Source organism: Pseudomonas sp. MYb541 (genome assembly GCF_037479595.1).
GTDB classification, from domain to species: domain Bacteria; phylum Pseudomonadota; class Gammaproteobacteria; order Pseudomonadales; family Pseudomonadaceae; genus Aquipseudomonas; species Aquipseudomonas canadensis.
In genome coordinates, this window is sequence record NZ_JBBGYS010000011.1 from 57,672 (window position 1) to 113,941 (window position 56,270).

56 protein-coding genes (2 of these 56 cut by a window edge) are annotated in these 56,270 nt (G+C 58.6%); 26 read left to right on the forward strand and 30 right to left on the reverse strand.

What is annotated here, in order from left to right; translation table 11 throughout:
- From WH299_RS09120 to mtnA, 6 genes are all read right to left on the reverse strand, one after another.
- Positions 1-1,095 carry the start of a bifunctional prephenate dehydrogenase/3-phosphoshikimate 1-carboxyvinyltransferase gene (locus WH299_RS09120; protein ID WP_256656649.1) on the reverse strand. 1,116 nt of this gene lie to the left of the window's left edge, so 1,095 of the gene's 2,211 nt are visible here — the first part of the coding sequence; the start codon lies at positions 1,093-1,095; its stop codon lies beyond the left edge, outside the window.
- 28 nt (positions 1,096-1,123) lie between these two features.
- Positions 1,124-2,236 carry a histidinol-phosphate transaminase gene (gene hisC / locus WH299_RS09125; RefSeq protein WP_339550099.1) on the reverse strand — a complete coding sequence of 371 codons (1,113 nt, stop codon included), beginning with the start codon at positions 2,234-2,236 and terminating at the stop codon, positions 1,124-1,126.
- A 9-nt stretch (positions 2,237-2,245) separates the two neighbouring features.
- Positions 2,246-3,340, reverse strand: coding sequence for a prephenate dehydratase (gene pheA / locus WH299_RS09130; RefSeq protein WP_003172650.1), 1,095 nt, complete (start codon positions 3,338-3,340; stop codon positions 2,246-2,248).
- A complete protein-coding gene (gene serC / locus WH299_RS09135; RefSeq protein ID WP_339550100.1) occupies positions 3,340-4,425 on the reverse strand; it encodes a 3-phosphoserine/phosphohydroxythreonine transaminase in 1,086 nt (361 codons plus the stop codon). Before serC ends, pheA begins: the two co-directional genes overlap by 1 nt.
- A gap of 216 nt (positions 4,426-4,641) precedes the next feature.
- Positions 4,642-7,296 carry a DNA gyrase subunit A gene (gene gyrA / locus WH299_RS09140; RefSeq protein WP_005786294.1) on the reverse strand — a complete coding sequence of 885 codons (2,655 nt, stop codon included), beginning with the start codon at positions 7,294-7,296 and terminating at the stop codon, positions 4,642-4,644.
- A gap of 303 nt (positions 7,297-7,599) precedes the next feature.
- The gene (mtnA, locus tag WH299_RS09145; protein ID WP_122725069.1) at positions 7,600-8,676 is read right to left on the reverse strand and encodes an S-methyl-5-thioribose-1-phosphate isomerase; all 1,077 of its coding nucleotides are present in this window, start codon (positions 8,674-8,676) and stop codon (positions 7,600-7,602) included.
- Positions 8,677-8,784: 108 nt separating this feature from the next.
- Between mtnA and WH299_RS09150 the strand changes: the two genes are divergently transcribed.
- From WH299_RS09150 to WH299_RS09165, 4 genes are all read left to right on the forward strand, one after another.
- The gene (locus WH299_RS09150) at positions 8,785-10,116 is read left to right on the forward strand and encodes a TRZ/ATZ family hydrolase (RefSeq protein ID WP_122725067.1); all 1,332 of its coding nucleotides are present in this window, start codon (positions 8,785-8,787) and stop codon (positions 10,114-10,116) included.
- Positions 10,117-10,180: 64 nt separating this feature from the next.
- Positions 10,181-10,879, forward strand: a complete 699-nt coding sequence (ubiG, locus tag WH299_RS09155; RefSeq protein ID WP_003189760.1) for a bifunctional 2-polyprenyl-6-hydroxyphenol methylase/3-demethylubiquinol 3-O-methyltransferase UbiG — start codon at positions 10,181-10,183, stop codon at positions 10,877-10,879.
- 4 nt (positions 10,880-10,883) lie between these two features.
- Positions 10,884-11,555, forward strand: a complete 672-nt coding sequence (gene mupP, locus WH299_RS09160; RefSeq protein WP_033902529.1) for an N-acetylmuramic acid 6-phosphate phosphatase MupP — start codon at positions 10,884-10,886, stop codon at positions 11,553-11,555.
- A 66-nt stretch (positions 11,556-11,621) separates the two neighbouring features.
- The gene (locus WH299_RS09165; protein WP_339550101.1) at positions 11,622-12,362 is read left to right on the forward strand and encodes a YciK family oxidoreductase; all 741 of its coding nucleotides are present in this window, start codon (positions 11,622-11,624) and stop codon (positions 12,360-12,362) included.
- Positions 12,363-12,492: 130 nt separating this feature from the next.
- On the opposite strand, the gene WH299_RS09170 is transcribed toward WH299_RS09165, so the two are convergent.
- The 6 genes from WH299_RS09170 to WH299_RS09195 are packed head-to-tail and all read right to left on the reverse strand — an operon-like array spanning position 12,493 to position 18,656.
- Positions 12,493-14,007, reverse strand: a complete 1,515-nt coding sequence (locus WH299_RS09170; protein WP_028619464.1) for an ABC transporter substrate-binding protein — start codon at positions 14,005-14,007, stop codon at positions 12,493-12,495.
- 35 nt (positions 14,008-14,042) lie between these two features.
- A complete protein-coding gene (locus tag WH299_RS09175; RefSeq protein ID WP_123476268.1) occupies positions 14,043-15,014 on the reverse strand; it encodes an ABC transporter ATP-binding protein in 972 nt (323 codons plus the stop codon).
- The gene (locus WH299_RS09180; protein ID WP_339550102.1) at positions 15,011-15,967 is read right to left on the reverse strand and encodes an ABC transporter ATP-binding protein; all 957 of its coding nucleotides are present in this window, start codon (positions 15,965-15,967) and stop codon (positions 15,011-15,013) included. Before WH299_RS09180 ends, WH299_RS09175 begins: the two co-directional genes overlap by 4 nt.
- Complete coding sequence (locus tag WH299_RS09185) at positions 15,964-16,821, reverse strand: ABC transporter permease (protein WP_323624006.1); 858 nt, start codon at positions 16,819-16,821, stop codon at positions 15,964-15,966. The genes WH299_RS09180 and WH299_RS09185 overlap by 4 nt, the downstream gene beginning before the upstream one ends.
- The gene (locus tag WH299_RS09190) at positions 16,818-17,765 is read right to left on the reverse strand and encodes an ABC transporter permease (RefSeq protein WP_095015217.1); all 948 of its coding nucleotides are present in this window, start codon (positions 17,763-17,765) and stop codon (positions 16,818-16,820) included. Before WH299_RS09190 ends, WH299_RS09185 begins: the two co-directional genes overlap by 4 nt.
- A 3-nt stretch (positions 17,766-17,768) precedes the next feature.
- On the reverse strand, positions 17,769-18,656 hold the full coding sequence (locus WH299_RS09195; RefSeq protein WP_016975311.1) for a proline iminopeptidase-family hydrolase: 888 nt from the start codon (positions 18,654-18,656) through the stop codon (positions 17,769-17,771).
- A 184-nt stretch (positions 18,657-18,840) separates the two neighbouring features.
- Between WH299_RS09195 and WH299_RS09200 the strand changes: the two genes are divergently transcribed.
- Positions 18,841-19,605 (forward strand): LuxR family transcriptional regulator, encoded by a 765-nt coding sequence (locus tag WH299_RS09200; protein ID WP_122725055.1) that lies wholly within the window; start codon positions 18,841-18,843, stop codon positions 19,603-19,605.
- A 91-nt stretch (positions 19,606-19,696) separates the two neighbouring features.
- Positions 19,697-20,629 carry a proline iminopeptidase-family hydrolase gene (locus tag WH299_RS09205; RefSeq protein ID WP_122725053.1) on the forward strand — a complete coding sequence of 311 codons (933 nt, stop codon included), beginning with the start codon at positions 19,697-19,699 and terminating at the stop codon, positions 20,627-20,629.
- 44 nt (positions 20,630-20,673) lie between these two features.
- Here WH299_RS09205 and WH299_RS09210 read toward each other — a convergent pair whose 3' ends face one another.
- Positions 20,674-22,176, reverse strand: coding sequence for a nucleobase:cation symporter-2 family protein (locus tag WH299_RS09210; protein WP_122725491.1), 1,503 nt, complete (start codon positions 22,174-22,176; stop codon positions 20,674-20,676).
- Positions 22,177-22,334: 158 nt separating this feature from the next.
- Between WH299_RS09210 and WH299_RS09215 the strand changes: the two genes are divergently transcribed.
- Complete coding sequence (locus WH299_RS09215) at positions 22,335-23,168, forward strand: nucleoside-binding protein (RefSeq protein WP_122686628.1); 834 nt, start codon at positions 22,335-22,337, stop codon at positions 23,166-23,168.
- Between the two features lie 127 nt (positions 23,169-23,295).
- On the opposite strand, the gene punC is transcribed toward WH299_RS09215, so the two are convergent.
- Positions 23,296-24,480 carry a purine nucleoside transporter PunC gene (gene punC / locus WH299_RS09220; protein WP_122725049.1) on the reverse strand — a complete coding sequence of 395 codons (1,185 nt, stop codon included), beginning with the start codon at positions 24,478-24,480 and terminating at the stop codon, positions 23,296-23,298.
- Between the two features lie 122 nt (positions 24,481-24,602).
- Here punC and punR point away from each other — a divergent pair, with 122 nt between their 5' ends.
- Complete coding sequence (punR, locus tag WH299_RS09225; RefSeq protein WP_122725047.1) at positions 24,603-25,526, forward strand: DNA-binding transcriptional activator PunR; 924 nt, start codon at positions 24,603-24,605, stop codon at positions 25,524-25,526.
- On the opposite strand, the gene WH299_RS09230 is transcribed toward punR, so the two are convergent.
- A complete protein-coding gene (locus tag WH299_RS09230) occupies positions 25,507-26,676 on the reverse strand; it encodes an aspartate aminotransferase family protein (RefSeq protein ID WP_339550103.1) in 1,170 nt (389 codons plus the stop codon). The genes punR and WH299_RS09230 overlap by 20 nt on opposite strands.
- A 102-nt stretch (positions 26,677-26,778) precedes the next feature.
- On the opposite strand from WH299_RS09230, the gene WH299_RS09235 reads away from it, so the two are divergent.
- Positions 26,779-27,684, forward strand: coding sequence for a LysR family transcriptional regulator (locus WH299_RS09235; protein WP_122725043.1), 906 nt, complete (start codon positions 26,779-26,781; stop codon positions 27,682-27,684).
- Here the strand turns inward: WH299_RS09235 and WH299_RS09240 are convergent.
- Positions 27,681-28,304, reverse strand: coding sequence for an HAD family hydrolase (locus WH299_RS09240; RefSeq protein WP_339550104.1), 624 nt, complete (start codon positions 28,302-28,304; stop codon positions 27,681-27,683). The two genes, WH299_RS09235 and WH299_RS09240, sit on opposite strands and share 4 nt — an antisense overlap.
- A 293-nt stretch (positions 28,305-28,597) precedes the next feature.
- Here WH299_RS09240 and WH299_RS09245 point away from each other — a divergent pair, with 293 nt between their 5' ends.
- Positions 28,598-29,833 carry an anthrax toxin-like adenylyl cyclase domain-containing protein gene (locus tag WH299_RS09245; RefSeq protein WP_339550105.1) on the forward strand — a complete coding sequence of 412 codons (1,236 nt, stop codon included), beginning with the start codon at positions 28,598-28,600 and terminating at the stop codon, positions 29,831-29,833.
- Positions 29,834-29,893: 60 nt separating this feature from the next.
- On the opposite strand, the gene fabV is transcribed toward WH299_RS09245, so the two are convergent.
- Positions 29,894-31,087, reverse strand: a complete 1,194-nt coding sequence (fabV, locus tag WH299_RS09250; RefSeq protein ID WP_033902545.1) for an enoyl-ACP reductase FabV — start codon at positions 31,085-31,087, stop codon at positions 29,894-29,896.
- Positions 31,088-31,397: 310 nt separating this feature from the next.
- On the opposite strand from fabV, the gene WH299_RS09255 reads away from it, so the two are divergent.
- Together WH299_RS09255 and ppnN are read left to right on the forward strand one after the other, a co-directional pair.
- Entirely contained in the window at positions 31,398-32,222 is an 825-nt protein-coding gene (locus WH299_RS09255) for an aspartyl/asparaginyl beta-hydroxylase domain-containing protein (protein ID WP_339550107.1), read from the forward strand.
- 150 nt (positions 32,223-32,372) lie between these two features.
- Positions 32,373-33,746 carry a nucleotide 5'-monophosphate nucleosidase PpnN gene (gene ppnN / locus WH299_RS09260; protein WP_025856956.1) on the forward strand — a complete coding sequence of 458 codons (1,374 nt, stop codon included), beginning with the start codon at positions 32,373-32,375 and terminating at the stop codon, positions 33,744-33,746.
- Position 33,747: 1 nt separating this feature from the next.
- On the opposite strand, the gene WH299_RS09265 is transcribed toward ppnN, so the two are convergent.
- Positions 33,748-34,140 (reverse strand): RidA family protein, encoded by a 393-nt coding sequence (locus WH299_RS09265; protein ID WP_122725033.1) that lies wholly within the window; start codon positions 34,138-34,140, stop codon positions 33,748-33,750.
- 155 nt (positions 34,141-34,295) lie between these two features.
- Here WH299_RS09265 and WH299_RS09270 point away from each other — a divergent pair, with 155 nt between their 5' ends.
- From WH299_RS09270 to WH299_RS09280, 3 genes are all read left to right on the forward strand, one after another.
- Entirely contained in the window at positions 34,296-34,553 is a 258-nt protein-coding gene (locus tag WH299_RS09270) for an AbrB/MazE/SpoVT family DNA-binding domain-containing protein (protein WP_122725031.1), read from the forward strand.
- A complete protein-coding gene (locus tag WH299_RS09275) occupies positions 34,550-34,945 on the forward strand; it encodes a PIN domain-containing protein (RefSeq protein WP_122725029.1) in 396 nt (131 codons plus the stop codon). The genes WH299_RS09270 and WH299_RS09275 overlap by 4 nt, the downstream gene beginning before the upstream one ends.
- Before the next feature lie 77 nt (positions 34,946-35,022).
- Positions 35,023-35,391, forward strand: coding sequence for a hypothetical protein (locus tag WH299_RS09280; protein ID WP_240037317.1), 369 nt, complete (start codon positions 35,023-35,025; stop codon positions 35,389-35,391).
- Between the two features lie 25 nt (positions 35,392-35,416).
- Here the strand turns inward: WH299_RS09280 and WH299_RS09285 are convergent, their stop codons facing one another.
- Both WH299_RS09285 and WH299_RS09290 read right to left on the reverse strand, forming a co-directional pair.
- Positions 35,417-35,746, reverse strand: a complete 330-nt coding sequence (locus WH299_RS09285; RefSeq protein ID WP_122686614.1) for a YXWGXW repeat-containing protein — start codon at positions 35,744-35,746, stop codon at positions 35,417-35,419.
- A gap of 177 nt (positions 35,747-35,923) precedes the next feature.
- The gene (locus tag WH299_RS09290) at positions 35,924-36,820 is read right to left on the reverse strand and encodes a LysR family transcriptional regulator (protein ID WP_339550109.1); all 897 of its coding nucleotides are present in this window, start codon (positions 36,818-36,820) and stop codon (positions 35,924-35,926) included.
- A 99-nt stretch (positions 36,821-36,919) separates the two neighbouring features.
- Here WH299_RS09290 and WH299_RS09295 point away from each other — a divergent pair, with 99 nt between their 5' ends.
- On the forward strand, positions 36,920-37,591 hold the full coding sequence (locus WH299_RS09295; RefSeq protein ID WP_028619443.1) for an NADPH-dependent F420 reductase: 672 nt from the start codon (positions 36,920-36,922) through the stop codon (positions 37,589-37,591).
- 65 nt (positions 37,592-37,656) lie between these two features.
- Here WH299_RS09295 and mqo read toward each other — a convergent pair whose 3' ends face one another.
- Positions 37,657-39,303, reverse strand: a complete 1,647-nt coding sequence (gene mqo / locus WH299_RS09300; RefSeq protein WP_123476286.1) for a malate dehydrogenase (quinone) — start codon at positions 39,301-39,303, stop codon at positions 37,657-37,659.
- A gap of 482 nt (positions 39,304-39,785) precedes the next feature.
- On the opposite strand from mqo, the gene WH299_RS09305 reads away from it, so the two are divergent.
- Positions 39,786-40,973: an MFS transporter gene (locus WH299_RS09305; RefSeq protein ID WP_339550111.1), complete on the forward strand. Its 1,188-nt coding sequence runs from the start codon at positions 39,786-39,788 to the stop codon at positions 40,971-40,973.
- A gap of 95 nt (positions 40,974-41,068) precedes the next feature.
- Here WH299_RS09305 and WH299_RS09310 read toward each other — a convergent pair whose 3' ends face one another.
- Together WH299_RS09310 and WH299_RS09315 are read right to left on the reverse strand one after the other, a co-directional pair.
- Positions 41,069-41,290, reverse strand: a complete 222-nt coding sequence (locus WH299_RS09310) for a hypothetical protein (protein ID WP_122725025.1) — start codon at positions 41,288-41,290, stop codon at positions 41,069-41,071.
- A gap of 146 nt (positions 41,291-41,436) precedes the next feature.
- Positions 41,437-41,787 carry a DUF6124 family protein gene (locus tag WH299_RS09315; protein ID WP_339550112.1) on the reverse strand — a complete coding sequence of 117 codons (351 nt, stop codon included), beginning with the start codon at positions 41,785-41,787 and terminating at the stop codon, positions 41,437-41,439.
- A gap of 464 nt (positions 41,788-42,251) precedes the next feature.
- Between WH299_RS09315 and WH299_RS09320 the strand changes: the two genes are divergently transcribed.
- Positions 42,252-44,321 carry a P-loop ATPase, Sll1717 family gene (locus WH299_RS09320; protein WP_339550113.1) on the forward strand — a complete coding sequence of 690 codons (2,070 nt, stop codon included), beginning with the start codon at positions 42,252-42,254 and terminating at the stop codon, positions 44,319-44,321.
- A gap of 205 nt (positions 44,322-44,526) precedes the next feature.
- The gene (locus tag WH299_RS09325; RefSeq protein WP_339550115.1) at positions 44,527-44,757 is read left to right on the forward strand and encodes a CopG family transcriptional regulator; all 231 of its coding nucleotides are present in this window, start codon (positions 44,527-44,529) and stop codon (positions 44,755-44,757) included.
- Between the two features lie 263 nt (positions 44,758-45,020).
- On the opposite strand, the gene WH299_RS09330 is transcribed toward WH299_RS09325, so the two are convergent.
- Entirely contained in the window at positions 45,021-45,443 is a 423-nt protein-coding gene (locus WH299_RS09330; RefSeq protein WP_339550116.1) for a hypothetical protein, read from the reverse strand.
- On the reverse strand, positions 45,443-46,741 hold the full coding sequence (locus WH299_RS09335) for an AAA family ATPase (RefSeq protein ID WP_339550118.1): 1,299 nt from the start codon (positions 46,739-46,741) through the stop codon (positions 45,443-45,445). The genes WH299_RS09330 and WH299_RS09335 overlap by 1 nt, the downstream gene beginning before the upstream one ends.
- A gap of 227 nt (positions 46,742-46,968) precedes the next feature.
- Here WH299_RS09335 and dusA point away from each other — a divergent pair, with 227 nt between their 5' ends.
- The gene (dusA, locus tag WH299_RS09340) at positions 46,969-47,964 is read left to right on the forward strand and encodes a tRNA dihydrouridine(20/20a) synthase DusA (RefSeq protein ID WP_339550119.1); all 996 of its coding nucleotides are present in this window, start codon (positions 46,969-46,971) and stop codon (positions 47,962-47,964) included.
- Between the two features lie 251 nt (positions 47,965-48,215).
- Entirely contained in the window at positions 48,216-49,142 is a 927-nt protein-coding gene (tal, locus tag WH299_RS09345; protein WP_016975287.1) for a transaldolase, read from the forward strand.
- 111 nt (positions 49,143-49,253) lie between these two features.
- On the opposite strand, the gene rssC is transcribed toward tal, so the two are convergent.
- Positions 49,254-49,736, reverse strand: coding sequence for an anti-sigma factor antagonist RssC (rssC, locus tag WH299_RS09350; protein WP_003172602.1), 483 nt, complete (start codon positions 49,734-49,736; stop codon positions 49,254-49,256).
- On the reverse strand, positions 49,736-50,917 hold the full coding sequence (rssB, locus tag WH299_RS09355; RefSeq protein WP_016975286.1) for a two-component system response regulator RssB: 1,182 nt from the start codon (positions 50,915-50,917) through the stop codon (positions 49,736-49,738). The genes rssC and rssB overlap by 1 nt, the downstream gene beginning before the upstream one ends.
- Before the next feature lie 276 nt (positions 50,918-51,193).
- Here rssB and WH299_RS09360 point away from each other — a divergent pair, with 276 nt between their 5' ends.
- On the forward strand, positions 51,194-51,490 hold the full coding sequence (locus WH299_RS09360; RefSeq protein ID WP_028619436.1) for a PilZ domain-containing protein: 297 nt from the start codon (positions 51,194-51,196) through the stop codon (positions 51,488-51,490).
- Between the two features lie 60 nt (positions 51,491-51,550).
- On the opposite strand, the gene WH299_RS09365 is transcribed toward WH299_RS09360, so the two are convergent.
- Positions 51,551-52,240 (reverse strand): MlaA family lipoprotein, encoded by a 690-nt coding sequence (locus WH299_RS09365; protein WP_068936084.1) that lies wholly within the window; start codon positions 52,238-52,240, stop codon positions 51,551-51,553.
- 195 nt (positions 52,241-52,435) lie between these two features.
- Here WH299_RS09365 and WH299_RS09370 point away from each other — a divergent pair, with 195 nt between their 5' ends.
- Positions 52,436-53,044 carry an HAD family phosphatase gene (locus WH299_RS09370; RefSeq protein WP_339550121.1) on the forward strand — a complete coding sequence of 203 codons (609 nt, stop codon included), beginning with the start codon at positions 52,436-52,438 and terminating at the stop codon, positions 53,042-53,044.
- Positions 53,045-53,154: 110 nt separating this feature from the next.
- Positions 53,155-53,421: a DUF4404 family protein gene (locus WH299_RS09375; RefSeq protein ID WP_034102566.1), complete on the forward strand. Its 267-nt coding sequence runs from the start codon at positions 53,155-53,157 to the stop codon at positions 53,419-53,421.
- Positions 53,422-53,557: 136 nt separating this feature from the next.
- On the opposite strand, the gene queF is transcribed toward WH299_RS09375, so the two are convergent.
- Together queF and copI are read right to left on the reverse strand one after the other, a co-directional pair.
- Positions 53,558-54,388, reverse strand: coding sequence for an NADPH-dependent 7-cyano-7-deazaguanine reductase QueF (gene queF, locus WH299_RS09380; RefSeq protein WP_339550122.1), 831 nt, complete (start codon positions 54,386-54,388; stop codon positions 53,558-53,560).
- 69 nt (positions 54,389-54,457) lie between these two features.
- A complete protein-coding gene (gene copI, locus WH299_RS09385; RefSeq protein ID WP_339550123.1) occupies positions 54,458-54,970 on the reverse strand; it encodes a copper-resistant cuproprotein CopI in 513 nt (170 codons plus the stop codon).
- A 155-nt stretch (positions 54,971-55,125) separates the two neighbouring features.
- On the opposite strand from copI, the gene WH299_RS09390 reads away from it, so the two are divergent.
- On the forward strand, positions 55,126-55,806 hold the full coding sequence (locus WH299_RS09390; protein WP_339550124.1) for a heavy metal response regulator transcription factor: 681 nt from the start codon (positions 55,126-55,128) through the stop codon (positions 55,804-55,806).
- Positions 55,803-56,270, forward strand: partial view of a heavy metal sensor histidine kinase gene (locus tag WH299_RS09395; protein WP_123476302.1) — the beginning only. Its footprint extends 879 nt past the window's final position; only the first 468 of its 1,347 coding nucleotides appear in the window; the start codon lies at positions 55,803-55,805; the stop codon falls past the right edge of the window. Before WH299_RS09390 ends, WH299_RS09395 begins: the two co-directional genes overlap by 4 nt.

The following is a 56,270-nucleotide window of genomic DNA, read 5'->3' on the forward strand; positions in this document are numbered from 1 at the left end:
CTCAATCACCACGCCCATGTCGCGAAATGCCTGCAAGGTCGCCAGGGCATCTTCACCTTCAAGGAAACCTTCGACCTCAGTCACACCCTCAGCCAACGAACCCAGCATGATCGAACGATGGGAGATTGACTTGTCGCCCGGCACCCGAATACGCCCGCTCAAGCGGCCACCCGGTTCGGCGAGGAAGGTCAACTCATCAGCGTTCACTGCGGTTTCCATGTAGGCCCGGCGCGCCAGGATCTTGCTGAAATGCTCACGCGCCACCCGCGCACGGGTGAACACGCCCAATAATTGATGGCCATCTCCGGCATCAACCGCGTCGCGCAAGGCGTCGAGGTCGCTGCGGAAGGTGTCCAGGGTGCGCAACACCGCTTCGCGATTGGCGAGGAAGATGTCGTGCCACATCACCGGGTCGCTGCCGGCAATCCGCGTGAAATCACGGAAGCCACCGGCGGCGTATCGGAAAATCTCGAGGTTTTCGTTGCGTTTGGCCAAGGAGTCCACCAGGCCGAATGCGAGCAAATGCGGCAGATGACTGGTCGCGGCCAGCACTTCGTCATGACGCTCGACCTGCATATGCTCGACATCCGCGCCCAACTCACGCCACAAACGATCCACCACCGCCAATGCAGCCGGATCGGTTTGCTCCAGCGGCGTCAGGATGACTTTATGGCGACGGAACAACTGCGCATTGGACGCCTCCACCCCGCTCTGCTCGGAGCCGGCAATCGGATGCCCCGGCACAAAACGCGCCGGCATACCACCAAAGGCCCGTTGCGCCGCGCGCACCACATTGCCTTTGGCACTGCCGACGTCCGTCAGGATCGCCTGGCCCAGGTCCATGCCCGCCAGTACGGCGAGCAATTTCTCCATGGCCAGGATCGGCACGGCCAACTGGATCACGTCTGCGCCCTGGCACGCGAGCGCCAGGTCCGCCTCACAGCGATCCACCACGCCCAACTCAACCGCCAACTTGCGCGATTGCGGGTCCAGGTCCACACCGACCACTTCGCCACACAGCCCGCTTTCACGCAGGCCCTTGGCGAAGGAGCCGCCGATCAATCCCAGACCGACCACCACCAGGCGACCGATCATAGGCACAGCAGGTTGCAATGCAGTGACATCAACCACGGGCCAGAACCTTGGCCAGCGCCTCCAGGAAGCGGGCGTTTTCTGCCGGCAGGCCGATGGTGATGCGCAGGTGGTTCGGCATGCCGTAGTTGGCGGTAGGACGCACGATCACGCCTTCGCGCAACAGGCCCTGGAACACCGGCGCAGCTACTTGGCCGAGGTCGACACAAATGAAGTTGCCCTTGGACGGAATCCAACCCAGGCCCAACTCACGAAAGCCTTCCTGCAGTTGCAACATGCCGCTTTCGTTGATGCGACGACCTTCTTCCAGGTACTCGGCATCCTTCACCGCCGCACAGGCCGCCGCCAGGGCGAGGCTGTTGACGTTGAACGGCTGGCGCACACGGTTCAGCACATCGGCAACTACAGCGGTGGACAGGCCATAGCCGACCCGCAGCGACGCCAGGCCATACGCCTTGGAGAACGTACGCGAGACCAGCAGGTTCGGGTACGCCGCCAGGTAATCCAGGCCGTTCGGCAAATCACTGCCTTCGGCGTATTCGATGTAGGCCTCGTCCAGCACAACCAGCACGTGTTCCGGCACGTCTTGCAGGAAGTCATTCAGCGCTTGCGCGTCGAACCAGGTGCCGGTCGGGTTGTTCGGGTTGGCGATAAACACCACGCGGGTCTGGGCGTCGATCGCCGCCAGCATCGCTGGCAGGTCGTGCCCCCAATCCTTCGCAGGAACAACGCGCGCATCAGCACCGACCGCCTGGGTCACGATCGGATAGACCGCAAACGCGTGCTCGCTGAACACCGCATTCAAGCCTGGGGCCAGGTACGCACGACCCACCAGCTCAAGAATGTCGTTGGAGCCATTGCCCAGGGTGACCTGGTTCAACTCGACCCGGCACGTTTGCGCCAACAGCGACTTGAGGGCAAAACCGTTGCCATCGGGGTAGCGGGTCAGTTCAGCCAGCTCTTCACGAATCGCCGCCAACACTTTAGGGCTCGGGCCCAGCGGGTTTTCGTTGCTGGCCAGCTTGACGATGTTCGCCGGATCCAGGTTCAACTCACGCGCCAACTCGTCCACAGGCTTGCCCGGAACGTAAGGCGACAGTTGTTGCACGCCCGGCTGAGCCAGGGCGAGGAAGTTGCCACTCATGTTAAAGCCTCACAAAACCGCTTTCGGGTAAGAGCCCAGCACTTTGAGTGCCACAGCCTCCTGACTGATTTTCTCCAGCACACCTTTGACCAGCGGGTCGCGGTGGTGGCCGATGAAGTCGATAAAGAACACGTAAGTCCATTTACCGCTGCGCGAAGGACGAGTCTCGATGCGCGTCAGGTCAATCCCGTTGTCGTGGAACGGCACCAGCAGCTCATGCAGCGCGCCGGGCTTGTTGCTCATGGAGACGATGATGGACGTCTTGTCGTCGCCCGTTGGCGGCACTTCCTGGCTGCCGATCATCAGGAAACGCGTGGAGTTGTCCGGGCGATCCTCGATTTTCTCGGCCAGGCGCGTCAGGCCATACAGGCCCGCTGCCATATCACCGGCGATGGCCGCCGAGTTCCACTCACCCTTGACCCGCTTGGCCGCCTCGGCATTGCTGGACACCGCCACGCGCTCAACATTCGGGTAATGCGCGTCCAGCCACTTGCGGCACTGAGCCAGGGACTGGGCGTGGGAGTAGATACGGCTGATGCTGTCGGTCTTGGTGTTCTCGCCCACCAACAGGTGATGGTGGATACGCAGCTCGACTTCGCCGCAGATCACCATGTCATGTTCGAGGAAGCTGTCCAGCGTGTGGTTGACCGCGCCTTCGGTGGAGTTTTCCACCGGCACCACGCCAAAGTTCACCGCACCGGCCGCCACTTCACGGAACACTTCGTCGATCGCCGCCATTGGCTTGCTGATCACCGCGTGGCCGAAGTGCTTCATGGCCGCCGCCTGGGTGAAAGTACCCTCAGGACCGAGGTAAGCCACTTTCAGCGGCTGCTCCAGGGCCAGGCAAGAAGACATGATTTCACGGAACAACCGCGCCATCTCTTCGTTGCCCAGCGGGCCTTTATTGCGCTCCATGACACGCTTGAGCACCTGGGCTTCACGCTCCGGACGGTAGAACACCGGCACTTCGCCTTCAGCCAGGGACGCCATCTTCACCCGTGCCACTTCCTGGGCGCACCGCGCGCGCTCGCTGATCAGTTCCAGGACTTTCTCGTCCAGGCTGTCAATGCGTACGCGCAGGGCCTTGAGTTCTTGCTCAGACATTAGCCGTGTTCCTTTTCGAACTCTGCCATGTAGGCAACCAGCGCGTTGATGGCGTTGATGTCGACAGCGTTGTAGATGGAGGCGCGCATGCCACCGACCGATCGGTGCCCCTTGAGGTTCAGCAGGCCACGCTCGTCGGCACCGGCCAGGAATGGCTTGTCCAGACGGTCGTCAGCCAGGCGGAACGGCACGTTCATCCACGAGCGGTCAGTCAGGTTGATCGGGTTGCTGTACAGGCCGCTGGCGTCGATGAAGTCGTACAGGGTGCGCTTCTTCTCTTCGTTCAGCTTGCCCATGGCGGCGACACCGCCCTGCTCCTTCAGCCACTCGAAGACCAGGCCGGACAGGTACCAGGCGAACGCAGGCGGGGTGTTGTACATCGAGCCGTTATCGGCCGCGACCTTGTAGTTGAGCATGGTCGGGCACAGCGAACGGGCGCGACCGAGCAGATCTTCACGGATGATGTTGACCAGGATGCCGCTCGGACCGATGTTCTTCTGCGCGCCGGCGTAGATCATGCCGTACTTGGACACATCGATAGGGCGCGAGAGGATGTCCGAGGACATGTCGCACACCAGCGGCACGTCACCCACTTCCGGCACCCAGTCAAACTCCAGGCCGCCGATGGTTTCGTTGGCAACGTAGTGAACGTAGGCAGCATCCTTCGACAGCTTCCACTCGTTCTGACCGGGAATGCCGAAGTAGTCGTACGGCTTGGCGGTACCCGCGACATTCACGTGACCGTAACGGGAAGCCTCTTCAATGGCCTTCTGGCCCCAGATGCCCGTGTCGATATAGTCAGCCGTGCCGTCTTCCGGCAGCAGGTTCAGCGGGATCTGGGCGAACTGCTGGCTGGCGCCGCCCTGCAGGAACAGCACTTTGTAGTTGGATGGGATGTCCAGCAAGTCGCGCAGGTCCTGCTCGGCCTTGGTGGCGATGGACACGAACTCATCGCTGCGATGGCTCATTTCCATCACGGAGAGGCCTTTTCCATGCCAGTCGAGGAGTTCACCCTGCGCGCGCTGCAGGACTGCTTCAGGAAGCGCCGCGGGACCGGCACAGAAGTTATAGGCTCTCTTGCTCACATCCAATCTCACTCTGATCTGGTGGGGCTGCAATCATGTTCGGTAACGCTCCGTTTCCGGAGCGGACCGTTGTGGGAGCTGGCTTGCCTGCGATACAGGCGCCTCGGTACGTCAGTGATACCGTGGTGATGCCATCGCAGGCAAGCCAGCTCCCACATGTTTCAAAGGGGACAAACAACAAGGGGGCGAATCTTCATCCGCCCCCTGTGTGTCCGCTTATTCCTGCGGTTCTTCTTCGTCTGCGGCAGCATCGAGGGTTGGCTCGTCGACGTTGTCATCGCCGGCTGCGATCACCTCGCCGTCAAACTCCTCACCTTCCAGCTCCTCGCCTTCGACTTCCGACGGCTCCTGGACACGCTCCAGGCCGACCAGTTTTTCGTCCTTGGCCAGCTTGATCAGGGTCACGCCCTGGGTGTTACGGCCCAGGCTCGACACTTCGGCCACACGGGTACGTACCAGGGTGCCCTGGTCGGAAATCAGCATGATTTCCTCGCCGTCGAGCACCTGGACCGCGCCGACCAGACGGCCGTTGCGGTCGTTGCTGACCATGGCGATCACGCCCTGGCCGCCACGCTTGTACTCCGGGAACTCGCTGATGGCCGTACGCTTGCCATAACCACGCTCGGAAGCGGTGAGGATCTGGCTGCCTTCTTCCGGGATCAGCATCGAAATCAGCTTCTGCCCTTCCGGCAGACGCATGCCGCGCACACCACGAGCGGTACGGCCCATGGCGCGAACGTCAGATTCCTTGAAGCGCGTGACCTTGCCGCCGTCGGAGAACAGCATGACTTCACGCTCGCCATCAGTGATAGCAGCGGAGATCAGTACGTCGCCCTCGTCCAGCTCCAGGGCGATCAGGCCCACACTGCGCTGACGGCTGAAGGATTCCAGCGGGGTCTTCTTCACGGTGCCTTTGGCGGTGGCCATGAAGATGAAGTGACCTTCGGTGTATTCCTCGACCGGCAGCATGGTGGTGATGTACTCATCACTGTCCAGCGGCAGCAGGTTGACCAGCGGACGACCACGGGCAGCGCGGGACGCTTCCGGGATCTCGTAGGTTTTCAGCCAGTACACCTTGCCCTTGCTGGAGAACAGCAGGAGCGTGGTGTGGCTGTTGGCGACCAGCAGGTGAGCGATGTAGTCCTCATCTTTGACGCCAGTAGCCGATTTACCTTTACCGCCACGACGCTGGGCCTGGTACGCAGCCAATGGCTGGGTCTTGGCATAACCGCCGTGGGAGATGGTCACCACGCGCTCTTCTTCCGGGATCATGTCACCCAGGGTCAGGTCGAGGCGCGCATCAAGGATCTCGGTGCGACGCACGTCGCCGTATTCGGCGCGGATCACTTCCAGTTCTTCGCGGATCACTTCCATCAGGCGCACGGCGCTGCTGAGGATGCGGATCAACTCGCCGATCTGGTTGAGAATCTCCTGGTACTCGGCCAGCAGCTTTTCGTGCTCCAGGCCGGTCAGGCGGTGCAGGCGCAGTTCCAGGATGGCCTGGGCTTGCTCTGGCGACAGGAAGTACTTGCCTTCGCGCAGACCGTATTGCGGGTCCAGGGTCTCTGGACGGCACGAATCGGCGCCGGCACGTTCAACCATGGCCACCACGGCGCTGGATTCCCAAGGCGTGCTGATCAGCGCTTCCTTGGCTTCCGACGGGGTTGGCGAGGCCTTGATCAAGGCGATAACCGGGTCGATATTCGACAACGCCACAGCCTGGCCTTCCAGGATGTGCCCACGTTCGCGGGCCTTACGCAGTTCGAACACGGTACGGCGGGTGACCACTTCGCGGCGGTGGCGGACGAAGGCTTCCAGCAGATCCTTGAGGTTCAGGATGCGCGGGCGGCCGTCGATCAGTGCAACCACGTTGATACCAAACACGCTTTGCAACTGGGTCTGGGCGTAGAGGTTGTTGAGGATCACCTCAGGCACTTCGCCACGACGCAGCTCGATCACCACGCGCATACCGTCTTTGTCGGACTCGTCGCGCAGCTCGGTGATGCCTTCGAGCTTCTTCTCTTTGACCAGCTCGGCGATCTTCTCGATCAGACGCGCTTTGTTCAGCTGGTACGGGAGTTCGGTGATGACGATCTGCTGACGGCCACCGACTTTGTCGATGTCTTCGATCATCGAGCGGGCGCGCATGTAAATGCGGCCGCGACCGGTGCGGTAGGCTTCGATGATACCGGCGCGGCCGTTGATGATCGCGGCGGTCGGGAAGTCCGGACCGGGGATGTATTGCATCAGCTCATCGACGGTCAGCTCAGGGTTGTCGATGAGGGCCAGGCAACCGTCGATGACTTCACCGAGGTTGTGCGGCGGGATGTTGGTCGCCATGCCCACGGCGATACCGCTGGAACCGTTGACCAGCAGGTTGGGGATCTTGGTCGGCATGACCGCCGGGATCATTTCGGTGCCGTCGTAGTTCGGCACCCAGTCCACGGTTTCTTTATGCAGGTCGGCCAGCAGCTCGTGCGCCAGCTTGGTCATGCGCACTTCGGTGTATCGCATGGCCGCGGCGTTGTCGCCGTCGACCGAACCGAAGTTGCCCTGGCCGTCTACCAGCAGGTAGCGCAGGGAAAACGGCTGGGCCATCCGAACGATGGTGTCGTACACCGCAGTGTCGCCGTGGGGGTGATACTTACCGATCACGTCACCGACAACACGGGCAGATTTCTTGTACGGCTTGTTCCAGTCGTTACCCAGCTCGCTCATCGCGAACAGCACACGCCGGTGCACGGGCTTCAAGCCATCGCGCGCATCAGGCAGTGCCCGACCGACAATTACGCTCATCGCGTAGTCGAGGTAGGACTGTTTCAGCTCGTCTTCGATATTGACCGGGAGGATTTCTTTGGCCAGTTCGCCCATGAGAAGCCTGATTCCTTTTTCGGGTGAAACCTCGTCACATCCATATGGGACGAACGAAGCTCGCCGCTGCCGGCAGAGTGCCTGACAACGACTTACGACAAATCAACGAGTTATGACACGGATCTGCACGTTATAGGCCACCCCTCGGGGTAACCCTGGAAACCGCCGGATGTTATCACAATCGCCGCCACGCACCTATCCCCCTGATGCGCATGGAGCATAGTAAGTTGACGGATGACAGGCTTGAGGGCGACGAGAGGGGCTCAGAGCTGGATCCAAGCCCGTTTCCGGAGGCAAATTGGCTTAATGCAGGCGCTTACGGCACATCAACTTGGCCAGCTTGGCGGTGTCCGGCCGCTCGACCACGCCTTTTTCGGTCACGATCACGTCGATCAGGTCGGCCGGAGTCACGTCAAACACCGGATTGTAGGCACTCACATCGGCTGCGAAACGCCGGCCGGCGACTTCCAGCAACTCGCCGGTATCGCGCTCTTCCAGGGCGACATCATCGCCAGTGGCCATCATCAGGTCCAGGGTCGAACTCGGCGCCACCACCATGAAGCGCACGCCGTGGTGCATTGCACACACGGCCAACTGGTAGGTGCCGATCTTGCTGATCACATCGCCATTGGCGGCAATGCAATCGGCCCCGACGATCACCCAGGTCACGCCTTTGGTCTTGAGGATGTGCGCGCCAGCCGAATCGGCATTCACCGTCACCGGGATGCCCTCGCCCGCCAGCTCCCAGGCGGTCAGCCGCGAACCTTGCAGCCAGGGCCGGGTTTCATTGGCGTAGACCTGCTCGACCATGCCTTCCAGATAGGCCGCACGAATCACCCCGAGCGCCGTACCGACACCGCCGGTCGCCAGGGCGCCTGCGTTGCCGTGAGTGAGGATGGCCTGGGCATTGCCCTGGTGCTTGCGGATCAGCTCGACACCCAACTGCGCCATGGTGAGGTTGGCTTCGCGATCACTTTCATGGATGGCAATGGCTTCTGCCTCCAGCACCGCCAGCGGATCGGCGTGTTTTTTGACGCGGTCCAGGCGGTCGCGCATGCGTTTCAACGCCCAGAACAGATTCGACGCGGTGGGTCGGGTATCGGCCAGCAGTGCATAGTCTTCTTCCCATGCGGCCTGCCAGTCACCACCCTCGGCGATGCGCTCACGGGCGGCCAGCACTAAGCCATAGGCGGCACTGATGCCAATGGCCGGCGCACCGCGCACCACCATTGAACGAATGGCGGCCGCCACTTCATCGACCGTCACGCAGGCCACCCAGCTTTCCCGGGACGGCAAGGCACGCTGATCGAGCAGGAACAGCGCGCCATCACGCCAATCGATGGCCTTCACTTTCTCCGCTGCCAACAGTCGATCGCGCATCCCTTACTCCGCACTCATAAACAAAGCCGCCGATTATAGCGATCCGCCAGCCAGGACGCTCGGGTATACTTCGCCCTTCTTTTATAGCTGCCTGGGAAGAAGCCTGCGATGACTGCCACTGCCGCCCCGCTCGACTTATTGTTGCTGCCAACCTGGCTGGTACCGGTCGAACCCGCTGGCGTGGTGCTCAAGGAGCACGGTCTGGGCATCCGCGACGGGCGTATTGCGTTTATCGGCCCACGGGCCGCAGCGCTGAAGCTTTCGGCCAACGAGGTGCGCGAACTGCCCGGCATGCTGCTCAGCCCCGGCCTGATCAACGCCCACGGGCACGCGGCAATGAGCCTGTTCCGGGGCCTGGCCGACGACCTGCCGCTGATGACCTGGCTGGAAAAACATATCTGGCCCGCCGAGGCCAAGTGGGTCGACGAAGCCTTCGTACGCGACGGCACCGACCTGGCCATCGCCGAACAGCTCAAGGGCGGCATCACTTGCTTCTCCGACATGTATTTCTACCCCAAGGTCGCCAGTGACTGCGTGCACAACAGTGGCATGCGAGCGCAGATTGCGATCCCGATCCTGGACTTTCCGATCCCCGGCGCCAGCACGCCCGACGAGGCGATTCGCCAGGGCGTCGAGCTATTCGGCGACCTTAAGCACCACCCGCGCATCAAGATTACCTTCGGCCCCCACGCGCCCTACACCGTGTGCGATGACAACCTGGAGAAAATCCGGGTGATCGCCGAAGAGCTGGACGCCGCGATCCACATGCATGTTCACGAAACCGCCTTTGAAGTGCAGCAAGCGGTCGAGCAGACTGGCGAACGGCCATTAGCGCGCCTGGGTCGCCTCGGGCTGCTGGGCCCGCGCTTCCAGGCCGTTCATATGACCCAAATCAGCGAGGATGACCTGGCTTTGCTGGTAGAAAGCAACACCAGCATCATTCACTGCCCGGAATCCAACCTGAAACTGGCCAGCGGCTTTTGCCCGGTGGAGCGGCTGTGGCAGGCTGGCGTGAACGTGGCCATCGGCACCGATGGCGCCGCCAGCAACAATGACCTCGATCTGCTGGGCGAAACCCGCACCGCAGCGATGCTGGCCAAGGCTGTCGCCGGTTCGGCCACCGCGCTGGATGCCCATCGCGCCCTGCGCATGGCCACCCTCAACGGTGCACGGGCCATGGGCCTGGAAAGCGAGATTGGCTCGCTGGAGGTCGGCAAGGCGGCGGATATCGTCGCCTTCGATCTGTCGGGGCTGGCGCAACAACCGATCTACGATCCGGTCTCGCAGCTTATATATGCCACCGGACGCGATTGTGTGAAACACCTTTGGGTCGCCGGCAAGCAGTTGCTCGACGACCGGCAATTGACCCGCATGGATGAACAACAGTTGACCGCCACGGCCATCGCCTGGGGCCAACGCATCAGCGGGCACAGCGAATAACGAAGGTTTTGAACCCCAGGGTTCAGAACTGACCAAACGATTTATCAGGTTTAGAGGATTCACCATGAGCAACGTCGACCACGCCGAAATCGCCAAATTTGAAGCCCTGGCCCACCGCTGGTGGGACCGCGAGAGCGAGTTCAAGCCGCTGCACGACATCAACCCGCTGCGGGTCAACTGGATTGACGAACGCGTCAACCTGGCCGGCAAGAAGGTGTTGGACGTGGGTTGCGGCGGCGGCATCCTCAGCGAAGCCATGGCCCAGCGCGGCGCGACCGTGATGGGCATCGACATGGGCGAAGCGCCCTTGGCCGTGGCCCAGTTGCACCAACTGGAATCCGGCGTGAGCGTGGAATACCGCCAGATCACTGCCGAAGCCCTGGCCGAAGAGATGCCCGAGCAGTTCGACGTGGTGACCTGCCTGGAAATGCTCGAACACGTACCGGACCCGTCCTCGGTGATCCGCGCATGCTTCCGCATGGTCAAGCCCGGCGGCCAGGTGTTCTTCTCCACCATCAACCGCAACCCCAAGGCCTACCTGTTCGCGATCATCGGCGCCGAATACATCATGAAGCTGCTGCCGCGCGGCACCCATGACTTCAAGAAATTCATCCGCCCGTCCGAGCTGGGCGCCTGGAGCCGCCAGGCCGGGCTGACCGTCAAGGACATCATCGGCCTGACCTACAACCCGCTGACCAAGCACTACAAGCTGGCCAACGACGTTGACGTCAACTACATGATCCAGACCCTGCGCGAGGAGTGAGCCTGTGAAGTTGCGAGCGGTTCTCTTCGACATGGACGGTACCCTGCTGGATACCGCGCCGGACTTTATCGCCATCTGCCAGGCCATGCGCGCCGACCGCGACCTGGCGCCGATCAACCCTCAGCACATCCGCGATGAAATTTCCGGCGGTGCGAAGGCGATGGTGGCCGTGACCTTTTCCATGGACCCGGAATCCCCAGGCTTCGAGGAGCTGCGCCAAGAGTTTCTCGAGCGCTACCTCAAAGGGTGCGCGGTCCACAGCAAACTGTTCGACGGCATGGCCGAGCTGCTGGAGGACATCGAGAAGTCCAAGCTGGTCTGGGGCGTGGTCACCAACAAGCCACTGCGCTTTGCCGAACCGATCATGCAGCAACTGGGCCTGGCCGAGCGCTCGGCGCTGCTGATTTGCCCGGACCATGTGAAGAACAGCAAGCCGGACCCGGAGCCGATGATCCTGGCGTGCAAGATGCTCGACCTGGACCCGGCCAGCGTGCTGTTTGTGGGCGACGACCTGCGCGATATCGAGTCCGGCCGCGACGCCGGCACGCGCACTGCAGCGGTCACCTACGGCTACATCCACCCGGACGACAATCCGCGCCATTGGGGCGCAGATGTAGTGGTGGATCACCCGCTGGAATTGCGCAAGGTGCTGGATAACGCACTGTGCAGTTGCTGAGATCACGGTAGGAAATGGATGCCCTTGTGAGAGGGTGTACCACCTTGAATTTTGTCGAGGCTATTTATGTTTGATTACTCCGCACGCCCAGAACTGCTCAAAGGCCGGGTGATCCTGGTGACCGGCGCCGGTCGCGGGATCGGCGCGGCGGCGGCGAAAACCTACGCCGCCCATGGCGCCACCGTGCTGTTGCTGGGCAAGACCGAAGCCAACCTGGCCCAGGTGTATGACGAAATCGAAGCGGCCGGCCAGCCGCAACCGGTGGTGATTCCGTTCAACCTGGAGACCGCCCTGCCCCATCAATACGATGAGCTGGCCGCGATGATCGAAAAGGAATTCGGCCACCTCGACGGCCTGCTGCACAACGCCTCGATCATCGGCCCACGCACGCCGATCGAGCAGTTGTCCGGTGAGAATTTCATGCGGGTGATGCACGTGAACGTCAACGCGATGTTCATGTTGACCAGCACGCTGTTGCCGCTGCTCAAATTGTCCCAGGATGCGTCGGTGGTGTTCACCTCCAGCAGTGTCGGGCGCAAGGGTCGGGCTTACTGGGGCGCTTATGGCGTGTCGAAGTTTGCGACCGAAGGCTTGATGCAAACCTTGGCTGATGAGCTTGAGGAAGTGGCAGCGGTACGCTCCAACAGCATCAACCCAGGTGGCACGCGCACCAGCATGCGCGCCCAGGCGTATCCAGGGGAAAACCCGATGGAGCGGCCTGCTCCGGAAGAGATCATGCCGGTGTACCTGTACCTGATGGGGCCGGACAGTACCGGCATCAACGGCCAGGCGTTCGACGCGCAATAACAGGCACACTGTAAAACCAAATGTGGGAGGGGGCTTGCCCCCGATTGCAGTGGATCAGTCAACAGATACAGTGACTGTCCCAGCGCTATCGGGGGCAAGCCCCCTCCCACATTTTTTATCGCGGTGTGGGTTAGTTCTTCACCACTTCTTCGAGGGTGAAACGGCCCAGCGGGTTTTGCAGGAAGTTGCTCACGTTCTTGCGTGAGATGTTGATGTACGGGCTGTAGTACAAGTCGATCCAGTTTACGTCCTGTTTCGCCAGCTTCTGCAGTTCCACATACATCTGCTCACGCTTGACCGGGTCCGCCTCGATGCGCGCTTGCGCCACCAGTGCCTTGACCTTGTCGTTCTTGTAACGGGTCATGTAGTTCTGGTTGGTGTCATGGCCCAGCACGAAGGTGGTCTTCTGGTCCGGGTCGAGGATGTCGTTGGTCCAGTACATCACCGAAATGTCGTACTCACCGTCCACCAGCATTTGCCAGCTCTGGGTCGGGTCGACCTTTTGCAGGTTGGCGGTCACGCCGACCTTGGCCAATTGGTCCTTGATGATCACCGCAATCTGCTCGTCGGCTTCGTTGCCGGCGTTGACCACGTAGTTGAGCTTCAAGTCCTTGGCACCGGCCTGTTCCAGCAGCTTCTTCGCAGCGGTCGGGTCATACGGGCGTTGCAGGTTGTTGGCGTAGTGGTACAACGAGCCCTTTGGAATGTAGGAATAAGCCACGGTGCCTTGACCGTAAGTGGCAGTCTTCACCAGCGATTGTTTGTCGATGGCCATGTCCAGCGCCTGACGCACTTCCGGCTTGGCCAGCAGACCGTGATCGTGGTTGATCAGCAGGTGATCTTCACGGGTGGAGGGGTCGGCGTGGATCACCACGTTCTTGTCTTTCTTCAGCTCTTCAACCCGCGAGAAGGGTACGAAGATCGCCGTGTCCAGCTCGTTGTTCTGCACCATGCGCATGCGTGTGTTGTCGTCGGTCACGGAGACCCACTCCACGCCATCCAGGCTCACGTTCTTGGCCTGCCAGAAGTTCGGGTTCTTCTTCAGAATCACCCGATCACCCTTGCGCCACTCATCCACGGTAAACGCGCCGGAAGTCACCGGGTTTTCCGAGTAGGCGTCTTCGCCCATTTTGGTCATGGCTTTTTCCGACAGGATCGACACCGTCGGCGACGCCAATTGCGAGAGGAAGGCTACCGCCGGGGTCTTCAGGGTGACCACCAGGGTTTTCGGGTCCGACGCTTTGGCCGTGTTGATCAGGTTGAACGGATCAGCCCACAGCGAAGCCTTGTTGTCGCGGATGCGCAACAGGCTGAACGCGGCATCGTCAGCGGTGATCGCGGAGCCATCAGAAAACTTCGCATCACGCAGTTTGAAGGTGTAGGTCAGGCCATCCTTGGAAATGTCCCAGCTTTCGGCCAGGCCCGGCTCCATCTTGGTGCCCAGGTTGTCGACACGTACCAGGGTGTCGTAGACGTTGGCGAATACCCAAGTGTCGCGGTTTTGCGCGCTTTTGATCGGGTCGAACGTGGTGCTGTCTTCACGGCAGCCGATGGTCAGGACGCCGGCGGCGTGTGCCAACCCGGCAGTGAGAGACCATGCGGTCAGTGTGGCGGCGGCGAGCAACTTCAAGTGGCGCGATTGCATGTCATAACTCCTTGTTCATGAATGGCAGGGAAGGGTCAAAGCAAAGGTTCTTCAAGCACGCAACTGTACCGATGCTCGTGCAGGAAATGCGTCGGCGGCAACACCACGGAACACAAGGCTCGGGCATGCCGACAACGCGGGTGAAAGGCACAGCCTGTAGGCAAATTCAGCGGGCTCGGCGGTTCACCCGGCAAGGGTTCGGTAGGCAACGGCCGATGGGGATCGATCTCGGGAATCGCCTGGATCAACGCCGCCGTGTATGGGTGACGTGGCGCCGTAAAGACCGCTTCTACCGGGCCTTCCTCGACGATCTTGCCCAGGTACATCACCGCCACGCGGTCACACAGGCGGCGCACGATGGCCAGGTCATGGGCGATGAACAGGATCGCCAGGTTCATGCGCTGTTGCAGTTCCAGCAACAGGTTGATGATCTGGCCCTGGATCGAAACGTCCAGCGCCGCCACGCACTCATCGGCGATGATCAGTCGAGGCTCCACCGCCAGCGCTCGGGCGATGCCAACGCGCTGGCACTGGCCGCCGCTGAGGGAGCCGGGTTTGCGGCTGGCCAGTTCGGGGCGCAGGCCGACCAGGTCGAGCAGTTCATTCACCCGCGCCGGGATCTGCTCCGGCGCGACCTTGCGCTGCACTCGCAGCACTTCGGCAATGGTTTCGCCGATAGTGTGGCGCGGGTTCAGCGCGGCATACGGGTCCTGGAAGATCATTGCGGTTTCATGGCGCAGGCGGGTGATGTCGATGGTGCTGCCATGGGCCATGTCGATGCCATCAAACAACACCTGCCCGGCGCTGATCGGGTTGAGGTGCAAAATGGCGCGGCCCAAGGTGCTTTTACCGCTGCCGGACTCGCCCACCAACCCCAGGGTTTCACCCGCCGCCAGGTTCAGCGACACACCGTTCACCGCCCTGACCCACTGTTTGTTCAAGCCGAACAAACCCGTGCCGGACGCGGCAAACTTCACCTCAAGGTCCTTGATCTGCAACAGACTCATGGGTGCACTCCCAACGGGTAATGACAGGCGACTCGCGCGCCTTCCGGCAGCACCTCGGTGCACAAGGCGCCGACCTGCGGGCAACGCGGGTTGAACCGGCAACCGGCAGGCAATGCGTCCAGCAACGGCGGTTGTCCGGGAATCGTGCGCAGCAAGGCGTGGCCGCTGCTATGGGCGGGCTGGCAGTCAATCAGGCCTGCGGTGTAGGGATGTTGCGGGTGGGCTAGCAGCTCGTATTTGCTGCCGTGCTCACACAGGCGCCCGGCGTACATCACGGCGATGGTGTCGCAGGTTTGCGCGACCACGCCCAAGTCGTGGGTAATCATGATGATCGACAGCCCGCGCTGATCACGCAGGTCCAGCAGCAACCGCAGGATTTGCGCCTGCACCGTCACATCCAGGGCGGTGGTGGGTTCGTCGGCGATCAGCACTTTCGGGTTGCAGCCCAGGGCGACGGCGATCATCGCGCGCTGGCGCATGCCGCCGGAAAACTCGTGAGGGTAGTTGTCGACCCGCGCCTGGGGATCAGGGATGCCCACTTGGCGCAGCACGTCGATGGCCTGCAGCCGCGCGTCTTTTTTCGAGGTGCCTTGGTGCAGGCGAATACCCTCGGCAATCTGCTCACCGATGCGCATCAATGGGTCGAGGTGGCTGCTGGGGTTCTGGAAGATCATGCCCAACTGACCGCCGCGCACGGCACGCATACCGGCGTCATCCAGTGACAGAAGATCCTGGCCAGCCAGCCTTACAGTACCGCCGTGAACCCGCAAATTGGGGGAAGGCAATAAACGCATCAGGCCGCGACAGGCCATGGTTTTGCCCGAGCCGCTTTCCCCGACCAGGCCGAGGATTTCGCCTTCGGCCAAATCGAAGGACACGCGATCGACCAGGGTCACATCACGCCCGGCGTTGTTGGCGATCACACTGAGGTCGCGCACTTGCAACAGGCTCATGAGCGATCCCCCAGCACTTGCGCCACGCCATCAGCGAGCAGGCTGAAACCCATGGCCAAGGTCACGATGGCCAACCCCGGAAAGGTGCAGATCCACCAAGCGGTGGTAATGAAGGCCTGCCCTTCGGCCACCATCGTGCCCCACTCGGCGGTCGGCGGTTGCACGCCCAGGCCCAGGTAACTCACGGCGGCGCCGTTGAGCAGCACCAACACCGCGTCTGACATGGAAAACACGATGGAGCCGAACATCGCATTGGGCAGCAGGTGCCGGAACAGAATCCGCCCATGGCCAAAGCCCAAGCTCTTGGCGGCCAGCGCAAAGTCGCTTTCCTTGAGGACCAGGATCTGCGAGCGGATCAGTCGCGCGTAGGACACCCACCCCACCAGCGCCATGGCGATGTAGAAACTCTTCAGGCCCGGACCGAGAATGGCCATGATAGCCAGCATCAACACCAGGAACGGGAATGCCAGGATCACATCGATCACTCGCATGCAGATACTGTCGAAGCGCCCGCCGATATACCCGGAAACCGCGCCGATGAAGGTGCCGATCATGAACGGGAAAATCACTCCGACGACGGCCAGTTGCAGGTCAATGCGCGCCCCCCAGATCACCCTCGAAAGGATGTCCCGACCGTAATTATCCGTACCAAATGGATGAGCCATGCTGGGGCCGAGCAAGCTGAAATCCGTGTTCTGCGCAATCGGGTCATAAGGCGCGATCCACGGCGCGAACAGCGCAAGCACCAGCCACGCCAGCAAAATCAACAAGCCCCACGCAGCCGTCAGTCGGCCATTGCGAAAGCCGAAGCGCAGGCGCAAGCGCCAAGGAGCAATCAACGGGCGGCTGCTCATTGCATCTTCACCCGTGGGTCAAGGGCCACCGTCACGACGTCAGCGATGAAGTTGACGATCACCGTCGCGCAGGCCAGCACCATGGCCACGCCCTGCACCACCATGTAATCGCGGGTAAAGATCCCGCGCACCAGCAGTTGGCCGATGCCGGGGATGGCGAACAGGCTTTCGATCACCACCGTGCCGCTGATCAGCCAGCCGATGTTCACCGCCAGCAGGTTGACCGCCGGCACCAGGGAATTGGGCAGCACATGACGGCGAAACACCGCGGCTTCCGACAACCCACGTGCCCGGGCGGCGGTCACGTGGTCGGCCTGCAACTCCATCAGCATGCTCGCGCGCAGGTTGCGCACCAGCACTGCCGACAGCGCCAGGGCAATTGTCAGGCAGGGCAAAACCATGTGATGCGCCTTGTCCAGCCAGGTGCGGCCGTAACCGGATACGGGAAACAAGCCCCACTGCACGCTCAGCAACAGGATCAGCATCAAGCCCAGCCAGAACGCCGGCATGCCCAGGCCGACCGTGGTGAACACGCGGATCAGGTTATCCGCCCAACCGCCCTTGTTGCGCGCAGCCAACGTCGCCAGCGGCACCGCGATCAGCAACGCCAGCACCACACTGCCGAGCACCAGCACCAGAGTGGGTTCAATGCGCGTGACGATCAGCTTGAGGGCGTCGACCTTGTACAGCAGCGATTGGCCGAGGTCGCCCTTGAGCAGGTTTTTCAGGAAGTAGAAATATTGCAGCCACAACGGCTGGTCGAGGCCGTACTGGGCGCGGATCTTCAGCAAGGCGTCCGGCGTGCTGCGCGAGCCCAGCAGCGCGCGCGCCGGGTCGCCGGGAATCGAGCGCACCAGCACAAAGGTGATCAGGCTGATGCCAAACAGCACCGGCAGCAATTGCAGCGGCCGGGACAGCACAAAACGGTAGCGCGCCAGGTTCATCCGTCAGCCTCGGTGACGCGAGAGGAAGTCCAGCAGCACCGGGAAATATGCCTGGGGCTCTTCATAAAACGGCATATGGCTGCTGTTGGGGAAGACGTGCAGTTCGGCGTGCCGGGCCGCGAGTTTCATGCGCATGGCGCAGGCGGGGGTGAGTTCGTCGTGCTGGCCGGTGGTGATCAGGATCGGCATCTTGAACTCGGCCATCTCGGGGATGCGGTTCCAGTCCTTGAGGTTGCCGATGTAGAGGAATTCGTTGGGACCTTGCATGGTTTCGTAGGGGCCCATGTTCCAGTCGTCGAGAGAGCGTTTGACCGGTGCAGGCCACTCGTCCAGTCGGCACACGTGTCGGTAGTTGAGCAAGGTAATCGCGGCCTGGTACTGCGGGTGGTCCAGGGTCCCCATGGCTTCGTGACGTTGCATCATGGCCACGGTTTCGCTGCCGAGGGCGCCGCGCAGGCGCTCCAGTTCCTGGGACAGGTGCGGAATGTCACCCACGGTGTTTTCGAGGATCAGGCTTTTCAGCGCGTCGGGGTAGTGGATGGCGTACTCGATACCGAGCCAGCCGCCCCAGGAATGCCCAAGCAGGTGCACGCGGCCCAGACCCAGTGCCTGGCGCACGGTTTCGACTTCTTCGACATAACGGCGGATTTCCCACAGCGAAACGTCGGTGGGTCTGGCTGATGCACCCGTGCCAAGCTGGTCGAATGCAACCACTCGCAGGTTATGGTCTTTGAGCCAGCCATGGGCGTCGCGCAAGTAGTCACACGGCAGGCCTGGCCCGCCGTTGAGGCACAACAGCACCTCATCCCCTTCGCCAAAGCTGTAGACCACGAGGTTATGGCCGTCGACTTGCACGTTGTACTGCTGGTCGGGGGCAATTTCACGCCACATGCAAACATTCCTTGTGTTGTATCGGCCTGGCAGGTAGCGGCCGTTTTATCAGGCCAACACTACCGAGGATGCCGTGCGTCCATAACCTAGTATTTCTTATAGGTTTGGCCTGGCAGTCCTTCGCCGGGGCGTGGCATTCTACTTGCCGCAAGTCGAGATTCAAATGAATTCGGGAGCCGAACGGATGCTGGCCAAGCTGACTGCGTCAAATCACCGCCTGATGCCGGGCAGGAGCCTGGACGAGCAGATGGATAACACGTTTATCCTCGCCCAGCAGTTGGGCTTCGATGCATTGGTGTATGACTACACCCCGGTGCCGATTGACCAGGACGGCACATTGATCACGCCCTCGGTGCTCGCACTGCGCAATACCCCGCCCGACTGGCACGCCCTGTGGTGCAGCGAAGGGTTCTACCAGATCGATCCGGTGCAACATCTGGCCCTGAGTACGGTGTCACCGTTCGTATGGTCCTACGACGTCAAGGCCGATACTCCCCTGCAAAAGATCATCGATCCCTGCCATGCGCCGGTTTCGTCCTACTTGCACGACCAGCAATTGACCTGCGGCGTCAGCGTGCCGATCCACCTGCCCCGTGGCGGCTTCGCCTCGCTGACCGGCCTGCGCACCGGCAACGCCCGCACCGTATTGAAGGATGCGCAGCAGACCTTGTCGGACTTCAGCCTGATTTCCCATGCCTTGCAGGAAGCGGCCTACCCACTGTTCAGCAAGGAACTGCGCACCTATCCGCATATCCGCCTGACCAAACGCGAACGCGAGTGCCTCAAATGGGCCGCCGACGGGCTGACCGCCGCTGAAATCGCCGCGCAATTGAGTCGCTCGCTGGCGGTGGTTACCCTGCACCTGGCCTCGGCGATGCACAAATTGGGGGCCAAGAACCGGGTGCAGGCGGTGGTGCGCGCCACCCATTACCGCCTGCTCGAAGACTGACCGGCGGGAAAACCTAGCTGTTTTGCTAGTTACTTAAATTTCTGCCACGCATTATCGTGTCCCTGATCCTTTTTTCAGAGCAGGGTACGAAATGGAATTCATCGAAAAAATCCGCGAAGGGTATGCGGCGTTTGGCGCCTACCAAACCTGGTACCGCGTCACCGGTGACTTGTCGAGTGGCCGCACGCCCCTGGTGGTTATCCACGGCGGCCCCGGATGCACCCATGATTATGTTGACGCGTTCAAGGACGTCGCCGCCAGCGGTCACGCCGTGATCCACTACGACCAGTTGGGCAACGGCCGCTCCACCCATCTGCCCGACAAAGACCCGTCCTTCTGGACCGTGGGCCTGTTCCTCGAAGAACTCAACAACCTGCTGGACCACCTGCAGATCAGCGATAACTACGCGATCCTCGGCCAATCCTGGGGCGGCATGCTCGGCAGTGAACACGCGATCCTGCAGCCCAAGGGCCTGCGCGCCTTTATCCCCGCCAACTCGCCGACGTGCATGCGCACCTGGGTCAGCGAAGCCAACCGACTGCGCAAATTGTTGCCGGAAGGTGTGCATGAAACCCTGCTCAAACATGAAGCCGCCGGCACTTACCAGGACCCGGAATACCTCGCCGCCTCGCGGGTGTTCTATGACCAGCACGTGTGCCGAGTCATCCCGTGGCCGGAGGAAGTAGCGCGCACATTTGCCGCAGTCGATGCAGACCCGACGGTGTACCACGCCATGAGCGGCCCGACCGAGTTCCATGTGATTGGCAGCTTGAAAGACTGGAAGTCCACTGGCCGCCTGTCGGCGATCAACGTGCCGACGTTGGTGATCTCCGGCCGGCACGACGAGGCGACACCGCTGGTGGTCAAGCCGTTCCTGGATGAAATCGCTGATGTGCGCTGGGCACTGTTTGAAGACTCCAGCCACATGCCCCATGTGGAAGAACGCCAGGCGTGCATGGGGACTGTGGTGAAGTTTTTGGATGAGGTGTGTTCAGCGAAGTACAGGGTACTCAAGGCTGGCTGACCCCCAACGTAGGAGCCGGCTTGCCGGCTCCTACAGGGGTGGCGTTAGACTTCGGAGGTCTCAGGCTTGGTTGTTTTCCTCGGGACATCCGCCACCAATGGAATTTCTCTCCCCTCGGCATCAAACAACTTGCCGCCTTTGAAGTAATCCCCATCGCGCAGTTCCGACACATCACGGAAGCACAAGCTGCGCTCGGTCCCCGCCACAAACACCGACTGCTGGTCCGAATTACCGGCGGTGAAGTGGTTGAATGCCAGGTTCAGCAAGATCGCCATGATTGCCGACGAACTGATGCCCGAATGGAAAATGGTCGCGAACCAGGTCGGGAAGTGATCATAGAAGCTCGGTGCCGCAATCGGGATCATGCCAAAACCGATGGAAGTGGCCACGATGATCAGGTTCATGTTGTTGCGGTAATCCACCTTCGACAGCGTGCGAATGCCACTGGCCGCCACCGTACCAAACAGCACAATCCCGGCCCCGCCCAGTACGGAAGTCGGCACTGCCGCGATCACCCTGCCCATGAAAGGCAACAAGCCGAGAATCACCAGGAACAACCCACCGGTAGCCACCACGAAGCGGCTCTTTACTCCGGTAACCGCCACCAGGCCGACGTTTTGGGCAAAGGCGCTTTGGGTGAATGAACCGAAGATCGGCGCAAACATGCTCGACAGCATGTCGGCGCGCAGGCCGTTGCCCAGGCGTTTGGAGTCGACCTTGGTGTCGATGATTTCGCCTACGGCCAGGATGTCCGCCGAGGTCTCGACCAGGGTCACCATCACCACGATGCACATGGAGATGATCGCGGCAACGTGGAAGGTTGGCATGCCGAAATGGAATGGCGTGGGGAAACCGAACATCGGCCCCTGGGTCACGCCGGAGAAGTCGGCCATGCCGAGGAACACTGCAATCACCGTGCCGATGACCATCGCCAGCAAAATCGACAGTCGCGAAATAGTCGCGCTGCCGATCTTGCTCAGCAGCAACACCAGCACCAGGGTCAGCGCTGCCAGGCCAATGTTGGACATGCTGCCAAAATCCGCCGCGCGACTGTTGCCGCCCATGGCCCAGCGCGCCGCAACGGGCATCAGGGTCAGGCCGATGGTCGTGATCACAATGCCCGTCACCAGCGGCGGGAAAAACTTGGTGATCCGTGAAAACACCGGGGTTATCAGCAACCCGATAAACGACGCGGCCATCACCGCCCCGAGAATCGCCGGCACCCCGCCGGCGCCATCACTGCCGACAATCGCCACCATGGTTGCCACACCGGCAAACGACACGCCCTGCACCAGCGGCAACTGACAGCCAAAAAACGGCAGACCCAAGGTCTGTAACAGCGTGGCCAGGCCACCGGCAAACAGCGACGCCGCGATCAGCAGGCCGATATCCGCCGGGGACAAACCGGCCGCCTGGCCGACAATCAGGGGGACCGCAACAATGCCGCCATACATCGTGAGCACATGCTGCAGGCCGTAAGCCATGTTGGCGGCGACGCCGAGATTCTCATCTTCTGGCCGCTGCGGTGACGCCTTCGGGATAGTCATGGTGAGGGGTTCTCTGTTTTTGTTGTGCGGCCACTGTATGCAATGTTTGGACTGGATGTCCATAGAGTTGTATACAATCAATCGAACAAGTTACCCTCCATCGGCGTTACAAAAACAATCCGGCCGTGATGAGCCAGAACGCCAAAGGACCCAGAACAATGAAAAAGGCACTACAGGGCGCAACCGTCGCACTCACCCTGCTCGGCGGCGGGGAGGCCGTCGCGCTGGAATGGATGAATAACAGCGTAGGATTTCGCTACGGCCAGCAGTTCACCAATCCGAACAACCCCGACGAATTCAGCAAGCGCATCTACAGCTTCACCCACGCCAGCGGCTACCAGTACGGCAGCAATTTCCTCAACCTCGATGTGTTCCTGTCCGACAGCCGCGACCCACGCAAGGGCACCGATCATGGTGGGAGCGAGGTGTACGCGGTATATCGCCATCAGCTGTATGCATCGCGGGTATTCGATGTGCCTCTGGGCACCGGCCTGGTCAAGGATTACGCGCTGACCCTGGGGTTTGACGCCAACCGTAATAACAACTTCGCCTCAGCCAAGAAACGCGCACTGGTGATCGGGCCGACGTTGAAGTTCAACACCGTCGGCGTACTTGACCTGAGCCTGATGTACTACAAGGAAAGAAACCACACCGGCATCCCCGGAGCGAAGGAGTCGAACCACACGTTTGACGACACCTACATGCTCAACCTGACGTGGATGCGGCCCTTCGAAATCGCCAACCATGCGGCGAAATTCCAGGGTTTCATCAATTACGTCGGGGAAAAAGGCGAGGACTACCATGGCCGCGATACTGCGCCGGAAGCCCTGATGCGCACCGCGCTGATGGTGGCGGTGCGACCGGGCAAAAGCGTCAAGCCAAACCTCTACCTTGGGGTGGGTTACGAGTATTGGCATAACAAGTTCGGCGTAGATGGCGGCCGGGGTAGCCGCACATCGACGCCGACGGTGAATATGGAAATCACCTTCTGACTGAATAAACCCAATCAACCTGTGGGAGCTGGCTTGCCTGCGATGCGAGCGACTCGGTGCATCAGGTACACCGAGCCGATGCTATCGCAGGCAAGCCAGCTCCCACAGTTTTGACCGCGTTGCCACTTCAGATTCGAGCCAGTTCGGAGCTGTCGGCTTTCGGCCGCGCCAGCCAGTAACCCAACACCGCCAGTGGCGCGGTCGCCAGCATCACGATTACGGTGATCAGCAGCGGTTGCTCGATCATCGACGACACCAGCAGGCTGCTGAGGAAACACAGGCCCAGTTGCAGGGTGTTTTGCAATGCCGCCGCCTTGCCGGAATTTTCCGCAAACGGCATCAGCGCATTCGCCACGACGATGGGGTAACTGGCACCGTTGACCAGCGCCATCAGGCAGAACGGAATCAGCAAGGTGGTGAGGGTCGGCACCGTCAGCGTGGCAACCAGGTACAACGCCACCATGCTGATGCAATACGCCAGCAGCAACCAGGGCAACAAGGTCTTGCCCTGGAAGTGCTGCAACGCGCTACGGCAACTGTAGCCACCGACCAAAAACGCCAATGTCGGCAATAGGTAACTCAGGCCAATGTCATTTGGGCTGTAGCCCATGTCGCCCAGGATAAAGGGCGAAGCCGTCAGCCAGGCGAAGAAACTGGCCGAGCAAGCGGCGAAGATCATAACGTTGCCGGTAAACACGCGAGACGTCAGTAACTGCCCATAACCGAGGCGCGAACGCTCGCTCTTTTCTGACGGATGTTTCGCCACCGTGCGCAAAAACAACGTCGGTAGCAGCAATAGCAATGAGACGCCGAGCAATACACCGAAGATCGCCTGCCAACCAAAGTGATTCAGCACCATCGCGCCCAACAGCGGCGCCAACGCAGGCGACAACGACATCAGCGGCATGATGCTGGCGAACACACGATGAGCCTTATCTGCCGGGTAGCGATCGATCACCAGCGCCTGCCAACTGACGGCGGCGGAACACACGCCGATCGCCTGGATGAAGCGCAGCGCCAGCAATTGTGGCGCGGTCTCGACCCAGAACATCCCCGCACAGCCCAGTACAAACAGGCTCAGGCCGGCGAGCAGGACGGGCTTACGCCCCAGCCGGTCGGACAATGGCCCCCACAACAACTGCCCCACGGCAAATCCGGCGAGGAAAATACTCAAGCTGGCGCCTACCGCACCAGCGCCAATCTGCAACTGCTCGCCCATAGCGCCGAACGCCGGCAGATACATGTCCATGGCCAGGTAACCGAGCATGCTCAGCCCCGCCAAATACCAAGTGAAACCAAAAGAATTTTTCATTGAAGCCTTGTTGATCTTGCCATCAAACTATTTGCTGACTGGCGCCCATTATGAAGCTGACAGTTTCTCTGTGAAGCGATAATAATTGGACACTCTTATCAATAAATTTGAAGGCAGCCGCCATGTGGTCTGAATATTCCCTGGATGTGGTCGATGCCGTGGCGCGCCATGGTAGCTTCAGCGCCGCCGCTCAGGAACTGCATCGCGTGCCGTCGGCCGTCAGTTATACCGTGCGCCAGCTGGAAGAATGGTTGGCGGTGCCATTGTTCGTGCGACGCCACCGGGATGTGGAGCTGACGCCCGCTGGCCGTCTGTTTATCGACGAAGCCCGTGGCGTGATGAAAAAAATGCTCGGCACCCGACGCCTGTGTCAGCAGGTCGCCAATGGCTGGAGCGGCCAGTTGAAAGTAGCCGTGGATTCCATCGTCAAACCCCAGCGCTGCCGGCAGTTGGTGCTGGATTTCTATCGACAGTTTCCCGAAGTCGAGCTGCTGCTGGAGTACGAGGTGTACAACGGCGTGTGGGATGCCCTGGCAGATGAACGCACCGACATTGTGATCGGCGCCACCAGCGCAGTACCGGTGGCCAGTCACTTCACCTTCCGCGATATGGGTTTGCTGAACTGGCTGTGCGTGGTCAGCGCGCGACACCCGTTAGCCAGTGTCGAAGGGTTGTTGAGCGACGATCAACTGCGCCCCTTTGCCTCGCTGTGCATGACCGACACCTCGCGCAACCTGCCCAAGCGCGACACTTGGACATTGGATAACCAGCGACGCCTGGTGGTCCCCAATTGGGCTTCTGCCATCGACTGCCTGCGCGACGGCCTGTGCGTCGGCATGGCGCCAGCGCATCAGGTGTTGCCGTGGATCGAGCGCGGTGAATTGGTGGCACTGCAATTGAGCCGGCCGTTTCCGGCCAGCCCGTCGTGTGTGGCCTGGGCGCAGAACAAGCTGTCCCCGGCCATGGCGTGGTTGTTGGAATACCTGGGCGACACCGAAACGCTGAATCAGGAGTGGCTCAACGGCCCTACGCCAGCAACCGAGTAATAGCCCGCACGATCATCTCGACCTCCTTGGTATCCAGGGTCAGCGGCGGCAGCAGGCGAATGATCTTGCCCCGTGTCACGTTGATCAACAGCCCGTGCTCCTGGGCGGCGCGCTGCGCCAGGTCCCGATACGGGTTGGCCAGCTCGATACCGATCATCAACCCCTGGCCACGAACCGCCAGGACCTGCGGATGCTCACTCAACTCCACGCGTAACCGCGCCAGCAAGCGCTCGCCCTGTTGCACGGCGTTCTGCAGCAAACCTTGTTCTTCGATGATGTCCAGCACAGTGCACCCCACACGACACGCCAGCGGGTTGCCACCGAAGGTACTGCCGTGACTGCCCGGCGTGAACAGTTGGGCCACGGCAGACCGTGCCACACAGGCGCCGATCGGCACGCCATTGCCCAGGCCTTTGGCCAGGGTCATCACGTCCGGGACGATGCCCTCATGCTGGAAGGCGAACCAGGTGCCGGTGCGGCCGATGCCGGTCTGGATCTCGTCCAGCATCATCAGCCAGCCATGGCGGGTGCAGTGATCGCGCAAGGCTAACAGATAGCCCGGCGGCGCCAGCAATACGCCACTTTCTCCCTGGATGGGCTCCAGCAGCACTGCTGCGATACGCGGGCCAAATGCCTTGGTGATCGCTTCCAGCGCCGCCAGATCACCAAAGCGCACCTTGAGAAAATCCCCCGGCAGCCGCTGGAAGCCCAGGCGCACCGAGGGCCCATCGCTCGCGGCCATGGTGCCGAGGGTACGGCCATGAAAGGCGTTCTCCATCACCACCACCAACGGCTCTTCGATGCCCTTCTTCCAGCCATGCAGGCGCGCCAGCTTGAGCGCTGTTTCGTTGGCTTCGGCGCCGGAATTGTTGAAGAAGGCGCGGTCCAGACCCGACAGCTGAGTGAGGCGCTGGGCCAACCGTTGTTGCCAGTCGATGCTGTAGAGGTTGGAGGTGTGCAACAGCAAGCCCGCCTGTTCGCTGATCGCCGCCACCAGCCTGGGGTGCGAGTGTCCGACATTGGTTACCGCCACACCGGCGACCGCATCCAGGTATTCACGCCCCTGCTGGTCCCACAGGCGCGTGCCCAGGCCGCGGGTGAAGCTCAGGGCCATGGATTGGTAAGTGGTCATCAGACAGGCGGCGGTCATGGTGCGGTCTCCAGTGCATCGTAGTGATGGCTGCAGTATCGTTAGCCACCTGAGCTGGATAAACTGCGCATTCCTGCAATGACTTTAAATCAGGACTTGATAATGGATCTGTTCCAGGCAATGTCGGTGTACGTGAAGGTGGTCGAGACCGGCAGCATGACCGCCGCGGCCCATGCCTGCGGGATGTCCACCACAATGGTTGGCAATCACCTGCGCGCCTTGGAGCAACGATTGGGCGTCAGCCTGCTCAAGCGCACCACGCGCAAGCAAAGCCTCACGGAATTTGGCGGGCAGTATTACCAGCGCTGCCTGGAAGTGCTGGGGCTGGTCGCCGACTCCGAGCAGCTTGCCGAGCAAGCCCATAGCGACATCCCCAAAGGCACCCTGCGTATCACTGCGCCCCCAGTGTTCGGCACCGAACGCCTTACACCGGCCTTGAGCGAATTTTCCCGGCGCTACCCGCAGATCAACCTGTATGTGGTGCTAAGCAATGAGCGGATGGACTTGGTCGACAGCGGCTTCGACGTGGCAATCCGTCTTGGCGAACTGGAAACCTCCAGCCTGATCGCCAGGCCCATGCAGGACTACACGCTCACCCTCTGCGCGTCGCCAGCCTACCTGGCGCGACGCGGCACGCCTTCGAGCCCAGAAGAACTGCAGCAGCACGACTGCCTGGCGTTCGCCTACCCGGCGAATGACAATTGGCGCGATACCGAAAAACTGTGGCGCATGACCGGTGATGGAGGCGAGCTGGAGGTTCCGGTGTCCGGCTCATTGACCATCAACAGCTCGCAAGGCCTGCGTCAAGCGGCCGTAAACGGCATGGGCATCATCATGCTGGCCGATGCCTTGGTACAACCGGATCTGGAGAGCGGCAAACTGGTGGCCTTGCTCACCACCTATCGACTGCCCAGCCGCCCCATGCACCTGCTCTACGGCCAAGACCGTTATCGGCTGCCCAAACTGCGCGCCTTCGTGGATTTCGCGATGGAAAAATGGGCGCGCTAGAAGCCCACACCCAACGCTCTCAATTGCGCGGCAGTGCGCTCGGCAGACACATGGTGGATCCCCTGCCAGCCAAGGGCGATGGCCGCTTCGATATTGCCGGCAACATCATCGATAAATACCACTTCAGCGGGCTGGATGTCCGGCAGGTGGGCGCGTACCTGACTGAGACTGGCGTGGTAGATCGCTGCGTCAGGCTTGATCAGTTTCAGCTCGCCGGACACCACGATGTCGCGAAAACATTGGAGGAAGGGGTAGTTGGCTCGCGCGTGAGGGAAGGTCTCAGCGGACCAGTTGGTGAGCCCGAACAACGGCATATCGACTTGGTGCAACGCCTCAAGGATCGCCACGCCTTCCGCCAAAGGGCCACGCAGCATCTCGTGCCAGCGGTCGTAATAAGCCTGGATCAGAGGTTCATGATGTGGGTACTGCTCGATCAGGCGGTGGGTGCCTTCGGCCAGGGAACGACCGGCATCCTGTTCGGTGTTCCAGGCCTGAGTGCAGATGTTATCGAGAAACCACTGCCGCTCGAGATCATCGGCAATCAGCTTGCGGTAAAGGTGCTGCGGGCTCCAGTCGAACAGGACACCGCCGAAATCAAAAACCACTGCACGAATTGTCATACGCACCTCCTTTAAAATTGCTCGATAGTTTCCATAACGATAACGCTTAGGTGCGAGTAAACACGCGTAGGACCGCTCTGATAATTTCACGGTTCGCGCACAACAGACACCACGCCTGTGCCACCTTTACGGACCTGAACGTTCTTTCTCCCCTTCAGTTTCATACAACCCGTCACACTTTTCCCGCCCTACAGAAGAAAGGCTGCTTTAGTGTTTCCCGTGCAGTCCAAGGAATGCCTAGGTATGGAAGGGATGATCCAACGTGCTTATGAAACACGATTTGGAGAACGTCAATGCAAGGCATCATCAACCCTGCTATTTCACCATCAGCGTTCAGCTTGAACACACTACTGAGCACTCATTCCAGCCAGTCAACTAACGCCAATCAAAACACGATAGACCCGATAAGCGTCGCCTTTGAACGCATCAGGGAGAAGACGGGCATGGTGCCCAGCCACCTTGTTCCCCTGCAAAACATCGCAGCGGCGACCAACACTATTATTGGCGTGCGCCCGGTAGAAACCGTCGCAACCGGGTTGATAGAAGCCGGCCACCCCACCAAGGATTTTCATATCAAGGGGAAAAGTGCCAACTGGGGGCCACAGGCTGGCCTGATCTGTACAGACCAGGCATTTAGCAAGCTTGAAAAGTTCAAGGAAGATGCCCCCGGAAAACTCACCCGCGCCAATGAGCAAATTCAAGAATGCATCCGCGATGGGCACGCTGTTGCAGTCCCCTTGGAAATTTCGGGCAACCGTCTCGGCGAATTGATGAAACTCGGGCAGATTACTCAGTTGGCAACAAACGCGTACGACGGCACACGACACTTCGGTGCTCGAGGGCCAAGCCAGCAGCTGTATGCATTCGAAGGCAAACGCACATCGGCTTCAGAAGACAGCTACCTCATTTTCCATCAAGGAAAATCCATTGAGGTTCTGGCGAAACATGAAGGAGGCAAGGCATTGACCGCCGATTATGACCTGCACATGGTCGCGCCCCACCTCAGCGATTTTGGCCCCCAGGACAGAATTCCAATACCCGATGTAGCGCACAGTGTTTTCAAGCAAAGAATAGATCGCTACAGGCAGCATCAACCAGACCCTGGATCTTCGCAGGTGCCTGAAACGTTACGCGCAGACTACGAAAGCGCCGCACATTTCTATCAAAAAGAAGACCCCGACCTGGGCAACGTCACGCCACGGATAAAGCAAATGATTGAGCTGATCAATCAGCGACTGGTCGGCAACGGAGAGCGGGTTGTGCACCACAATGCAGACTCCGGCAGCCCGGCAACTGAAGTCGCCGCCAACTACCCGGCAACATTCTTCTTACCGACCAAACTTGGGCGATTCGACGAAATCAGCATCATCAACAACAGCAAGGAAATGGCGGAACTGATAACAACAGCCAAAGACAGCGGCTATCACGTTCCTGTGAATCCGCTTTGGGAGAGAGAAGTGGTGGGTATCAAGCGCTCTGGTTTCACCCATGCGCAGGGGCGGCTGGCGTCAGTCTTTCGCCAAGGTTGAAGACCTAGGGCGCAAACAAAACAGCAGCCTCATAATCGAGGCTGCTGCCCACCTCAGCCGTTATGCCGAGATGAGACCGTTGATCTTCACGGTCGGATTCACGTCAGCCTCGTAGTCCACGCCATCGATCTCAAAACCGAACAAACGCAGGAATTCCGCCTTGTAGCCGGCAAAATCGCTGATCTCGTTGACGTTGTCGTCGGTGACCTGGTTCCACAATGCTGCCACGGCGTCTTGGACCTTTGGCTCCAGCTCGGCCAGGTCGGCACGCAGGCGGCCGTCGGCGTCGAGTTTCGGCTGGCTGCCGTACAGGCTGTCCTTGAAGAGACCGTAGACCTGCTCGATGCAACCTTCGTGGGTGCCCTGCTCTTTCATCACTTTGAACAGCAGCGACAGGTACAGCGGCATGATCGGGATGGCCGAGCTGGCCTGGGTGACCACAGCCTTGAGCACCGACACACGGGCGTCGCCCTTGAGTGCCGCGAGGTTGTCGCGCAGGGTCAGGACTTTCTTGTCCAGATCCTTCTTGGCTTCGCCGATGGAGCCGTTCCAGTAGATATCCTGGGTCAGCTTCTCGCCAAGGTAGGTGAACGCCGTGGTCTTGGCGCCTTCGGCCAGCACGTCGGCGTCACGCAGGGCGTCGATCCACAGCTGCCAGTCTTCGCCGCCCATCACTTTGACGGTGCCGTCGATTTCTTCCTGGGTCGCAGGCTCCAGCGTGGTGTCGACCACAACACCCTTGTCGGTATTGATACCGCGCAGGGTCACGGCCTTGCCGATCGGCTTGAGGGTGGAGTTGTGCACCACGCCTTGTGGGTCGGTACGGCGTGGCGCGGCCAGGCTGTAGACGACCAGGTCGATCTTGCCCAGGTCTTTCTTGATGGTTTCGATGGTCAGGCGCTTGATCTCATCGGAGAACGCGTCGCCGTTGATGCTCTTGGCGTACAGGCCTTTCTCGACGGCAAACTTCTCGAACGCGGCGCTGTTGTACCAGCCGGCGGAGCTCAGCTTGCCTTCTTCGCCTTCTTTCTCAAAAAACACGCCCAGGGTGTCGGCGCCGCAGCCAAAGGCAGCACTGATGCGCGCGGCCAGGCCGTAGCCGGTGGAAGCACCGAGGACCAGCACCTTTTTCGGGCCGCCTTCGATGACGCCGTGTTGAGTCACGTAGTCGATCTGCTCTTTGACGTTCGCTTCACAGCCAACAGGGTGAGCGGTCACACAGATGAAGCCACGAACCCGCGGTTTGATGATCATAAAATTTCTGCCTCTTCCAAGGTGCCGAAGGCCAATGGTGGCCATTCAACTTCAATCGTACCGGTCTATGACGTCCAAAAAACCGAAGCGTCACGATAGTCGCAAATCTTCTGTTTACAAAATCCAATCCACTCAGCGCTACAAGGGTTAAAAACTGTGTAAAGCCTTCACAATTTCGCAATATTTAAAACGCCTATCCAGCGCCGAACGCCTTATCATGACGTAGTTGTTTCAACATGTTTCAAAACCCCTACCACTCGCAGCCAGGGATCCGGACCTGTCGAATGGCGTCCTGCTGGAGCTGAGTTACATGAATAAGCCTGCTTTGCGTAAAAAAGCGGTATCGGTCGCCTGGGTATTCGGCGTGCTGCTGGTTATGGATATTTTCCCCGAAACCACCTTGGTATTTCTCGGACTGGTCGTGATCTGCGGCATTTACGACTTCCTGCGTAATGGTCTGTATGACGCGCCCACCGCCAAGAAGTACTTTATTGGCAGTGGCCGCAACACCTGGCTGCTGGCACCGTTCAACACCCTGTTCGACCTGTTGAGTTCGCGTAACCGACACGTTTACAGGATGAACGACCTGCCGCCTGCCTGGCGTGCAGACCTGCAACAGGTGCTCGATGACGCCATGGCCCACAAGGACGAAATTATCGGTTACCTGGACGCACGCATGGCCGAGAAGAAGCGCGGCATGTTGTTTTTCCAGTGGTATGGCCAACCCATCGAGACCACGCTCGACATCCCGCAGCTGCGCAAAAAACTACCGTTCGTGAAGACCATCGGTGTGTCGGTATTCAATGAAAACCGCTCCACCTCCTTTCACTTCGGCCCCCTGCGCATGATGTTCCGCGTGCTCTACAACATGGCTCCGGCGCCCCATCATGAGGGCGTCTACATCCAGGTGGGCAAGCACAAGCACTACTGGCATGACGACCCGCTGTTTATTTTCGATGACACGCTGATGCACGCGTCTTTCAACAAAAATGATGCCAAGCGTTACTGCCTGTTTATCGATATCGTGCGGCCGACCCCGGTGCCCCTGGTTCTCAACGCCGTGATCGCTGGGTTTGCCAGTCTGGCCTTTACCCTGCGTCGGGTTTTCTACAAAAACTGGAAGCTGATTCAGTGAGTTCTGCGGCATGATGGTGCTGGACGGTGTTTGCGCTCGGCCCTGCGCCTGAGGTAAATATCCGTCTCGTGCGACCGAATTCGGCGCCCATCATTCTCAAGCCATCGCAGCCCATCGCGGGTGCGGTGGCTGCGCTTTCAAGGAATCAGAATGCCCCAACGTCAAGTCATCAATGCCTCCGTCAGCCCCAAGGGCAGCCTCGAAACCCTGTCCCAGCGTGAAGTACAGCAACTGAGCGAAGCCGGTACCGGCAGCATCTACACCCTGTTCCGCCAGTGCGCCCTGGCGATCCTCAACACCGGCGCGCATATCGACAACGCCAAGACCATCCTCGACGCCTACAAAGACTTTGAAGTGCGCATCCATCAGCAAGACCGCGGTGTGCGCCTGGAACTGCTGAACGCACCCGCCGATGCCTTCGTCGATGGCGAGATGATCGCCAGCACCCGTGAAATGCTGTTCAGCGCCCTGCGCGACATCGTCTACACCGAAAACGAGTTGGACAGCCAGCGCATCGACCTGAGCAACTCCCAGGGCATCACCGACTACGTGTTCCACCTGCTGCGCAACGCCCGTACGCTGCGCCCGGGTGTCGAGCCGAAGATCGTGGTGTGCTGGGGCGGGCACTCGATCAATACCGAAGAATACAAATACACCAAGAAGGTCGGCCATGAACTGGGGCTGCGCAGCCTCGACGTGTGCACGGGCTGCGGCCCTGGCGTAATGAAAGGGCCTATGAAAGGCGCGACCATTTCCCACGCCAAGCAACGCATTACCGGCGGGCGCTACTTGGGCCTGACCGAGCCGGGCATCATCGCTGCCGAAGCGCCGAACCCGATCGTCAATGAGCTGGTGATCCTGCCGGACATCGAAAAACGCCTGGAAGCCTTCGTGCGTGTAGGCCATGGCATCATCATTTTCCCAGGCGGCGCCGGCACGGCCGAAGAGTTCCTGTACCTGCTGGGCATCCTGATGCACCCGGACAACCGCGACCTGCCGTTCCCAGTCATCCTCACCGGGCCGAAACACGCAGCGCCGTACCTGCAGCAGTTGCACGCATTCGTCGGCGCCACCCTAGGCGAAGCGGCGCAGGCGCACTACCAGATCATCATCGACGACCCCGCCGAAGTGGCGCGCCAGATGACCGCCGGCCTCAAGGCGGTGAAGCAGTTCCGTCGCGAGCGCAACGACGCCTTCCACTTCAACTGGCTGCTGAAGATCGACGAAGGCTTCCAGCGCCCGTTCGACCCGACTCACGAGAACATGGCCAGCCTGCAACTGAGCCACGCACTGCCGCCCCACGAACTCGCCGCCAACTTGCGCCGTGCGTTCTCCGGGATCGTGGCGGGTAACGTGAAGGACAAAGGCATCCGCCTGATCGAGCAGAACGGCCCGTACGAAATCCACGGCGATCCGGCCATCATGAAGCCGCTGGACGAGCTGCTACAGGCGTTTGTCGCCCAGCACCGCATGAAATTGCCAGGCGGAGCGGCGTATGTGCCGTGCTATCGCGTGGTGCAATAAGTCAGCGCTGCACCGCCACACATTTGATTTCCACCAGCAGGCCGGGGTGCGCCAGTTCGGATACCCCAATGGTGGTCCAGGCGCAATGCCCGCGTGGGAACAGGCGGTTTTTCACGTCACGGAAAACCGCCATGTGCTGGCTCATGTTGACGTGGTAGGTGGTCATGTCCACCACGTCGTCGAAGGTGCAGCCACCCTCCTCTAGGACCTGCCTCAGGTTCTCCCAGGCCGCGATGAATTGCGCCTCTGGGTCTTCGATCACCGCCAATTCCGCCGTACGCCCGACCTGCCCTGCGCAGTACAACGTCTTGCCGACCTTGACGGCGGGAACGTAGCCGGCGCGTTCAACGATGGGCTGCATGGCGGGGGGGATGATGAGGTGGCGGTCGGTCATATGCTGTATCTCTTTGCGGGCGTTTTCGGACGTGCCCGAGGCATAACTCGGGCTATCTTTTTACCTGTTCCGATCAACTCACACCAGAAGAGCAACCTATGGACCAACGGATCTTGTCCTCCATAATTCCTTACCCTAAGGTAAGGAGCATCACGATGGAGATCTTCACTATGGCCACCGCCACGCTTACTTCAAAAGGGCAAATCACCATTCCCGTCCAGGTCAGAACCGCCCTGGGCCTGGAGACAGGCGATCGCGTTGAATTTGTCGAAATGGAAGACGGTAAATTTTCCATGATTGTCGCCAGCAAAACCGTACACGACCTCAAGGGCCTGATCCGAAAACCTGCCAAGGCCGTCTCGCTGGATGAGATGAACCGTGCCATCGCGGCACAAGGGGCGAAAGCGGGATGATTGGGCTGGATACCAATGTGCTGGTGCGCTATGTCACCCAGGATGATCCCGTCCAATCGCCCAAGGCATCTGAGTTGATTGAGTCGCTCACCGCCTTTGCACCGGGCTTTGTCAGCCTGGTTTCCGTGGTGGAGTTGGTATGGGTTCTGCAAAGTTGTTATCAGTCTGCCAAGCGTGATGTGGTGACCGTTCTCGAAACGCTGCTACGCACCCGAGAACTGACCATCGAGCACGCTGAGATCATCTGGCAGGCACTGCGACGATTCACCGCCAGCAAGGCCGATTTCGCGGACTGCTTGATAGAACGCTGTGGCCATGCTGCAGGCTGCCAATACACGGCCACTTTTGATCTGAACGCTGCCAAGACGGTAGGCATGCAACGTCTGGTCTGAGGCTTGCCGTTGCGACGTCCTTCAGGCTTTGGTAAAAATCGCGCTCAACCTTCATCAAGAGAACGATCAACGTGCGCATGCTCCTTCTCGCGACCTTGGCGATGGCCTCCGGCATGGCCATCGCCGACACAGTCACCTGGCCCGACCTGCCAAAAACCTGCTTCGTCAGTGGTCGTTCCGCCACCAGCATGGACGTCGACGCGGGCTGCGCGGCGTTCCTGATCAACGTGAAAGGCCAGGCCGCGGGCACGCCGATCAAGCTGGATATTCCGCAATACGCGCTGCACATCGACGAAGCCACCGGCAAGGAAACCCCGGTTATCCTCATCCAGGCGGAGGAGAACGGCGAGGTCAAGGCCGTGGGCTACCGGGAACTGGGCACCGACCAACTCGGTGCCGCATTGTTGCGAGAGGTTCGGCTGCTGGGTACCCACAAGCCGATCTAACGCTACTTGCCAATGAAACCTGGGCTCAGCGAACCCAGCCACCACCTTGCCAGTGATACCCGTCATTACGCTGCACCCAATGCGGATGCACGTAGCGATAGCCTTCGCGTACCGGCTCCCAGTGACCATGTACAGCCACATATCGCCCGCCGTCCCAGCGCCAATAACCACGCGACCATATATAGCCGTAGCGTACGGGTGGCTCGACTTCGATCACTTGCACCGGCGGCGGTTGCGGCGCGATGACTTCCACATACTCATGTTGCACCGGCCTGCGCTCATGCACGATGCGCTCTTGAACACACCCGGATGCCGCGACGACCATGGCCGCCAATGCCCCATAACGTAGCCACATAGAAAAACCCTCGGACGCTGACGCCCAGTACCTGCACCGCTAGAAAATGCCCCCTTGTTGCAGCCTCGCTCCTGCTTGGCTCTGGAGTATTTTTAACAGGTGGCGTCTGTCAGGTTGCTGAACCTGAGGGCGTTGCGCTCATGAGGTAGACGAAAGGCTCGTCGGGTACTTGAATGCTCAAACCGGACCGAAACGCGCCAGCACTGCCTCGACAAATCGCCGCAACTTGGCGGTGCGCTGCCGATTTGCGGTGTAGACCAGATGCATTGGCCGGCTCGGTGCATCAAAGTCCGGCAGCACCTGCACCAACTCACCGCGGGCCATTGCCGTACGCAAAAAATCCTGGGGGCCGAGAACCATGCCAAAACCGTCCAGCGCCGCCGACATCAATGCCCGGCTTTCGTTGATCTGCAGACGACTGGTCACCTGTACGCTGTACAGCGTCGAGCCTTGATGAAATATCCACTCGCGGTCCGCCGGGCGTGACCAGAAGGCATAGCCCAGGCATTCGTGACGTTCCAGGTCTGCCGGCACCTGCGGCGTACCCCGCGCAGCCAGGTACGCAGGCGAAGCACAGACCACCAGGCGATAAGGCGCCAGTGGCCGGGCTGTCAGGCCGGTGGTCGCCAATGGACCGATCCGGAAGGCTGCTTCATAGCCCTCTTCCACCAGGTCGACGAAGCGATCCGTCAGGTGCAGGTCGATTTCCACGTCCGGGTTATCGCGCAGGAATGCAGTAATCAGTGGCATCAGGCTGTAGGAACCGAAGGTCACAGGCGCGGTGATCTTCAGCTTGCCACGCGGTGTGTCATTCATGATTTGCGCCAGCGAGTCCGCAGCTTCGGCCTCCGTAAGGATATGTTTGCAACGTTCGTAGTACGCGCTCCCCAACTCCGTGAGGCTCTGCCTGCGCGTGGTGCGATTGAGTAACCGCGCACCGAGGCGCTGCTCCAGCGCGGCAACGTGTTTGGCCACCATTTGCGCCGACATGTGCAAACGCTCGGCGGCGCGAGCGTAGGAGCCCAACTCGGCGGCGATCACAAAGGCATTCATGCTCGATAGACGGTCCATCATTCCCTACTCCCAGTAACAACACCCACGCCATAGTGCTTATTTATCGCCATTTGGTTGCCAATCATCATAGCGGCTTCCCCCTTTATCAGGAGCAAGACCATGAAGATTGGCGTGATTGGAGCCGGTTTTATCGGGCGCGCCGTGGCACAGCGGGCACTGGCGGCCGGGCATGAAGTGATGTTGAGCAACTCTCGCGGCCCGCAGACCATGAGCAGCGTGGTAAGTGGCATACGCGGCGTCAAAGTGGGCAGCGCAGAAGATGCCGCACAGTTTGGTGACGTGGTGCTGGTGGCGATTCCGTTTGAACACTACCGAAAAGTCCCGGCGCAGTGGCTGGCAGGCAAGACCTTGCTCGACGCCAACAACTACTACCCGGAGCGCGATGGTCATTTCCCCGCGCTGGATCGATTTGAAACCACCACCAGCCGACTGCTCGCCGAACACTTCACCCACTCAAAGGTGATCAAAGTGTTCAACGCGATTTTCGCCGCGGACATTACCGATCATGCTCGCCCCCACGGCGCACCTGACCGTCGCGCATTGCCGGTGGCCGGCGACGACGCTGTCGCCAAAGCGCAGGTGATCACCCTGCTCGACGAGCTGGGCTTTGACGCCGTCGATGCCGGCAGCCTGGATGAAAGCTGGCGGTTCGAGCGGGCCAAGCCCGCGTATTGCGTGCCGCTGGACCAGCCCGGGCTGAAGGCGGCCCTGGCCGCGGCCGAGCGTACGGTCGAACTGCCGCCGGTCGACCGCGAGCACACCCGCGCTTAAACACCGTCCCACAAAAAAGCCCGCTGACCGTTACCGGTTCAGCGGGCTTTGTGCATCAGCCTGGCTTACAGCGCCAGATCAGACGCCGGCTTGCTCGGCTCAGCCGAGGGCTTGGCAGCCTCGGTGGCCTTGGGTGCAGCCATTTGCGGAATCACAGGCGGCGTAGGCAGTTGCAGGACTTCGGCGGTGTAGGCCCATTCCTTCGCAACTGCTTCAGGGCTGTCGTTCAGCTTGGTGCCGTAGCTCGGTACGATCTGGTGCAGTTTGGTCTGCCACTCAGGGGTCGCGACCTTGTCCTTGAAGACTTTCTGCAGCACGGTCAGCATGATCGGAGCCGCGGTGGACGCGCCCGGCGATGCACCCAACAGGCCCGCGATGGTGTTGTCGGCGGAGCTGACCACTTCAGTGCCGAGTTTCAGGACACCGCCCTGCTCCTCGTCACGCTTGATGATCTGCACGCGCTGACCGGCTTGCCACAGGCGCCAGTCGGATTGCTTGGCGTTCGGGAAGTACTCTTGCAGCGCCTTGAAGCGGTCGTCGTCCGACAGCATCAGTTGGCCGGCAAGGTACTCGACCAGTGGGTATTCACGAATACCGACTTTGGTCATTGGCCAGATGTTGTGGGTGGTGGTGCTGGTCAGCAGGTCCAGGTACGAGCCTTCTTTCAGGAACTTGGTCGAGAAGGTCGCGAATGGGCCAAACAGGATCACGCGCTTACCATCCAGCACGCGGGTGTCCAGGTGCGGAACCGACATCGGTGGCGCGCCAACCGAAGCCTTGCCGTAGGCCTTGGCCAGGTGTTGCTCGGCAACGGTTGGGTTATCGGTCACCAGGAACGAACCACCTACCGGGAAGCCAGCGTATTCCTTGGCTTCAGGAATGCCCGACTTCTGCAGCAGGTGCAGTGCACCGCCGCCGGCGCCGATGAACACGAACTTGGCGTCGGTTTCGGTCTTGGTGCCGTCTTTCAGGTTTTTGTAGCTCACACGCCACGAACCGTCGGCGTTCTTGGTGATGTCCTGCACTTCGCTCGACAGTTTCAGGTCGAACTTAGGCGTGGTCTGCAGGTGAGCGACGAACTGGCGGGTGATCTCGCCGAAGTTCATGTCGGTCCCCAGCGGGCTCCAGGTGGCCGCGATTTTCTGGTTCGGGTCACGCCCTTCCATCATCAGCGGAACCCACTTGGCGATCTGCGCCGGGTCTTCGGAGTACTGCATGCCAGCGAACAGCGGGCTGGCCTTCAGGGCTTCGTAGCGTTTTTTCAGGAACTTGATGTTGTCATCGCCCCACACGAAGCTCATGTGCGGTGTGGTGTTGATGAACGAACGCGGGTCCTTCAGCACACCCTGGCGGACCTGCCAGGACCAGAATTGACGGGAAATCTGGAACGCTTCGTTGATCTCGACCGCTTTCGGGATCTCAACGTTGCCGTTCTTGTCTTCCGGGGTGTAGTTCAGCTCGGCCAGGGCCGAGTGACCAGTACCGGCGTTGTTCCAGCCGTTGGAGCTTTCTTCGGCCACGCCATCGAGGCGCTCGACCATCTCCATCGACCAGCCCGGCTCCAGCTCATTGAGCCAGACACCCAGGGTCGCACTCATGATGCCGCCGCCAATCAGCAGCACATCGACTTTCTTTGCCTCTTCCGCGTGAACGGAGCTGATCCCCAGCGACAAAGCCAGCCCCAGCAGGGCAGTGTTTACTTTTTTAAACATCAGTAGCACCTATGATAAAACGCCATCCGCCCTACCGTCCCTGATCATGGGCAACCCTCCATCACGCTGCGCCAGGCAACGCACCGCGGGGTTTGCACATTCACTCGGGGACCGCAGGGTGGGCACACAAGGCCGACGTATCGACCTCACTTTTATGTCCCTTCTGCGCTGACTTCTTATCATTATTGGCTTCAGCTACCTGGGCGACAGCCAATCGCTGGGACGTATACGGATGTACGCACCAGAGAGAGACTAGACCAAGACGGCGCGCAGAATATCACGGCAAACAGCGTTTATGCGCCGTTTGGCCAATTGACAGCTCTAAATCGCGGCTTTTAACACGTCGATGTCAAGCCTGGCAGGCGCGACGTGGGGTCACAGGCCAGGAACTCTCACGCAAAAGGCTGTTCTAGACACCTTTGTCGCTGCTTGCGTAGCATCGGCGGCTCTCCTTCGTGCAATCCATCCCAATAGAGTTACCCATGACTATCCAGCAAACACCCGGGCACGTGCTGCCTGCGCGCAGCGCCGCCAAAATGGAAGCGGCCATGGCCGTGGGCGCCTTCGCGATCGGTACTGGCGAATTTGCCATCATGGGGCTGATGCCCGACATCGCGCAGAACCTGAACCTCAGTGAGCCTCAGGTCGGCCACGCCATCAGCGCCTACGCCCTGGGCGTGATGGTGGGCGCGCCACTGCTGGCCATTCTTGGCGCCAAGCTGCTACGCAAACACATGTTGTTGCTGCTGATGGGCCTGTACGCCTTGGGCAACCTGGCCACCGCCTTCACCCCGACCTTCGGCTCACTGGTGGCCTTCCGCTTCATCAGCGGCCTGCCCCACGGCGCCTACTTCGGCATCGCCGCAGTCGTGGCCTCCAGCATGGTGCCCAACGACAAACGCGCAGGCGCCGTAGCCCGCGTGATGATGGGCCTGACCCTGGCCATGCTGCTCGGCAACCCCATCGCCACCTTCCTCGGCCAACACCTGGGCTGGCGCTCGGCGTTTGCACTGGTCAGCGTGATTGCCTTGTGCACCATTGCCCTAGTCTGGCAGTTCGTGCCGGATCGCCACGACGAACCGCGCAGCGACCCGCGCAAGGAATTGCGTGCGTTCACCAAACCGCAGGTGTGGATGGCGCTGTCCATCGGCGCCATTGGGTTTGCCGGGATGTTCTGCGTGTTCAGCTATTTGGCGCCGACCATGCTGGAAGTGACCAAAGTGTCGCCACAGTGGATTCCGTTTGGTCTGGCGGCGTTCGGTGTCGGCGGGATTATCGGCAACATTGCGGGCGGCAAGTTGTTCGACCGCCTGAAATTTCGGGCGGTGGGCTGGATTATGGTGTGGTCGATGGCCGTGCTGATCTTCTTCACCTTCGCTGCCAGCTCACTGTGGAGCGTGCTGCTGGGCATTGGCCTGGTCGGCACCATGATTGCCATGGCTGCGCCGCTGCAAATCCGCCTGATGGATATTGCCCATGAAGCGCCGAGTTTGGCGGCGGCCTCCAACCATGCGGCGTTTAACCTGGCAAATGCGCTGGGCCCGTGGTTGGGTGGGATGGCGATTACGGCGGGGTATGGGTGGACGAGCACCGGCTACATTGGCGCCGCTACCGCGTTGGTCGGCCTGGGCATCTACCTCATCGCCCGGCGGATGAAGGGCGGCCACTGACATTTCCCGCCCCAACTTAAGTTCCAATGTGGGAGGGGGCTTGCCCCCGATGGCGGCGGGCCAGTCAACACACCTCTGACGGCCCCACCACCCCATCAATCATCATGCAACAACCCCGACCCATACTCCCCATAACTACTTCCCAGCCCACTGCCGCCAAAATTCATCTTGGCGGTTTTGCTGGGGGTATGGTCACCAAACGCCTGGCATCCGCCTGAAAAACAAGGGTCGCTGCTCACGCCGGAAGAACCCGACGAACAGGCACTCAACAGCAACGTGCCAGCAATCATCACGACTTTAACGAGGTTCGAGATCATGTTTTCAGTTCCCTGTGGACGGGAGGCGTGGAGGTCCTCTCTTGGAGAGGATCGTAGGCCTCAAAAGCGCCGGGAATGATGAAACTTTGCGGCGTGACAGGATGGGTTCAGGTTGCCGCCTTGGGGTAAGGCGGCGGGGTTGGGTGTCAGGCGGCAGGTGCGACGTGTTCCTGGGCTCGGTTGACGAGTAAAGCGCTCAGGTCGATGAGTTGTTGGATGCCAAGGACGATGGCGCGATGCGGGTCTTCGAGATCAAAAGCCAGGGTGGCGGCCATTTGGTTCGCGGATGCGAGGTTTTCGGCGGCGTTGGCCAGGAGGATTTCGGTGTCGATGTTGGGGCTGACGGAGAACAGGTTACTGCTTGGCTTTTCGTTGGTGGTAGCGGCGTCAGGTTGGGGCAGGTAGTGATGAATAGCGCGTTGGGCGGCAGCTTGAAACCGGGTATCGACAGGTGCAGCGTTTGAAGCGTCTGGCGGGTTAGGTGTGACTTTGTACATGGCGAAGCTCCTTTAGCGTTTCAGGAACTGCCTATCTCACTTCCACATGAGGGTGGCAGCTGTACGCAGGTGTGGAAGACCAGGGCTAAAGGACCCGGCGCACCGAAGTGCCCCGCGCACAGCCGCCATAAGCAATCATACAGACGAAAAAAAACGCCGGTAGGTGTTTATGGGCGATTGAGCGCCTTCAGCTTGGCGGACTTCCACATCCGGCCGCTGCGTTGGCAGCGGTTTGAGGAGGTTAGCTATGGGAGGTCTGAGGGGCAAGCTGAGAAAAGCGTGGGAAATATCCCAGAGATTTTCGTAATCTGGCCTTAATGTACCGAAGGTAGGCACAGACGTAACCTAAGTGAAATCATGATTGCCTATTTTGATCTATTAACTGGTCATCTATCCAAAGCATTCCTGACGGAGGCTTCAAGTCCGTGCTAAATTCGAAAAATATCACTGACAAGGAAGATTCGATGAAAGGGAATATTCTTGGAGATATTCGTGCAGAACATGATGCAAAAATGCTCGAAGCATCTTTTTGGCCAACTACCGATTATAAGTCCTTATTAGAATCACACGATAGATGCATAGTGGTTGGTCGTCGCGGGACAGGAAAAAGCGCGCTTGTCTACATGCTTTCGAAACATTGGCACAGCAAGCCTAAAACTCACGCACTGACCATTACGCCTGTAGAAGAACAAATAATTGGATTAAGAGATATTGTATCTCTATTCGGCGAAAACTACCTTCACATCAAGGCTGGGGCCAAGCTAGCTTGGCGCTACGCAATCTATATGGAAGTTCTTTCCGAGATCAGCAGCCACTACAAACTACAAAGTAATTTAACTTGTCCTACAGCACTAAAACACCTAACCCTTTGGGGGACAAAGCGGCAAAACATAAGCGGCAAAATAAGAAAAAAATTACTTAGTATTTTGGATCATACCAAGGACCATACTCCCGCCCGTCGAATATCAGAACTGTCAGATGCATTTGAATTAGATGATCTAGAGGATGCAATACTAGAATCACTTAATAAAAATAAATTTCAATTCGTAATTTTCGCTGACAAACTAGATGAAGGATACACTCCGGACGACTTAGGTGTAGCAATCGTCGACGGCTTCATTCAATCAATAATAGATATAAAACAAACTTTAAAGGAAAAAGTTATAGCCTTTGCTTTTGTGAGGGATAATATTCATCGAGCAATATCAAAAATGGATCCGGACTTTACGAGAAATATTGAAGGACAGGTGCTGAGGCTACACTGGGACGAATACAATCTTTTCAATCTAGTATGCAATAGAATTCGATCAGCATTCGACTCAAAAATCGAAAATAATACTCGATTATGGAATGCATATACTGCAAGCACTCTTCAGTCGAACACCGGATTTCGGGAAGCACTGAAACTTACACTATACAGACCACGGGACATACTTGTATTACTCAACGACGCGTTTCTTCGTGCCTTCGTTCAAGGCCGTGAAAAAATTATAATTGACGACATAAATGCCACCGCTAACACAATCTCTCAAAATCGCTTAAACGACTTACTTAAAGAGTATGAGACTGTATTTCCAGCACTGGATATATTTACCTCACTATTCTCAAACAAAAAACCCGACTACCAAGTAATGGAAGCTGCAAAAATAATAACAAAAACATTAACCAGCCCATCACTTGAAAGCAAGGTAAAGCAGCAAGATGTCCTTCTTTTAGACGGCCCCATCCAAGTTATTCAGCGTCTTTACAGTATCGGTTTTCTTGGCCTATACAACTCCCAGTCTTCTTCATATGTATTTTGTCATGATGGAAAAGAGCCAGAAAAAGACTTTTCAGAAGGCTCAAAAATCCTCATACACCCTTGCTACTGGCTTGCACTGAGTGTACAAGAATTCGATATTGACAGCCAAGCCGCAGAAGATATTCACGACGAGTATGATATTGAGGTTAGTTCTGTATCAGAGGAGCAGCGCAAGCAACGTATTGGATCATTATTGAAAGATTTAAGTGAAATCCCAGAAGGTGCAGCAGGAGCGGTAGATTTTGAAGCTTGGGCTTTAAAAGCTGTTAAAATACTTTTCGCAACCAACTTAGCAAATATAGAATTACATCCAAATAAAAACGCACTACAACAAAGAGACATTATTGCAACAAATCTCGCCGACTCCAGCGTCTGGTCACGCATACTGACAGACTACCAGACTAGGCAAGTTATATTTGAAATAAAAAACTATCGCGACCTTACTGCAACTGATTACAGACAGGTAAATGGTTACTTATACAAAGACTACGGGAGATTAGCCTTCATAATAAATAGAGACTTTAACGACAATCTAGAAAAACATCGCGAACTTCAATGGGCCAAAGAAATTTATGACAACCACAATAAAATAATCATAAAAATCTCACACAAATTTCTTGAACGCCACCTATCTAAAATGCGTAGCCTACAAAAACACGACGAAGCGAACAAACAACTTAGCAAGCTAATAGATTTATATATTCGTACGTACCTCACACACAAATCCAGATAAGACATGCTAGACATCTACCCCCCCATAAAACATACACATCGTGTATAGGGGTCAGATATAGGGGTCAGACCATGATATCCCAGCGCCACGGTGAAAGAGGAGCAGCGAACGAATCACTTCCAGATACAACCCTCGACGACCTGACGATTCAAGCTAACACACTAAGATGTAAGATGCCCCACAAGCTCGCACCATCGAGGCCACCATGACGGGAATATCCTTAGACCTGCCCGACTCTCTCACTCATTTGCTCAAAACCGAAAACCAGACTGCGACCCACCAGGCAGTGGACATTCTTCGCGACTATTTTGAGCACGAAAAAAAGCTGACCGATCAGATCGAACTGGCAGTAAAAGAAGCCGATCAAGGCAAATTCGCCATCGATGACCAAGTAGCTACGATGCGCGCTAGACGCTGGAGCCTGAATGCAGGTTGAGTCTCCCATGCCCCTTCAAACCGATCCCCTATCTCGCCGTTTCTCCGTTGCCCCCATGATGGTATGGAAGTAGTGAACAAACGAGACGGATTTATTTAAAATTGAAACCAGATCATTAGGCGTAAAATAAATCTGTCCCGCTTACCTCGCCAACTAAACATGAGCCACAACAACTTACTCCGAATTTTGCAAACACTCTTCAAAAAAATGCGGAGAAGCTTATTCCCTCAGAGGAAAAATCAAGCCAATCGGTAACCACAACCTCAAGCGATCATTGCCTCAATATCCTCACGATGAATTGTCTTTTGGACTCTCAACCTTAACTTATGACTAAGCAGTACGGCTTTTTTTAATCGCTGGACCGCAGTAGAGTCCAGAGGACACTTAGTGCAAATAACGTAACCCAACTTTACATCTTTTGCACTCTTAGTAAGAGCACCTATAGTTTCACAAATCTGATCCACCGCATGTTTAATATCAGACCCTTTTAGCTCTATATATATCTCCCTACCACTATCAGTATCAACCAGCAACCAATCACATTTAATACCATCAACTATCAAACACCCATCTACCTGATGCCGCTCAAGATTTCTGCGCCCTTTATTTAAAACTTGAAAAACCGATTTTTGTTCTTCAAATGTTAAAATTGGATTTTTTGTTGGGACAATGCAGTGCGCAGTCATTACTCAGCCCCCTCCGAATGCTGCTCCAACTCCATTTCAAGATCAATCAACGTCTCAAAGCGCTGTGCAAAATGTTCGGAGACATTATCTATCGCACTTGCGTCTATCAACCTCATTCCGTGGTCCATTATTTCTTTCACAACTCCCTTATCAACAAAATAGGCAGTGACATCCTGAAACCTAACCACCTGCTCAGGCGGAACAACGCTAAACAACTTGTCAAACTGTTCTTTCTCGCTTGATTTCGCTAAAACATTACCAGCCTGAATAAGATTATTAAAAGCCGTCAAAATGTATGGACTATGAGTAGTAATGGTGTAACTACCCAAACCATCACGAGCATTATATGCAGAGGCAATTAATGAAACTATTTGCCCCTGCGCAATAGGAAACAAGTGCGCCTCGGGCTCTTCAACTATAAAACTTCTTGTAAAGCTAGGCCCTACAGCATAAGGCCAAGTCGACAGAACCATGGCCATAGGTAGAACCTCCTGCTGGCCAGAACTTGAGTTTGAAAGATTAACCCTACCTTGCGGACTAACAATCCAATCCTGCCCTTTCTCAGAAAGATAGCTACCACAAATCAAATCGTTGACAATCTTCTCTACACTTTTAGGCCGCTTAGATATGGAAAACTCTAAAAAACCTCGTTCTCGAGTTCTTTCGTATATTGCACCAAACTCTTTTAAAAAATGATCTATCGGTATACTAGAAGATATAAACGAAAATACGTTTTTTTGCAAATTTGCAAAAAAAGACCTTCCCGCAGGAATATAAAATACCTGCTCTAGCTTTTTATCTGGCGCATCCGCATATAGCGACGAAACGATCGCATCTCGCAATTCTCTAATAGCGTTAGACCTAATCTTGTAAAGATACTTCCCATCCCCATCCTCTGAGGACATTGCTTTTTTATAAATTTTTCTAGCCAAAGACAAGGACTTTAGTACACTTTCAGAATACTTTACACACCACTTATACTGGGAATTTACTTTCCCATGAGAAATCGAAATACTGTAACTACCGCACGTATACGATATATTAAAATTTGACTTCTCCCAACCATATCTCGGAAAAATACTTTCAAACTTAGCTCTCAAGTCAGCATCAAACTGGCGCTTAGACTTCTCATCGATGCCGGCCTCCTGCAGCGCTACAGGAACCTCTTTAAAATAGCTAATCAGCTTAGATATTAAACTCTTCCCTTTAGCCTGTGGACCAATAAATATATTAATTCTTTTTAGATTAACTTCGGCCTTTTTTATAGATAGAAAATCTTCAATTATCAGCTTTTCCATTACGAACTCGTCCCTTTCGTGGATTCCCTATGAGCTAGGTGCTGCTAGGTTAATCATATGATGATGGCCTTTCAATAGCGCATAGCTTTTTTTACGCATCACGCCAAATCTCAGCAACAAGAAAGATTAATTTGCTTCGTACGGCACCAATAGAACACGGCTAGCCATGCTCTCCTCTTCCATCCCTGCTATTCTGCTGCCCTTCGATTTATGTAATTTAAATTCCAATGCAGCTAAACTCAGCACCGCCGCAGGCACTCTCCCGCCGCTTCTCCGTCGCCCCGATGATGGACTGGACCGACCGCCACTGCCGGTTCTTCCTGCGCCTGCTCTCCAAGCACGCCCTGCTCTACACCGAGATGGTCACCACCGGCGCAATCCTGCACGGCGACCACGACCGTTTCCTGCGCCACAACGAAGCCGAGCATCCACTTGCGCTGCAACTGGGCGGTAGTGTTCCGGCTGATTTGGCGGCTTGTGCCCGCATGGCCGAAACCGCCGGTTACGACGAAGTAAACCTGAACGTCGGCTGCCCAAGCGACCGCGTACAAAACAACATGATCGGCGCAATCCTGATGGCGCACCCAGCCCTGGTTGCCGATTGTGTGAAGGCCATGCGTGACGCGGTATCGATCCCGGTGACGGTAAAGCACCGTATCGGCATCAATGGCCGGGACAGCTACGCCGAGTTGTGTGATTTCGTCGGAACCGTGAAGGACGCAGGGTGCACCAGTTTTACCGTGCACGCGCGGATTGCGATTCTGGAGGGGTTGTCGCCGAAGGAGAACCGCGACATTCCGCCGTTGCGTTATGACGTGGCAGCGCAGTTGAAGCGGGATTTCCCTGAGCTGGAGTTTATTCTCAACGGCGGGATCAAGACGCTGGAGCAGTGCCATGAGCATTTGCAGACGTTTGATGGGGTGATGTTGGGCCGGGAGGCTTATCACAATCCGTATTTGCTGGCGGAGGTGGATCAGCAGTTGTTTGGCAGTGAGGCGCCGGTGATCAGTCGGGCGGAGGCGTTGGTGCAGTTGCGGCCTTATATTGCACAGCATTTGGCGACCGGCGGTTCGATGCACCATATCACTCGGCATATTCTGGGGCTGGGTACCGGTTTTCCGGGGGCGCGCAAGTTCAGGCAGTTGTTGTCGGTGGATATTCATAAGGCGAGTGATCCTTTGGCATTGCTGGATCAGGCGGGGGCTTTGCTGGAGGGGCGATGAGGGTCAGTTGATATAGGGGGCGGTCGGGCTGCCGTCATCGCTGGCAAGCCAGCTCCTACAGTAGATCGAGTCGCCAGTAGCAGTTGGGTTGAACCTGCCAGCCGTTTTGCCCTCCTATTGAGCAGTACGGCCGGTCTTTCAAACGGCTGTTTTCAGGTTGTTGCCCTCGCAAACGATCGAACGCATTTGCGCCCTTGAGCGCCTGCCAGCGCTCGGGTAATGTCATCAGACCCACAGGACAGAGCACGCCCATGACTTCCAAGCTGGAACAACTCAAGCAATTCACCACTGTTGTTGCCGATACCGGCGATTTTTCCACCCTCGCCAAGCTCAAGCCGCAAGACGCCACCACCAACCCTTCCCTGCTGCTCAAGGCTGCGTCAATTCCGGGCTATGCCAAGCTGCTGGATGAGGCCGTGCAAGACTGCAACGGTGACGTGGGCCTGGCCAGCGACCGTTTTGCGGTGGCGGTGGGTCAAGAGATTCTCAAAGTGGTGCCAGGCCGTATCTCCACCGAGGTAGATGCCCGCCTTTCGTTCGACGAAGCCGCTATTCTCAAGCGCGCACACCGCCTGATCGAGCTGTACGACAAAGCCGGCGTTGGCCGTGATCGCGTGCTGATCAAGATCGCTTCCACCTGGGAAGGTATCCGCGCTGCCGAGAAGCTGGAAAAAGAAGGTATCCAGACCAACCTGACCTTGCTGTTCTCCTTCGCCCAGGCTGTGGCTTGTGCAGAAGCCGGCGTGTTCCTGATCTCGCCGTTCGTGGGCCGTATCTACGATTGGTACAAAAAGGCCAACGGCAACGACTACACCGGTGCTGAAGACCCGGGCGTGCAGTCGGTGACGCGCATCTACAACTACTACAAGGCCAATGGCTACAAGACCGTGGTGATGGGGGCGAGCTTCCGTAACCTGAGCCAGATCGAAGAGCTGGCGGGCTGTGATCGCCTGACCATCAGCCCGGACCTGCTGGAGAAGCTGGCAGCGGATGAAGGCAAGCTGGAGCGCAAGCTGTCGCCAGGCCATGCCGGTGAAGCCCGTGTGCACCTGACTGAAGCGCAGTTCCGCTGGGAGTCCAACGAGGACGCGATGGCGACTGAGAAGCTGGCGGAAGGGATTCGTCAGTTTGCTCGCGACCAAGAGAAGTTGGAGGCGTTGCTGACTGCCAAGCTGTAAAAGGCAGCGACTGCAAAAAGGGCGGAACCTGTGAGGGTTCCGCCCTTTTTTATGCTGCCTGGACTGTCGCCATCGCTGGCAAGCCAGCTCCTACACAGGGGGCGTGGTTCGTCAGTGGCGTTCGAGGGCGTTGACGAGGTCGTGGAAGGCTTCGCGGTTGGACTCGTTGAGGCCCATCAGGATCTTGTGCGCTTCCAGCACCTTGACGCGAACGACTTCTTCGGACTGGTCTTGCGAAGGCAGGTCGGTTAGGCATTCCGGGCACGGAATCGGGCGGTCAACGATGTTGAACACCTGGTCGAAGCCCATGGACTGCAACAGACGGGTGATGTCTTCGTGGGTGGTGACCACAGTCGGCAACAGGCCAACCTTCTGCCGAGACAGAATGGACAACTTGGCCAACAGGCCCAGGGTGGTGCTATCGATGCTGCGGGTTTCGGTCAGATCGATCACGATCGCCGAGAAGTTCAGCGCTGTGAAGATCCGCTCAATCGTCGCATCCAGCGCCGAACACAAGGTCAGGCGCACTTCACCGACAAATTTCAGGACGAAGGTCCCGTCTTGCTCGGCGAATTGGATTCTTCCGGTACTCATCAAAGATTCCTGCTCAACACCAATAGGGCGATATCATCCGGCATCTCCCCTAGCGTGGCCAATCCAAAAACCTGCCGCAGGCCATCCAGGCTGCCGCCCGCCGACTTGACCTTTTGGGGCAAGGCGGCTTCTTTCTCTTTGAGTGTAGGCTCTGGAAGCAGGTCCAGGATGCCGTCTGACATCAGCGTTAGGCTGAACGTCGGCGGCAGTTCCAGGATATGGTCTTCGTAGGTGGCTTCATTGAACAAGCCTACCGGCAGACCACGGCCTTCCAGGTAACGCACACTGTCTGGAGTGTATAAAACCGGCATCGGCAGGTGACCGCCGATGCTGTAGGTCAAAAGACCGGTTTCTTCATCAATCACGCCGCCGACCATCGTCACGTGCTTGCCCAGCTTGCAGCTGATCAGGCCCCGGTTGATGTGGCCCAGCACCTCGGAGGGGGTAAACTCCGGCAAGGTGCCATTACGCTTGGATTCGAACAGCAGCCGTGTGGTCATGAACTTCAACAACACGGTAACAAAAGCAGAGGAAGCACCGTGGCCGGAGACGTCGGCCAGGTAGAACGCCACACGTCGCTCATCCACGCGGAAATAGTCGACAAAATCGCCCGACAGGTACAGCGACGGGATGATCTGGTGGGCAAACTGGAAGTCGTCGATGGTCCAGGGGCTGACCGGCAGCATGTTCATCTGCACCTGGCGACCGGCGTTCTGGTCTTCCTGGAGCAGGTTGAGGCTGGCTTCGAGTTCGCGGTTGGCGGTTTCGAGCTTTTCACGGTAGCGCTGGTTTTCCACCAGCAGGCGTGCACGATCCAGGGCGCGGCGCACCGAGTGCTCCAGCACCGCCAGATCTTCCAGGGGTTTGATCAGATAGTCGGCGGCGCCCAGGCGCAGAGCTTCGACGGCATCGTTCATCACCCCGGCGCCCGACACGACAATCACCGGCGTCTGCGGGGCGAGCTCAGTCACCTGGCGAATCAGCTCCAGGCCGCCCATCTGGGGCATGCGCAGGTCGCAGATCACAAGGTCGGGCTGGTCGCGCTCGAATACCTGGAGACCCTGTTGGCCATTACTGGCCTGCAGGACGCTGAAGCCACTGTCTTCCAAATAGGCCGCGAGGCTCGCGCGCACTACTTCGTCGTCATCGATTATCAGCAGCGTGGCACTGGTTTTTTGCATGTGGGCAAACGGCGCCAGAATTAGGTTGGCGTAGGTGGCGCGACAATGGCCGGGCTCACGTACTGGATTCGCTTTCTAGCCTCTCTGTCCTACAAAGCATAGGGATTTTTCCCATGCACAAAGGTAAAGCAGAGGTGCCCTTCTAAGGCGCAGACGGTACTCCCATCCGTCAGGGGTTTCAAGCTCATGCCGATGGTCGCCGGGCGTCTTTACACCGCAAATCACCGGGAGTTATAAGAACAGGCACGACCACAACACAAAGTAAGGATGGAGCCCATGAGCGAACACGAGCGCGACTACGCCGAAAAACGCGATTTCATCCGCATGCGTGTGGATGCCGATGTGTCTCTGATCCATGCCGGGCAAGAGATTGCCGGGGTTTGCGTGGACCTTTCCAGCTCCGGCATGCAAGTGCAGGCGCCGCGCCAGTTCAACGTAGGCGACCGGTTGACGGTGCGCATCGATTCAGAGCACGCGGCGCTCAAGGGCCTGGAGGCGGACACCGAGGTGGTATGGACCAAAACCAGCGGTGACGACCAGCACCTGGGCCTCAAGATCCTGAAAATGCGCTGAAAACCGCGCACAAAAAAGGCGACCGTAAGGGTCGCCTTTTTCATTTCAAAACGTCACAGCTTAAAAGTCGTCGACGACCTTGCCGTCCTTGACCTTGAACTCGCGGTTCTGCAGGTAAGCGTTACGAATGAAGGTGTACTTGTCGCCGGTGATCAGCTTCTCGCTGTCGAGCAGGCTGGCACGGGTGTCAACGATATTCAGGCCGAAGGTGCTGTTGCGCCAGCCGATGTCGTTCATGTAGCGGTACGGTTGGGTGTAGCTGTCCACGTACTTGGACGGCGCATCACGCAAGGTGCTCGGGCCCAGTAAAGGCAGCATTACGTATGGACCGCTGCCTACGCCCCAGTAGCCGAGGGTCTGGCCGAAGTCTTCATCGCTGCGCTGCAGCCCCATTTTGGTGCCGACATCGATAAAGCCCAGCACGCCGAACGTGGTGTTGACCAGCAAACGGGCCGTGTCTACACCGGCCTTTTCGGGCTTGAGCTGCAGCACATTGTTGGCCAGGTTGCCCACATCACCGATGTTGCGGAAGAAGTTGTGAACGCCATCCTGAACGAATTGCGGGGTCACGAACTGATAACCCTGGGCCAGTGGCTTGAGGGCATAGGTATCAACGGTGTCGTTGAAGGTGAAGATCGGGCGGTTGACGCTTTCCCATGGATCGTCTTCCGATGCAGCCTGTGCAGCGAAAGGCGCCAGCAGGACAGTGGCACACACCGACAGCTGAGCGAAGTAGTGGCTCCAGCGCATAGCTTTTGCTCCTTGAATGGTCTGTCATGGGCGCTATGCCCTGAATAAGGCCGTCAGTATATGACGGAAGTCGCCAATTAGGCAGCAACTAGGAAACGTCAGACCAAAAATGGACAAAATTCCTACAATTAACAATCCTGTCATCGACTTGTCATCCTGACCCGATAGCGTTGGCGCTATTTCAGGGATGTCGACATGCCTCACGCCGAGATAGCCATCGCCAGCGCTCCTGCGTTGACTGCCGTTCTGTTTGGCCTGAGTGGCTGCCTGGTGGACTTCGGTTCCCGTGCCCGCACCGACTCACCCTCACCGGACTCCCAAGCCACACCAGGCGCGCTGAAAATCCTGCGCAGCCTCCAAGACCAAGGCGTCCCTTGCGCCTGGCTGGATGAACTCCCCCCCGCCGTCACCACCCCGCTGGCCGCCACCCTGCCTGCGTGGGTCAAGGCGACATCACCCTCCTCCATTCGCTGGCCCGCGCCCCACGCCTGCTGGCAAGCCTTGATGGAACTCAACATCGAACGCCTGGAAGGCTGCGTCTTGGTCAGTTTGGAACCGCGCCTGCTGCAATCCGGGCTCAATGCCGGTTTGTGGACCATCGGGCTGGCCTCCTGCGGCTCGCTGTGCGGCATGGCGCCCGAACAATGGCAGGCGCTGAGCGAACAGGAGCGCGAGCTCAAGCGCGGCAAGGCCACCCTCGCGCTGTACGGGCTGGGCGTGCACTCGGTGATCGATCACCTGGGCGAACTCGGCACCTGCCTGGCCGACATCAGCCTGCGCCAGCTCAAAGGCGAGAAGCCCTGACACGGATCATGCACAGTCGACGCCAGTGGATTAATCTACAGGTCAGCCCGTAGACCTTTCTCGGCGTGCCGCGGTCTATGCCAGTGCCTATCGATAAAAGGAAACACGTCATGCCTGATCGCAAAAAACTGGAAGAACAGGTCGAAATCCTGCGCGGGCAGTTGGAACAGGAACCGCCGCTGTCGGAAGAAAAACGTGAAGCGCTGGAGGCCTTGATTGCCAAGTTTGAATTGCAACTCGAACTTGAGCCGGCCACTCAAACACCCAGTATTTCCGACGATGTCAATCAAGCGGCCATCGAGTTCGATGCTGAGCACCCGGTTATTTCCGGGACATTGCGCAATATCATGAACACGCTGGGCAGCATGGGGATCTAATCCAGTCCCCCGGCCAGCACAGAAGCAAAATGTGGGAGCTGGCTTGCCTGCGATAGCGATCATTAAGTCATCCATCAGGTGACTGATACACCGCCATCGCAGGCAAGCCAGCTCCCACATTTGATTTGCGTGATAGCTACTGGCGAGCCAGCCGCACATTCTGGAACGCCATATCCTCAGTGCTGCGATACGGGTTGATATCCAACCCACCCCGCCGCACATACCGCGCATACACCGTCAACGTCTCCGGCTTCAGCAAGCGCTGCAAGTCCAGGAAGATGCGTTCCACGCACTGTTCATGGAAGTCCGAGTGCTGGCGAAAGCTCACGATGTACTCCAGCAGACTGGCGTGATCCAACGCGTGACCACGGTATTGCACCACCACACTGCCCCAGTCCGGCTGGCTGGTCACCGGGCAGTTGGATTTGAGCAGGTGGCTGTGCACGCTCTCCTCGACAACGCGCGAGTTATCGCAACGCAGCAGCTCCGGGCGCGGGTGCTCGTAGTTGCTGACGCTGATATCCAAATCATCGATGCAAACGCCCGGCAGCGCCATCACGCCTTCGGCCTCGATCTCGGCCAGGCTGCGGATACGCACGCTCACAGGCGCACCGGCGGCAGCGCTGAGGTCGGCGCGCAAAGTGGCTTCCAGGCTGGCCGCATCGGCAAAAGCGGTCTGGTTCAGCGAATTGAGGTACAGCTTGAACGACTTGGACTCGATGATGTTCGGCGAGTCGGCCGGGATGCTGAACTCACCGATGGCCACCACCGGCTTGCCGGACGGCAGCAGCCAGGACAATTCGAAGCAGTTCCAGAAATCCACGCCATTGTAAGGCAGGGTCTCGGCGCTCAGGCCCAGCTCGGCCCATTTGGCGGCACGTGGGATCGGGAACAGCAACGACGGTGTATAGGTGGAAATGTATTCACTGGACTTGCCCAGCGGCGAATGTTCGGCTGCGGGATGCATGGCGGAAACCTGGCTAAATAAACCGCGCCAGTCTACCAGCCTTTGCCCCCGTGCCTAAACGCCAGCGGATCAATCGACGTTGAGCTTGCCGACCATGCCCGCCTGGTAATGCCCCGGAAGGTTGCAGGCAAACTCCAGGCCCGTGGCCTTAGTGAACGTCCAGGTCAGCTCGGCGGTTTTGCCCGGCTCAACCAATACGCTATTGGGATCATCGTGTTTCATCGCACCGTGCCCCATGGCAGCGTGGTCCATCTTGCCCATACCGGTGGCAGTGAGCATGCCGCTGGCCTGCATCTGCAGCATTTCCTTCTGGTGTTCGGCATGCATCGCCGCGTCGCCCAAGTTGAACTCATGGAGCAATTGGCCCTTGTTCACCAGCACAAAGCGCACCGTCTCACCGGCCTTTACGTCCAGGGACTTGGGCGAAAAGGAAATATCCTGCAACGTCACTTCCACGGTACGCGAGGCTTTGCTCGCCGGCGCCGCCTCGCCGAAGGCATAGGTGTGGGCAGCATCGGCCATCGCATCAAAACTCAACGCCAACAGGCAACCCGCCAACAACAGGGGTGTACGCAACGCCATCGGTCTTCTCCAGAAATATAGGAACAGCTTGGGCAGCACTCTAAGATTGCGCCGCTGCCAGCTAGCTGACTGCTAGATTACAACTTTGTCAGGTTGCTCCCCTGCCCTGGCACTCAAGGTATAAAGCCGTCGTCCACCGTTGCCAAGAGCCGCCCATGAAACTGCTGATCGTCGAAGACCAACCCAAAACCGGCCACTACCTGCGCCAGGGCCTGGCCGAGGCGGGCTTTACCACCGAACTGGTGGCCGACGGCACCAGCGGCCAGCACCTCGCGTTGACCGGCGACTACGACCTGTTGATCCTCGACGTGATGCTGCCGGGCCGCGACGGTTGGCAGATCCTCCAGGCGGTGCGCAATGCCGGCATGGACATTCCGGTGCTGTTCCTCACCGCCCGCGACGCCGTGGAAGACCGCGTGCATGGCCTGGAGCTGGGCGCCGACGATTATCTGGTCAAGCCCTTCGCGTTTTCCGAATTATTAGCCCGCGTGCGCACCCTACTGCGCCGTGGCAGCAGCACACCGCAGGAAACCGCGTTGCAACTGGCCGATCTGCGCCTGGACCTGATCCGCCGCCGCGTCGAACGGGACGGCCAGCGCATCGACCTGACCGCCAAGGAGTTCTCCCTGCTGGAACTGCTGCTGCGCCGCCAAGGCGAAGTGCTGCCCAAATCACTGATCGCCTCCCAGGTGTGGGACATGAACTTTGACAGCGACACCAACATCATCGAAGTGGCGATCCGCCGCCTGCGTCTGAAAGTCGACGACAACTTCCCCAATAAGCTGATCCACACCGTACGCGGCATGGGTTATGTGCTGGAGGAGCGCGTCAATTGATCAAACGCCTGTCCCTGGCCAGCCGCCTGGCGCTGCTGTTTGCCGCCTGCACCGCGGTGGTGTCGCTGATCGCCGGTGTGCTGTTCAATCGCGCGAGCGAGGCGCACTTCATTGAGCTGGACCAGCAACAACTCGACAGCAAGCTGGTGGCGCTGCGCAGCACCTTACAGGGCGTCGACTCGCCGGAGGCCTTCGCCCGGCGTGAAGCGCAATTGCGCACCGAACTCAGTCGCCAGCCCGACCTTACCCTGCGCATCACCGCCGCCGGCCAACGCTGGCTGGACGATGCGCCAAGCGTGACCTTGCCCGACGCGCCCGGCCTGCACAGCCTGCAAAACGCCGACACCGACTACCGGGTCTACAACGCGCCGTTGAGGGCAGGCCAACCCGACTCGCCGCAACTGAGCCTGATGCTCGACATTACTCACCATCAGCACTTTTTGCAGCGCATGCAGCACCTGATC

Bases quoted from the DNA above. Each gene is read 5' to 3' on its own strand.
- punR (WP_122725047.1), top strand. From the start codon at position 24,603: ATGTGGTCTGAATATTCCCTGGATGTGGTCGATGCCGTGGCGCGCCAT.
- WH299_RS09295 (WP_028619443.1), top strand. From the start codon at position 36,920: ATGAAGATTGGCGTGATTGGAGCCGGTTTTATCGGGCGCGCCGTGGCA.
- WH299_RS09175 (WP_123476268.1), bottom strand. From the start codon at position 15,014: ATGAGTCTGTTGCAGATCAAGGACCTTGAGGTGAAGTTTGCCGCGTCC.
- WH299_RS09280 (WP_240037317.1), top strand. From the start codon at position 35,023: ATGCTCCTTCTCGCGACCTTGGCGATGGCCTCCGGCATGGCCATCGCC.
- WH299_RS09255 (WP_339550107.1), top strand. From the start codon at position 31,398: ATGAATAAGCCTGCTTTGCGTAAAAAAGCGGTATCGGTCGCCTGGGTA.
- WH299_RS09205 (WP_122725053.1), top strand. From the start codon at position 19,697: ATGGAATTCATCGAAAAAATCCGCGAAGGGTATGCGGCGTTTGGCGCC.
- rssB (WP_016975286.1), bottom strand. From the start codon at position 50,917: ATGCAAAAAACCAGTGCCACGCTGCTGATAATCGATGACGACGAAGTA.
- WH299_RS09365 (WP_068936084.1), bottom strand. From the start codon at position 52,240: ATGCGCTGGAGCCACTACTTCGCTCAGCTGTCGGTGTGTGCCACTGTC.
- mtnA (WP_122725069.1), bottom strand. From the start codon at position 8,676: ATGCGCGATCGACTGTTGGCAGCGGAGAAAGTGAAGGCCATCGATTGG.
- WH299_RS09270 (WP_122725031.1), top strand. From the start codon at position 34,296: ATGGAGATCTTCACTATGGCCACCGCCACGCTTACTTCAAAAGGGCAA.
- WH299_RS09245 (WP_339550105.1), top strand. From the start codon at position 28,598: ATGCAAGGCATCATCAACCCTGCTATTTCACCATCAGCGTTCAGCTTG.
- WH299_RS09200 (WP_122725055.1), top strand. From the start codon at position 18,841: ATGCTGGCCAAGCTGACTGCGTCAAATCACCGCCTGATGCCGGGCAGG.
- hisC (WP_339550099.1), bottom strand. From the start codon at position 2,236: ATGAGTGGCAACTTCCTCGCCCTGGCTCAGCCGGGCGTGCAACAACTG.
- fabV (WP_033902545.1), bottom strand. From the start codon at position 31,087: ATGATCATCAAACCGCGGGTTCGTGGCTTCATCTGTGTGACCGCTCAC.
- WH299_RS09290 (WP_339550109.1), bottom strand. From the start codon at position 36,820: ATGATGGACCGTCTATCGAGCATGAATGCCTTTGTGATCGCCGCCGAG.
- WH299_RS09370 (WP_339550121.1), top strand. From the start codon at position 52,436: ATGCCTCACGCCGAGATAGCCATCGCCAGCGCTCCTGCGTTGACTGCC.
- rssC (WP_003172602.1), bottom strand. From the start codon at position 49,736: ATGAGTACCGGAAGAATCCAATTCGCCGAGCAAGACGGGACCTTCGTC.
- WH299_RS09165 (WP_339550101.1), top strand. From the start codon at position 11,622: ATGTTTGATTACTCCGCACGCCCAGAACTGCTCAAAGGCCGGGTGATC.
- copI (WP_339550123.1), bottom strand. From the start codon at position 54,970: ATGGCGTTGCGTACACCCCTGTTGTTGGCGGGTTGCCTGTTGGCGTTG.
- ppnN (WP_025856956.1), top strand. From the start codon at position 32,373: ATGCCCCAACGTCAAGTCATCAATGCCTCCGTCAGCCCCAAGGGCAGC.
- WH299_RS09170 (WP_028619464.1), bottom strand. From the start codon at position 14,007: ATGCAATCGCGCCACTTGAAGTTGCTCGCCGCCGCCACACTGACCGCA.
- WH299_RS09215 (WP_122686628.1), top strand. From the start codon at position 22,335: ATGAAAAAGGCACTACAGGGCGCAACCGTCGCACTCACCCTGCTCGGC.
- gyrA (WP_005786294.1), bottom strand. From the start codon at position 7,296: ATGGGCGAACTGGCCAAAGAAATCCTCCCGGTCAATATCGAAGACGAG.
- WH299_RS09330 (WP_339550116.1), bottom strand. From the start codon at position 45,443: ATGACTGCGCACTGCATTGTCCCAACAAAAAATCCAATTTTAACATTT.
- WH299_RS09360 (WP_028619436.1), top strand. From the start codon at position 51,194: ATGAGCGAACACGAGCGCGACTACGCCGAAAAACGCGATTTCATCCGC.
- WH299_RS09325 (WP_339550115.1), top strand. From the start codon at position 44,527: ATGACGGGAATATCCTTAGACCTGCCCGACTCTCTCACTCATTTGCTC.
- WH299_RS09275 (WP_122725029.1), top strand. From the start codon at position 34,550: ATGATTGGGCTGGATACCAATGTGCTGGTGCGCTATGTCACCCAGGAT.
- pheA (WP_003172650.1), bottom strand. From the start codon at position 3,340: ATGTCTGAGCAAGAACTCAAGGCCCTGCGCGTACGCATTGACAGCCTG.
- WH299_RS09185 (WP_323624006.1), bottom strand. From the start codon at position 16,821: ATGAGCAGCCGCCCGTTGATTGCTCCTTGGCGCTTGCGCCTGCGCTTC.
- WH299_RS09320 (WP_339550113.1), top strand. From the start codon at position 42,252: ATGAAAGGGAATATTCTTGGAGATATTCGTGCAGAACATGATGCAAAA.
- WH299_RS09235 (WP_122725043.1), top strand. From the start codon at position 26,779: ATGGATCTGTTCCAGGCAATGTCGGTGTACGTGAAGGTGGTCGAGACC.
- WH299_RS09315 (WP_339550112.1), bottom strand. From the start codon at position 41,787: ATGTACAAAGTCACACCTAACCCGCCAGACGCTTCAAACGCTGCACCT.
- WH299_RS09240 (WP_339550104.1), bottom strand. From the start codon at position 28,304: ATGACAATTCGTGCAGTGGTTTTTGATTTCGGCGGTGTCCTGTTCGAC.
- WH299_RS09310 (WP_122725025.1), bottom strand. From the start codon at position 41,290: ATGATCTCGAACCTCGTTAAAGTCGTGATGATTGCTGGCACGTTGCTG.
- WH299_RS09210 (WP_122725491.1), bottom strand. From the start codon at position 22,176: ATGACTATCCCGAAGGCGTCACCGCAGCGGCCAGAAGATGAGAATCTC.
- mqo (WP_123476286.1), bottom strand. From the start codon at position 39,303: ATGTTTAAAAAAGTAAACACTGCCCTGCTGGGGCTGGCTTTGTCGCTG.
- WH299_RS09390 (WP_339550124.1), top strand. From the start codon at position 55,126: ATGAAACTGCTGATCGTCGAAGACCAACCCAAAACCGGCCACTACCTG.
- WH299_RS09375 (WP_034102566.1), top strand. From the start codon at position 53,155: ATGCCTGATCGCAAAAAACTGGAAGAACAGGTCGAAATCCTGCGCGGG.
- WH299_RS09180 (WP_339550102.1), bottom strand. From the start codon at position 15,967: ATGAGCCTGTTGCAAGTGCGCGACCTCAGTGTGATCGCCAACAACGCC.
- WH299_RS09230 (WP_339550103.1), bottom strand. From the start codon at position 26,676: ATGACCGCCGCCTGTCTGATGACCACTTACCAATCCATGGCCCTGAGC.
- WH299_RS09150 (WP_122725067.1), top strand. From the start codon at position 8,785: ATGACTGCCACTGCCGCCCCGCTCGACTTATTGTTGCTGCCAACCTGG.
- WH299_RS09285 (WP_122686614.1), bottom strand. From the start codon at position 35,746: ATGTGGCTACGTTATGGGGCATTGGCGGCCATGGTCGTCGCGGCATCC.
- tal (WP_016975287.1), top strand. From the start codon at position 48,216: ATGACTTCCAAGCTGGAACAACTCAAGCAATTCACCACTGTTGTTGCC.
- punC (WP_122725049.1), bottom strand. From the start codon at position 24,480: ATGAAAAATTCTTTTGGTTTCACTTGGTATTTGGCGGGGCTGAGCATG.
- queF (WP_339550122.1), bottom strand. From the start codon at position 54,388: ATGCATCCCGCAGCCGAACATTCGCCGCTGGGCAAGTCCAGTGAATAC.
- WH299_RS09335 (WP_339550118.1), bottom strand. From the start codon at position 46,741: ATGGAAAAGCTGATAATTGAAGATTTTCTATCTATAAAAAAGGCCGAA.
- WH299_RS09265 (WP_122725033.1), bottom strand. From the start codon at position 34,140: ATGACCGACCGCCACCTCATCATCCCCCCCGCCATGCAGCCCATCGTT.
- dusA (WP_339550119.1), top strand. From the start codon at position 46,969: ATGCAGCTAAACTCAGCACCGCCGCAGGCACTCTCCCGCCGCTTCTCC.
- WH299_RS09190 (WP_095015217.1), bottom strand. From the start codon at position 17,765: ATGAACCTGGCGCGCTACCGTTTTGTGCTGTCCCGGCCGCTGCAATTG.
- WH299_RS09195 (WP_016975311.1), bottom strand. From the start codon at position 18,656: ATGTGGCGTGAAATTGCCCCCGACCAGCAGTACAACGTGCAAGTCGAC.
- ubiG (WP_003189760.1), top strand. From the start codon at position 10,181: ATGAGCAACGTCGACCACGCCGAAATCGCCAAATTTGAAGCCCTGGCC.
- WH299_RS09305 (WP_339550111.1), top strand. From the start codon at position 39,786: ATGACTATCCAGCAAACACCCGGGCACGTGCTGCCTGCGCGCAGCGCC.